Source organism: Paenibacillus sp. MMS18-CY102 (assembly GCF_009789195.1).
Lineage (GTDB): Bacteria > Bacillota > Bacilli > Paenibacillales > Paenibacillaceae > Paenibacillus_T.
Map to the genome: position 1 here is coordinate 1 of NZ_WSTC01000039.1, position 49,831 is coordinate 49,831.

The following is a 49,831-nucleotide window of genomic DNA, read 5'->3' on the forward strand; positions in this document are numbered from 1 at the left end:
GGTTCGCCGTTTTGCAACCCTTATTTCACAATTCTGGCCACCTGAGCTTGCTATGTCTTGGTGGCCGGTTTATTCAAGCATAGATTCTCACACTTGCCAGTTAATCTCGTGAACTGCATAAGTCCTGATGTATTCTTGCAACTGGTTTAATGTGACATTAAAACCTAAGTTATCCATTTTATCATCTCCCATTTCATGTTCCGTATTCCCTTATCAACTGATGTCTCGATATATCCAACGATCTGATTGAATGTAAATACATTTAGTTTTTCATCTAGCGCATCCTTATCGTACTCCATGTCTGCTAATGCATACGGAATAAATTGTGCAACATCTGCGGAACTAACCTCTTCTAAATCAAAAATGGCTGCCCGTCCACCTAACGATCTTTTCAGCTCATCCCTAATGCCATAGTATTCCAGCAGTTTTCCATTCAGCAATCGAAAATCGTTATGGTACAATCCCGCTACCTCTTTATCCACTTCCATTCTGTTTTTCAGCCAAGGCACATAAAAACCTTTTAACCATAAGTCATCCGCAATTAAATGTGTATAATACCCCAAAATATACAGGCTCTCCGCTTGTGAGTGATATTTATCCAGAAACCCTTTGTAGTCAATGCTTCGGGAATAGTCTTGTAATTCACCTTGAAAGAAATGGGATAAGTCTTTGGATGAAGCTGCATCAGGGGCAATGCCACCAAGCAAAAAAGCTGTTTTATCTTCAATCGACAGGCACTCAGCTATTTTATTAGCAATAAGTAAATGCATGATCCTAGAACCCATAATAATTCCTCACCTTCAAAGGTTTCCTATAACAAGCAAGTTTCAATATTAAATTAAACTGGCCATTTGCTTATCGAAACAACAAAAAAGACGCGCCCGTTGGTTGGCACGCCTTTCCCGTCTTATTGAGCTAATTTAGAACTTATCGTGGTCGCCGCCGCTACGCTTCATCAACAGCACGAGCAGCCCACCCAGAATGACAAAGCATGCCGTCAGCCCTTGCAGGCTGTTAAACGATGCGATCGCTCCCAGCGACAGCAAGGAGAAGAAGATAATCGCGCAGCTGCCAAGCACGAACACGGGAAGCAGCAGCCAGAAGAGGCGGAAGCCGAACAAGTAGAACTCAAGCAGCCCGAACGCGACAGCGAGCAGGAAGCCCGGCCACATCGTCCCCCATGCATCGAACAGCATTGCTACTTGGCAGGTCAGGCCGGATACGACCAGAATGCCGCCTGGAATGAGCATGCCTGCTGCCGCTCGCGAACGTTTGTACAAATAAGCTACGTGGAAAAAAACGCCAATCGGAAGCACGAACAGCATCGGCCAAAAGTAAGCGAAAATGTTGCCCGGTTCTGTATAGGAACGCCCATCCATTGACTGCGCCTGTATGAGCAGCCAGATCAACCCTGCTACAATGGCGATTACACCATAATTACGCCGCATAGTCATCGTTTTAACTCCTTTTTCATCTTATTGTTATTGTTCATCCGAAACTTGATGCAGCTAGCGTACCACCATGTTCAGCCTAAGTAAATGACTCCGGCGCAAAACCCGTCCCGAGTCGGAGGCCGCCTCAGCCTCACGGTCAACCGCAATCGAACTGTCGCCCGATGCGGGCGCGGCTACGCCGGATAGGGCAGGTTTCTATGCCCTATTCGCTCTCGCGGACGCTCCCGCGCCGAATAGGGCAGATTTCTGTACCCTATTCGCTCTCGCTGGCGCTTCAGCGCCGAATAGGGCAGATTTCTGTACCCTATTTGCTCCCGTGGGCGCTCCAGCGCCGAATAGGGCAGATTTCTGTACCCTATTCGCTCTCGCAGGCGCTCCAGCGCCGCAGTGCTCACCGCGTGCGCCAGCCCCAAACATAAAAGCGGTGCAGGAATAATCCCCTGCACCGCTCACAACTTCCTATTTAACCTTGCGCCGGATAAAATTTCACCAGCTCGCTCACGATCGCAGCCGTGTCGCCGTCCACGACGGTCTGGCGCTGCGGCTTATCGAACAAGTTCGAAATCTGAGCCGGGAACTCTTGCTTGATGCCCGTCAGCTGCACAGCCTCATCGAACTTCGCCGGATGCGCCGTCGCCAGCGATATCATGACGCTGCCGGATTGGCCGCGCTGCTCAGCTGCCTCTACGCCGCACGCGGAGTGCGGATCAAGCAGGTAGCCTGTCGCCGCTTCATAACGCTTGATCGTGTCGAGGCACGCCTCATTGTCTACACCATACGCGCCGAACTCGGCGCGAACCTTCTCCAGCACGTCCGCCGAGACAGATAAGCTGCCGGTCGCACGGAAACCGTTCATAAGCGACTCGATCGCTTCCGCGTCCTCGCCAAGCACATAATACAAGTAACGCTCGAAGTTGCTCGCGACTTGGATATCCATCGATGGGCTATACGTCATGCGGAAGTTATCCGGCTTGTACTCGCCCGTTTCAACGAAACGCTCGAGAATGTTGTTTGCGTTCGTCGCGATAACGAGGCGATCAACTGGCAAGCCCATGCGCTTCGCTAGATAGCCAGCGAAAATATCGCCGAAGTTGCCCGATGGCACGCTAAAGCTTACTTGCGATGCACCGCTAGCTTCTTGTACGCGGAAGTACGCGTAGAAGTAATACACGGTTTGTGCGATAATCCGAACGATGTTGATCGAGTTAATCGCGCACAGGTTGTGCTTCGCTTTAAAATCGAGATCAGCGAACAGATCCTTAATGATCCGTTGGCAATCGTCGAAGTTGCCGTGGACGGACAAGTTCAACACGTTTCTGTCCGCCACTGTCGTCATCTGCAGCTCCTGCACCTTGCTTACTTTGCCATGCGGATGGAGGATGCAGATGTTAATGCCTTCTTTGCCGCGTACGCCTTCAATAGAGGATGCGCCCGTATCGCCGGACGTTGCACCCAAAATATTGATCGGCAAATTCCGTTCGCGCGCCACGTACGTGTACAGCTGGCCCATGAATTGAAGCGCAATGTCCTTGAATGCAAAGGTCGGGCCGTGGAACAGCTCAAGCAGGTACAGCTCGTCCTTGAGCTTCGTTACCGGCGTTACCTCTGGGTGGCGGAACGTTGCGTAGCTGTCGTTCACCATGCGTTTCAAATCATCTGCCGGAATTTCATCATTCGTATAATAAGCGAGAATCGCGAGCGTGAGCTCTTGATAGGACAGCTTCGACCAAGCTTTCAGCGTCTCAGCCGATACAGCCGGAATTTGCTCGGGAACGAGCAGCCCTCCGTCATTCGCCAATCCCATTAGAAAAGCATCAATAAACCCGATTCCGCTAACCTTGCCCCTGGTGCTCTTGTACTGCATGCCTATTCCCTCCTACTATTGTCGGCCTATAAGCCGATTGAAGCGCCGCCTGCGCTACCGTATTAGCGTAATTATACGTGCCGCAGGCGCTTTTCTGCAAACAAAACCGCAAGAAAAGTTCCACCAATCGACATGCTAGCTACCGATAGCGGACCGTAAGCGTGAAGGCGCGGCCAGAGTAGGCGTACGAATAACCAGATACCACATTGCTTGCTTGTAGCGCTGCTTTCATATCTGCGATTTCATCGCCTTCATATGTCGCTTTGAATTTAATTTCCGTCTCGCGTGATGCAAGCGCTTTGCCGATATGCCCCTTCAGCTCCGCAGCGCTATGCACCGCCCAGCCATTGTACTCAAAATAATCATAAGCAGTCGCTGTCGCGGCCGGCCACTCCGACGCCGTCCACTTATGGTCCTTCGCCAGTGCTGCATCCGGCACATTAAAGTAGCTGTACACGAGGCGACCTTGCTTATCCGGCACAGGATCATCCCACGTTACGTCTAAATTGTAATATTCGCCATCGATTTTCACTTTATTCCAAGCGTGGCCCACACCGTTGGCAGTGCCCGTAACGATCTGCGAATCGATGCCTTCCAGCTCCAGCATAATATGCGCCGCATACGCATAGCCTTGGCAGACCGCCGTTCCCCGGAACAACGAACCGTAGGCGCTATAGGAATCTGTTGGGACCGTATCCTTCAAATAATTATCATAATCGTAAGCGGTATGCAGGACGAGATAATCATGAATCGCAAGCTCTTTCTCAAAATCCGTCATGCCCGGCTTAATGATCGCCGCATTGACGCGAACCGCTTCCTGATAAATTTGCTTCGCACGCGCATCGTTAAAGACGAGCGACTGGCCTTTGCGCCCAACCGAAGCCAACAGGTCAGATTCGCTGTTTATATAGATCGGCCCATAGCCTGAAGCAATGCGATAGGCGAGTGAAAATATTTGTTCACGGGAGGCATTCGCCTTCGGGCGGAACAACAAGCCCTCCTTCGCCTGCGAGCCTTGGAGCACATTGGCCGCCGCCAGCTTCCCGGACGCTTCCTTCGCCCACACAGCGATCGTGGCAGCATCAGCGAAGGATGGCGCCGCGCTTCCTTTCAGCTTATCAGCAAACCCTGCCTTGTTGATCGTATTGTATAGCATAACGGCCAGCTGTTCGCGCGTAACTGGCGAGTTCGGCGAGAATGTCCCTGCCCCCGTCCCTCCGACGAGTTCAAGCGCATACGCTTTGCGAACGTTAGCATCCTGGGTATCTGTAAAAGGATTCTCCGCCGGCGACGGCGCTTGCTTGCCAGTCAGCCGTTCATACAAACGGACGACGACCGCGCTCAGTTCAGCCCGCGTAATCGGCTTCTGGTAATCACTCATTAACTCGTAAGGGATGAGGCCGAATGCATTCGCTTGATCCACATCCGCTTTGGCCCATACGCTCGGCACGTTACGGCTTGCAGCCGATGCCGCTGCTGGTGATATGAGCAATGCATTAGCAAGCAGGAGACTCGCCGATGCTGCCATCAGCATCTGTTTGGTTGACCGTTTCTTGTGTGTAAGGTTCATCGTTGTTCTCCCCTCTTCCTACCGAAGTTGTTTCAAAACCATCATTCTTACCCCCTATATCGGCAGGAAGGGGCGGCCAGTTGACGGAATGGCGGATTTTTCCATACAAAAAAAAGACGGCGCTATTCGCGCCGCCCTCATCTTTGCCTAGTCCTCGAACTCTGCGTAACCTTTGTCCACCAGATAGTCCATCTCAGCATCGAGAATCGTCTCCAGCGTAAGCTCGTCCAGCTTCACGTCACGCTGTTTCAAAATATAATCGACCAGCTCATCGCTGTCGATATCAACTTCACCCCGCGCGTTCGGCTTTGCATTGTCGATAAACTTTTGCTCATATTGAAGCACGAGACGCACCGTATTAGCAGGTACCTTCGTCTGTGCAGCCAAATGCTCAATTAGCTCGTTCTCATCATATTCTAGCTCTTCGTTGCTCATTCTATTACCAACCCCTCTTGAATTAATATCGCCATTGTACCATTAAATCAACTGGATGAGCGAGAGCACAATGCCGACGATGAAGCCGCAGATAGCGCCATTGACACGAATCCATTGCAAATCTTGCCCCACTTTATCCTCCAGCATGCTGACTAACGCCGCATCGTCCATTTGTTCCAGATTGTCTTTCACAAGCTGGCCAATCCGATAATGGTTCGTCTCTACCAGGTGAATCGCGTACGCGAGCAGCTTGTCCTCCCAACGCGCGATCCGCTCTGGGTCCCGGTTCAAGCTACGGACGATGGACGCGTATAGCTTGAACAATGAAGGCGCGCCAGTCTGGCGCTGCTCTTCCAGCTTCTCGAGCGCGAGCGAACGCAGCTCTTCGAGCCGTGCCAGCATGAACAGCTCGCCCTTATCGCTTGCAATCGCATCCAGCACCCGCTGCTGCAGCTTTCCGATCCGCTCGTCATCCTCGGCAAGCTGCAGCAGCCTGACGCGAAGCTCGCGCATGATTGTATCGCGATAGGCGCTATCGCGGTCTTGCAGATTGCGAATGCCGGATACGAGCATGCCCTGCAGCATGCCGCCAATTTTCTCCTCGTCCATAAAACCAGCGAACGCCTGCACCGCAAAGCCCATCAAGCCGCCCATTTTCACCTCGGACAACTTATCGTTAGCCAGCTTGCCAAGCATCGCACGTGTCGTTGGCTGCTGCGACCATTGAAGCGCTTCGCCAAGCGCGTAATCGAGCACCTTCTCATCATAGCCCGCTTCCATCGTCTTGGTTAACAGATTATCCGCAAGCAGCTTAAAGTCCATTCGCTCAACCATCGCGCCAACGCCGGACTGGGCGATCGCAGCGGCACGCTCCAGCGGCAATTGCTGCACGATCGGAATCAGTTCCTCGATGGCGCCTACCCTTACCTTACGCAGGGCAACGAGCTTTGTCAGCATGCTGCCGCCTGCTTGAAGCAGCTTTAGCTTGCGGATGCGATTCTCAATGCTCGCCTTGTTGAGCAACTCATCCTCCAATGCCGAGATAAGCGCACGTACGATTTTGTCCCGATTGCGGAGCAGCAAGGATGTGTGGGGAATCGGTATGCCAAGCGGATGGCGGAACAGTGCTGTTACCGCGAACCAATCGGCAATGCCGCCAACGAGCCCTGCCTCGAAGCCGCTTTGCAGAATGAAGACCCATGTCGTGTCCTCTAGAAACAGCGTAATAATAAAGCCCAAAGCCATGATGGCAAGCGACATGACCGCTAAATAGCGAGAATTCATAAGGAGCCTCCTGATTGGAAAGAGTTACGTACAAATCATACCCTTGCCAGAACCCGCTGTAAACATGAATGCAAAACAAGAAAAGGCATTTTGGGACCATTTTCCCCAAAATGCCTTTCTCTCATGCACGAGCTCCTATGCTATAGGGCTGCATGCCGTGCTTCATTTTGTTTTGCCTGCCTTGCCCGCCGAACTGGCTTGTGCGACATCGAAGGAATGTTCGGCCGTTATTTTGTAATCATGCTTGCTAGTTTCTTGTCCGGTGAAAAATTCCGCTGTGCCAGTAACTTCATAGTGCCCGACAGGGAATCCATGCGCCGATAAGTCCTTGATAAACGCTATATAGTCCTTGTTATCCCGATCCGAGAAGCCGCCCCCACCCTTATACTGTTCCCGAAGCGGTGCGCCTTTCTTAAGCTTCGTCGTAATGGCGGGCTGGTTCATCATATAGCCGATGTTGTATCCGCGAGTGGTTTCTTTTAAGTAGAAGAAAAACGGCGAAGCCGCATGATGAATGTCTATTTCATCCTGATCGCCGACATATTCCAATTCCCCGTACAGCTTCACATCGCCCCCCGACGCTGGCTCCGCCGGTTCGATGATCAAGCGATAGATAAAATCATCCTGCTTCGTTTCTGCGATGTTGCCCGAGCCCGCCACCGCCGGTCCCGGTTGTTCCTTTTCCTTAACCTCTGGCTCCTGCTTTTGCCGCTCCCCAACCGTTCCGCATCCTGCGAGCGTGACACAAACCATCATAACGGATAGCAGCAGTATCACGAACTGCGAACCCCTCATTCGTTTCATTCATCCTCACCCCATAACCAATGACGAGACGTACGTCCAATAGGTTGCCTGCAACCATTTTAATATTAAAAATTTATACGGCTGGCGTTGCGAAACCCCAGTTCGCCAGAAATGAGCCCCGCGTATTTTTTCGTATAATAGCTGTATTTCTCAATATTCGCCTGCGTAAAACGGATCGTCGGGCCTGCGCAGTTCAGCGACCCGATGACCGTATTCTCATATGAGAAAATTGGTGCGGCTATCCCCGTCGTGCCCTCCGTCGCTTCGCCGGCAGTCATTGAGTAGCCCTGTTCGCGGATAAGCTCCAGGTCTTGTTCAATGCTCTCGCGCGTCATTGGCTGAAGGGATGGCACCTTGCTCCAATCGACGCCGCCAAGCAGCTGATCACGCGTTTTCTTAGGCAAATGCGCTAGAATGACGCGGTTGGATGCCCCAATATAAAGCGGCAGCCGAAGCCCGATCGGCTCCGATATTTTTAAGATACGCGGGGAATCGATGCTATCAATGTAGACACCCTCCGCATTCTCGCGTGTCGCGAGGTAAACCGTTTCGCTCGTCTTGTCCAGCAGCTCCTGCATGAACGGGCGGGCAACGGAACGGAGCATAAGGCTATCCCACATGAGGAAGCCGTATTTCATTATGGACAAGCCGAGCTTATATTTTTTTGTCTTTTTGTTTTGCGAGACAAAACCATGGCTAGATAAGGAGCCTAGAATCCGATGCACGCTCTGTACGGGCATTTCCAGCTCTCGGCTAATCTCTGTCACACTGAGCTCCTTCTCGCTCCCCTGTGGCACGAGCAGGTCAAGAATATGTATCGCTTTGGTAATTACGCCTGTCATGCTCCCACCATCCTTATCCTGCAAATTGGCATAACCGAATTGTTAGATACATTAGGGACACTAGTTCGTCATGTTATATTATCTAACATGTTTAGGCAAATAGAAAGAAATATCGCAAACCGGACAGGAACCTTTGGCAACGGTAAATATTCGTAATGGAGATGATCAGCGTTAGCCGTGGGCATACGGACGAGAGTGTCGGGGACACATGTAAGTACAGGCAGCAGCACATGAGTGGCGCATTAGGGCAAATGTGGTGGACGAGCGTTGCAGGAAGTCGGCGGTAGCTCAGAGCAAAAGCTTATGATAGGGCATAGAGCGGGGCAAACGAGGAAGCGGTAAGTAAACACACTTTAAACATGAACATTAGATATAACTGAACTTCTGGCTTTAAAAATTCTTCGACATTGCACGCTGGATACTGGTCAGCAGACTTTAGACATTGCACATTATCAATTAGCCACTACACATCGCCATCTAACCTAGGTTCTGGTCCTTGTACCCAAACTTGTCTGCTGCGCCATTGTATTTCATACAATGAAAGCTGGCCAAATGCACACTTAAGGCCACTGCCATTGCATTCCGTACAATGGCGACCGCCATCTCGTCGCAATTTCCTTCCACTCAGCGCGAAAGCACCACTGGTCATTGCACGATCTGCAATGGCACATGTGCTTTCAGTAATCAGGCCTCCTTCTCATTGCACAAACTGCAATGGGGCTAGCAACGAAGCTTGCGAAGCACGCAATGCCTGCAATGCTTGCAATGCCTGCAATGCTTGCAATGCTTGCAACAAAAAACCAGCCCGATCAACGAATTGACCGGGCTGGTTAGGCGGCATTACGCCGCTATTAGTATTACTTCGCTACTTCGATTTTATCGAAGTACTTCGCTTGCAGCGACTTAGCAGCTGCGTCGAGTGCCGCTTTAGGGTCTACGCCTTTTTTGGAGAATACTTGTTGGATAACGTTCGTCATCTCAGCATAGTACTCTTGCGTGTTGTATTGCGCTTCTGGTTGGCCATCGAGCAATGCATTCGACTCTGGAGCGTATTTGTATACGTTGTCGTATTTGTCGAAGATCGCTTGCGCTTTTTTGCCATACTCGGAATCCGCGCTGAAGTAGTTCATTTGTGGCGGGATGTAGTATTTGTTTTCAGCTTTGCGCGCTTGGATGTCCTTCTCAATCGACGTCAGCCAATCGTTGGAGAAGTAGTCGAACGTGATGTAACGGAATGCCATTTCTTGCTCTTCTTTCGTTGCGTTCGGGTTAACTACCAGGTAGTCGCCGCCAAGGACGCCATAGTGCTTGCCGCCTGCTTCCATAGCTGGCATTGGGAACGTCAGAACATCCTCAGATTTCATGCCGCCTTGGTTCATTGCTTGGTCAAGAGGGCCTTCTGCGCCAGCGATAACCATCGCCGTACGGCCTTGTGCGAATGCGCCTGTAGCATCGGTCCAGCCGAGTGCCCAGTCTTTAGGAATAGCGTTAGCTTCCCAACGCAGTTTGTCATACAATTGCAGCGCTTTAACGCCAGCATCCGAGTTGAATGCAGCTGTTACTTTGCCGCCTTCAGTGTTAATGATTTGGCCGCCTGCTTCGAACAGGAAGTTCGTCCAGTTCCAGCCCGCTTCGTTGCCTTTGCCCATTGGCGCAATGCCAGCGATGCCTTTAGCCGGATCTGCTACAGCTTTCGCTGTGTTCACCATGTCATCCCAAGTCCAGTCGTACGCTGGGATTGCTACGCCTTTATCATCAAGCATTTTTTTGTTTACGATGACGCTAGTCGAATAGCCTTTTTGAACGACGCCGTATACTTTGCCATCGACGTTAAATTGGCTTTGAAGCGTTGGGTTAATTTGGTCTTTGTATTCGTATTTGTTCCACAATTCCGTAATGTCAGCCGCCCAACCGCGCTGAATCAAGAACTTCGCTTCCGTTGCGAACGTATTGAAGAACGTAGGCGCTTCGTTCGACGCCATTTTGATGCCGATTTCGTTTACGTTATAATGCCAATCGCTTTTTTCTACCGTTACGTTCGGGTATTTCTCATTAAAACGGCGAATTTTGTCGTCCTCGAGCTTACGGTCTTCGACTTTATCCTTTGAAGGATAGTAGACGCTGATCGTAATCTTTTTGCTGAGAAGCTCATCCTCTGGCGATTGAGCCGTAGTGCCTTGCTCCGTCGTCGGCTTTGTTTCCGGATCTGTCTTTGTTTTGTCTCCGTCGCTGCTGCTGCCACATGCTGATAGCAATGCTCCAGTCAAAGTAAGGCAAGCAATGGTCGTTAGTAACTTCCGCATGTATACTCCCCTTTTCTAACATTCATATTTGCTTACAGGCTAATCATATCTCGCCTGAGTCTTTCGTACGATGTGTGTCCCTATTGCGATTGTGTGTAGTTTTACGCTTATCCTTTAACGCCACCCATGCTTAGCCCGCCCATAATGTAGCGTTGGAATGCCAGGAACACGGCGATCGGCGGCAACATAACCATGAACAGGATCGCGAAGCGAATGTTCACATCCAAGCGGGTCGCTTGAAGCACGTATTTGTAAATTGCCGTCGCAAGCGGATAGGTCTGGTCGCCATGCATAACCAAGGAAGGCCAGAACCAGTCATTCCATGCTGTTGAGAAGACGAAGATGCCAAGTGTTGAAATTATCGGAAGCGACAGCGGCACAGCGATTTGTGCAAAACAACGCAGTTCCGAAGCACCATCGATACGGGCCGCTTCGAACATTTCATGATGAAGCCCGTCAAAGAAGTTTTTCAACAGCAGCAGATTAAACGCGCTCGCGCCTGCTGGCAGCCAGAATGCCGCATAGGAATTAAGCAATCCGAGGTCTTTCAAATTCAGGAAGTTCGGAATTAGGTACGTAGTCGGCGGAATGAACAATGTAATCAGGAAGAACATCGCGATTGTGCGCGATTTCGGTACATTCAGCTTAGATAAGCTAAATGCCGCAAGGCCTAGCACTACGACCGTTACAACCATGTTGCCGACAAATATAATCATTGTGTTGCGCAGGAACAATGGCAGTTCTAGGTACTCCCAGCCTGTCTTGAAGTTTTCCCAATGCCAGCCGTCAGCTGGGAGGAACCTTGGCGGGAATGAATTGACCTCAACATTTGTCTTCAATGAATTAAAGAAGGATACAAGAATCGGATAGATCATGGCGCATGCCATAATGAAAATGACGAGCACCATCAGCCAATAGCCAATCCGAGTGCCTGGTTTCTTCAAGTCATAACTGGATAGGATGCCGCGTTCAGGCATTTTCATGATTAGTTCTCCCCCTTGCTTTGGAGACGGAATTGAATGATTGCTAGCACGCTCAGCACGAGGAACATGAGAACACCCATTGCGGAAGCAACGCCCATATCCAGCCTTGTTGTTGCGTATCGAACGACAAGCAGTGCGTAAGTCAACGTTGCGTTATTCGGTCCGCCGTCTAGCATAGCGTATTGCGCTTGGTAGCCTTGTGATGTGCCGATTACCTGCAACAGCAACATTAGGCCAATCAGGCCTTTAATAGAAGGAAGCGTAATATAACGAAGGCGGGCCCAAACGCCTGCACCGTCAATCTCAGCCGCCTCATACCAGTCGCGCGGAATGCTTATAACGGCCGCTAAGTACAGAAGCATTGCAGCACCGAATTGCTGCCATGTCTCCATGAAGACGAGCGAGACCATGGACCATTTTGGATCCGTCATGAACGCAATCCCTTCGCCGCCTGCCGTTGTCGTTATCGCCGCATTAATTGGGCCAACCGGATCATAGAACCAACGCCACAGCCCGTACAATACGACAACAGGTATGACGTTCGGCAGGTATGCGGCAACCCGCACAATCCCTTTGAACTTACGCAGTTCCGAAATCATCACAGCGAAAACGATTGGAACCCAGAAGCCAATGACCAACGCTAACCCCATGTAATAAAGCGTATTCTTGATCGATGTGACGACATCCGGATCATGAATAACCGTTTTGTAATTGTCCCAGCCTACGAACTCATCGCCTTTAACAAAGTCGACATGAAAGAAGCTGTAGTAGAAACCTTTGAAGATTGGCAGCCATAAAAACATCGTAAAAATAAGAAAGGCGGGCAGCAAGAACAGATATCCCCAACGGTTCTTCTTGAGGACCTGCACGATACCCGTCTTTCTTGTTCTAGTCGATTCTTGTTGTTGAATCGGCAGTGCCGTTTGGCTCATCGAGTACCCCTCATTCCATATGTGCATTAGTTACCCTTTTATTTTAGAAAAAGGAGCCCCTTGTGCACATGTGCGAATCTATTGGGATGATAGGCATTATTACTTCTTCAGCTCACTAGGGCTTACGCCATAGTATTTTTTGAATATCTTGCTAAAATGTTCCGGGGACTCATAGCCTACCCGCTCCGCTATTTCGTACCGGCGCATATCGGTTTCCAACAGCAATCGACGGCTTTCTTCCATCCGCAGCTTCATGACATACTCCCACAGGTTCATGCCAATGGTCTTCTTGAACAAATAGCTCAAGTAGTTCGGACTAACGTGGTTATGCTGGGCAACTTCATGGAGCGTAAGGCCCTTCTGCGCAAAATGCTCATCAATATATGCCTTCGAACGCTCGGCAATTCGGTTATGCTGGGCGCGGAGCTCATCCTCGGACGGCTCCTCCTTCGTGTAGAGGTCCTCGTGAAAATCGCCGTAATAGAACACATCATGGTCCGGATGGCGTTGGCTCCAACGCAAGGCTTGCACCGCTTGGCTGTTCAATAAGGGAAGCTGCTCCAACCCTTGAACAACCTGGCTGATGCCAACAATCGAAGCCAGCCCCAAGTAACGCCGAACGCTGCGATGCAAGCTGCGGCCGAACATATCGAGCCGGTTCAACTTGCTCTCCGATGCTGGGGCATTCTCATACGCTTCCTCGTCCCACTGCATAATAATGCTCAGCTCAGCATCACCGGAATAAAAAGCGATTGAGCCTTGGTCTGATTCCAATAGCTCTGCTGCGATATTAAGCGCACCATAACGAAGCAAACGGCTATCCCGTTCCGAAACCTCCCGGTCAGGCCCCTGCAGCTGCAGCCGAAGCTTAATGACTGCAAAATAAGGGCCGGCAAGCTGTACGCCAAGCTTATCCAGCTGCGCGGCCACCTCTTGGCTAGCGCCAGCCTGCTCCCCAATCAAGCGATTTAGCAGCTCCGTTCCATGGTCAGATGGCTCCGACATGCGAAACCGCTCATGCAGCGTTTCGATCCCATCTTCCTGCGTTTTCAGCCGCTTCTCCAGCTTCAGCAGCACATTGCGCACCGAATCAAGCAATTGCGCCCCATCCAGCGGCTTGATCAAATAATCTTTTGCCCCCAACCGCATCGCCAATTGTGCATATTGGAAGGTCTCATGCGCCGAAATGACGATCGTTTGAATCCACGGCCGGACTAGCTTCGCTTGATGCATCAGCTCAATCCCGCTCATAGCGCCCATCTGAATGTCCGTTATTAACAGGTCGATCTCTTCCATGCGTATATAATCCAGCGCCTCATAACCATTATGGGCGACGTAGAGCGCTTCAATCCCAATGCCCGAGGACGCGAGCAAACTGCTGAGCCCTTGGCCAATCAACGGCTCATCATCGACAATTAAAATACGATGCATAGCTGCACCCTCCTTTAGTTCCTTTCATCATTCTCTAGGTATTGCTCCGCTTCTCCTGGCGGAACCGTGACAGCTGGCAGCGCAAGCTGCGCAATCGTCCCCCCGCCTTCGCGAGGGCTGTATCTCAGCCCGTATTCAGGGCCAAAATGCAGCTGAATCCGCTGTTGAATATTGCGAATGCCATACCCTGACTGTTCACCGCTCGCTGTTGCGATAAGGGTACGTTCAATTGCTTCACAGTCGATTTCCTTGTAGCCGTTGTCTTCAACTCTTATCGTAATTTGCTCGGCCTCTACGTGAACCCGAATGCCAATCTCTCCGTCTTCGCCCATATGCTTGATGCCGTGTATAATGCTATTTTCAATTAGCGGCTGCAGGGTGATTTTGGGAATGAGATACACCAGCGCTTCCTCCGGCACTTCCCATACTACCGAGAACGAGAATGCATAACGATGCTGCTGCAGCTTAATATAAGCAGCTGCATGCTCCAGCTCTTCGCCAATCGTAATCAGCTCGCGGCCGCGGCTGAGGCTAATTCGCATGAGCTTGGACAAATCCTTAATCATCTCCGCTGATTCAGAGCGGCCTTCAATTGTGCTTTTCCAATAGATGCTCTCTAAAGTGTTGTAAAGCAAATGCGGATTAATTTGCTGGTACAGCATTTGCAACTGCGTTTCCTTCTGCTTGATTTCCATCTGGTACTTGTCATGGATAAGCATATTAAGCCGTCTAGCCATATCGTAGAGAGATGTCATAAGTATACCAACCTCATCCCGTCTGTCCTTTCCAGGCGTGCCTGGCACTAGTTTGCCCGGCTCGTACGTTCGGGAGAAGGACGCCATTTTTTGCAGCGGCTTCATCAAGGAACGCCAGAAATATGTCATCACGATACAACATAGCACTAAATAGGCAATGGACAAAACCGAAATAACGCGTTTAATTTCGGTCTGCTGCTGCATGAGCGACTTTGTCGGAATTTGATAGACGAGCTTCTGTCCGACTCCGTTATTCGTCGCTACGTAAATCACATCGCCAGCAATGACATGCGATACCTTGCCTGAACCATATTGTTTTGCCACATCTTCCGGCATTTCAAGCATCGTGCCCATTCGGCCCATATCACTCGATGCCAGAATGACGCCCGTGGCGTCTGTGAAGAAGAGGCTTCCGCCTTCCGGCAGGTCAACTGATTTCAATGAGGTGCCGATCTTTTCCTCCATATTTGTTGCAACAAGCACGCCGATTACGCCTGTTCCCGTGCTTGTATCCCGAACGGCACGGATGTATGCAAGCGTCCTCTTGCCTCCTGACGTTTCAACCATGCTTGGCATAACCTTCATATACCCATTGCCCTTGCGAGCAACAGCTTCGTCATACCAGACCGGCTTGTGCTCTTCGTCGAAAAAATATACCCCCGTCGATAACATCTGGCGCTTGGGTGCAAACGCATACACATTATTCGGGTCGTAGACGTAGAAAGCGTAAGCGATCGGGTCGGTTCCATCTGCCTCGGTCGAATAGTTCGACAACAGCTTATCGACCGCCGTAAACCTTCGAACCCGTTCAATCACTTCGCTTGATACGGCGTCTGCGTCCGTCCGAAGCTGCTGCGTGATCGGGTTTCCGATAATGGTGGATGTTATTTTGCTAACCGTATCCGTATCCCTGCTTATTAATAATAAATTCTGCTTGTTCAATTCTGCATAGGCGCTCGTGACATTCCTTTTCATGATATCTTCCGCCTTTGCACTGCCAAAAACCTGCAGCACAAGGATCGGAATGACCATAACGAGCAGCAAAAGCAAAAGCTGTCGGTTGACGCTCAAGCGCGTCAGCGGATTAAAGCCATATCTGCCCACTGTATTCTCTCCCTCCGCCGTTACTTGTACTATAACAAAATTCCTTTTCACCGGAATGCCTGTTGCTATGTAAATAAGGTGCATAATTACGCAAAACATAACTTTCCTTATGATTGTTTCGCTAATACAGCGTAAGCTCCTCTGTTACCGATTCAAGCCATGCATCTTCTTGAAGGCATCTGGGCTCATACCTGTCTGCCTACGGAATACGGCGCAAAAGTAACTCACATTATCGAACCCGACCATGCGGGCGATTTCGTACATTTTTTTGGCCGGCTCGTTAACCATCAGATGCTTCCCTCGATTAATGCGCTGCTGGTTCATGTAGACGGTCGGGCGGACATGCAGTACTTGCTGGAATAGGCGGCATACGTATTGCGGTGAAACATTGGCAACTCCAGCTAGTTCGTTCAATGCCAACGGGCGATGCAAATGCGCTTCAATATGCTGCAAAATCGGCTTCAGGCGCTCCCGCTCCTGCGCCTGGCTAGCCGGGGCGAGCAACACTTGCTTCAGGTCCAGCAGCAGCGCGAACAGCAGCTTCGCACGTTCGTTGCTTGCCTCCAGCACATCGTCCATTCCCAGCGTAATCATTTGCTCGAGCGGCGGAAGCAAGCTGCCTTCCCGCATACGGACAGGACCTGATTCGACAACGCCTGCATACTGCAGCATCTGCCCCGATTCCCGCCCGTTGAAGGAAACCCAAGCGACTTCCCACGGTTCGGTAAGCGGCACATAAGCATGTTCGATGCGCGGGTATAGGAAGAAAGCTTCGCCTGGCCCTACGATATGGCGCTCACCTGCAATCGTTAGCTCACCTTTGCCTTGGAGCACTTGATGCAGCTGATAGTCGGGAAAGCCATCAGGCCGGACCATCTCGCCTTGATGCTCCCAATAGCCGACTGTCGTGACGTACACGGGCAGCCGCCTCGCGTCGTCCTCCGGACAGAAAATGCAACAGCTGTCCATCCCTAAACCTCGTTTCATATTGTTATATAAATGCGTAATATTGTTTTATTTTATTAGTATACTTTCAATTCTATAATATGAATATAGCGATAACGACCGAGCTCAAGGAGATGTTAAGGTGCGTAACAAATGGATGTATCAGCCGCCTGCCAACGGGTATCCAGAATGGAACAATAACCCGGAAATTTTCCAATTAAACCGAATGGATGCGCATGCCTCTCTCATGCCATTCCCAACGATACAAGATGCACTGTGCGGCGAGCATGCCGCTTCGCCTTACTACTATTCCCTTAACGGCATCTGGAAGTTCGCATTTGCCGAAACGCCTGAGGAGCGGATTAGAAGCTTTTACGAAACGAGCTTTGACAGCAGCGGCTGGGCGGATATGCCCGTCCCTTCCCACTGGCAATTCCAAGGCTACGATTATCCGCATTATACGAATGTCCGTTACCCGTGGGCGGAGTCCGAGCCGGAGCTGCAGCCGCCCTTCGCCCCGACCCGCTACAACCCTGTCGGCTCTTACATACGTACGTTTCATGTGCCGGAAGCTTGGAATGGCCAGCCCGTATACATCAGCTTTCAGGGCGTTGAGTCGGCATTCTATGTATGGCTTAATGGCGAGCTGGTTGGCTATAGCGAGGATACGTTTACGCCTGCGGAATTCGACCTGACGCCGTATTTGGTTGCGGGCGATAACAAACTTGCCGTTGAAGTTTATCGCTGGTGCGATGCAAGCTGGCTTGAAGACCAAGACTTTTGGCGGCTTAGTGGCATTTTCCGCGATGTTTACTTGTACACGACACCGAAGCTTCATATCGCTGACTTTTTCGTTCGCACTGCGCTGGACGAAGCTTATCGCGATGCCGAGCTGCAGCTAGATGTGAAAGTAAGAAACTACTTTCACGATGCTGGGGCGGCGTGCCGCATCGAGGCCCAACTGTATGACGGGCAAGAGCAGCCATTATGGAGCAAGCCGCTTGATGCGGCAGTTTCGTTTGCGCCTCAGCAAGACATGTCCAAGCTTGAGCTATCCGCTCTTATCGCGAGCCCGCTCCTCTGGAGCGCCGAATCGCCGAATCTGTATACGCTCGTCCTCTCGCTTGTGGATGCATCAGGCGTGCTGCTGGAGGCAGCCAGTTGCCGCGTAGGCTTCCGCCGCTTCGAGCTGAAGGACGGATTGATGCAAATCAACGGCAAGCGTATCGTCTTCAAAGGCGTCAACCGCCATGAATTTAGCTGTGAGACCGGGCGTGCGCTGAGCAAGGAAGACATGGTTCGCGACATCGTGCTTATGAAAAGCCATAACATTAATGCAGTGCGGACATCCCACTATCCGAATCAATCCAAGTGGTACGAGCTATGCGACGAATTTGGCCTGTATGTGATCGATGAGACGAATTTAGAGACGCACGGTTCTTGGTCGTATGGGCAAAAGGAACTGGCAGCCCGAACGGTGCCAGCCAGCCATCCCGAATGGCGGGAAAACGTGCTGGACCGCTGCAACTCCATGTTCCAGCGCGACAAGAACCATCCGTCTATCGTCATTTGGTCGCTGGGCAACGAATCGTTCGGCGGCGATAACTTCATCGCGATGCATGATTACTTGAAAGCATGCGATCCTACGAGGCTCGTGCACTACGAGGGCGTATTCCACTATCGGCCTTCTGAGGCAGCTTCCGATATCGAATCCACGATGTATATCAAACCGCATGAGGTTGAAGCCTATGCGCTGAACCAACCGGCGAAGCCTTACATTCTGTGCGAATATGCGCATGCGATGGGCAATTCCTGCGGCGGGCTGCACAAGTACACCGAGCTGTTCGACAAATATGATGTGCTGCAAGGCGGCTTTATTTGGGATTGGGCCGACCAAGCGATTCGGACGGCAACAGCGGACGGGGTTGCGTATCTCGCCTACGGCGGCGACTTTGGCGAATCCCCGCATGACGGCAATTTCAGCGGCAATGGGTTGCTGTTCGCTGACCGAACAGCTACGCCTAAACTGCATGAAGTAAAAAAATGCTACCAAAACATCGCGATAGAAGCCGTCAATCTATGCGATAACAAAATTAGCCTTCGCAATAAGCTTCTGTTTACGGATCTGGGCATCTATGACCTGCACTGGGAAGTGATGCAGGACGGCGAACTGGCCGAGCATGGCGTTATGCAGCTGCCCCTCGCTCCAGGCGAGTACGCGATTGTTACGCTCCCATATCAAATGGATTACGCTCCTGCACATGAATATGTGCTGAACGTATCGTTCAAGCTTCGCTCGTGTACAGCGTGGGCAGAAGCTGGACATGAAATCGCTTGGGAACAGTTCATGCTGTCTCCCCGATTCCTACAAACGTCGGCTGCAGCCGGAGCGGCAACCAAACCGCCGCTGCGCGTATCCGAGCAAGGCGGCCTATTCACGGTTGCCGGCAATAAGCTGACCGTAACGTTCAGCCGCGCTTCGGGCGATCTCGTATCCTACAAGGATGGCGGGCTGGAGCGCCTGCTTGAACCCGTTCGGCCGAACTTCTGGCGTGCCGTTACCGATAATGATCTGGGCAATAAGCTGCAAGAGCGCTGCGGCGTATGGAAGGATGCAGGCGCTAATCGCAAGCTTGCCAGCTTCAGTTGGCGAATGGAGAACGAGCGCTGTATCATCCACGCCGCTTATATGTTGCCAACCGCCCCTGTCTCCTCTACGGTAACGGTGCGTTATGAAATAACAGCCGATGGCAGCATCGCCATCGAGCAGGAGCTCATTCCTGGCAGCGATAAGCTGCCGGAAATTCCTGAGATCGGCATGCTGTTCGTGCTTGCCGGGCAGCTCGATACGATTGCTTGGTATGGGCGCGGGCCACATGAGAGTTATTGGGACCGCAAGTCCGGCGCTCGCCTTGGGCTATACGCCGGCAAAGTGCGGGAGCAGTTCGTCCCTTATTTGCGCCCGCAGGAATGCGGCAACAAGACGGATGTCCGATTCGCTAGCTTGACGGAAGGCGCCAATGGCGCAGGCTTGCGCTTCGAGAGCACAACAGCGATGGAAGTGAACGCACTGCCTTGGACACCGAGCGAGCTGGAGGCTAGCGACCATACATACAAGCTGCCAACTTCAAACCGTACGGTTGTGCGCATTAACGACAAGCAAATGGGCGTCGGCGGCGACGACAGCTGGGGCGCACGGACACATTCTGAATATGTGCTGCCGGCCAATCGGCCTTACAGCTTCCGCTTTACAGTCAAGCTTGTTTAAGCAAGAAACGCCTATTCCCTCCCGTTATCATGGGCAGGAATAGGCGTTTTTCGTTTAGGCCGGTTTAATCGCGTTCAAACGGCATGCTCTCATGTTGCCCCGGGCGGAAAATGCGCCCCTCTTGCGGCGCATTTTCCTTGGCGGTCATCGTATCGACCGACAGCTTGAACACGATTGTGCGGCTGCCTAGCGAGGAGCGATATTTGTCCACATGCTGCGCAGCAAGCGGATGCCGATAGAAGCCCGGAACGTATTTATCCAGCATCTTCTGCATAGCTGCGGCCGCTTCGTCCAGCGACTCGATAATCGAGAGGCTGCCGAACAGCATCACGCTCATATAGGCCGTGTCCGTGTGCGCAGGCACAGGGGCGGTCATCGTGCCGTAAGATTCGCTAACTGTGAAGCAGCCTTTCGCGTTTTGCTTCATATATTCGTTCTTTCGTCCCTCCTCCGCCCCATGGAAGTAGATCGCGCCATTCATCCACACATAATTGAGCGGCACCGCATACGGTTGGTCCCCATTCGACAATCCGAGAATTCCCGTCTCGGCGTGCTCTAGAAAGGCATGAATCTTCGTCTCGTCCGTGCAGGCGCGCAGTTGCAGGCGAACTTTGTCAGCAAAAGCATACATCGTTGATCAACCCTCTCTCCAATTCTCTGTTTGTTTGCTATCATGCGTTCATCATATTCGATATTTGACCTTATACAAATAGACAGATACACTCAAATTAATAGGGTCAGAATTGTGAGATGGCAATGAACAGAACGGAGTGGAAAGCATCAGATGGAGATCACGCCAATATTGGATCGGGACAGCGGACAGCCATTATACTTGCAACTGTATCGCCATATTCGAACGCTTATGGAAGATGGCCGAATTGGCGCTGGCGCTCGCCTCCCGTCGATACGACAGCTGAGTGCACATCTACAGGTGAGCAAGGTAACGGTCGAGACCGCCTATCAGCAGCTCATCGCCGAAGGGTATGCCCAAAGCAGGGAGCGAAGCGGCCTGCGGGCTCTCCCGATAGAGAAAGCGCCTGAAGCAGTAAGCAGGAACAGCGCCAGCAACAAAAGCATCTATCGCGGGAATGGCTCATTTGCTAGCAGCAGTGCCCGGGAAATGCCGCCTCGCACGGATAGCAACGAAACAGAGCGCCGCGAGAATCGCGGCGCCCTGCCTATGATTGACTTTCAATATGGCGACATCGATGTGGAACGGTTCCCGCTGAAAGCTTGGCGAGCTTGCCTTCATCATGCGCTCGATTATGATCTGCGCGAAGTACTGGGTTATGGGCATCCGCAAGGCGATGCAGAGCTGCGCGCAGAGCTTGCCCGTTACTTGGGCGAGTCGCGGGGCGTCCATTGCACAGCGGACCAGATCGTCTTAACAGCAGGAACACAGCAGTCAATCGCTCTGCTGTGCAGAATACTCCAGCTCGCAGGACGAGCCGTAGCGATGGAAGATCCGGGGTATAGCCGCGTACGAAGCGTGTTTGCCGATCATAAATGTGCGATGTTCCCGATTCCGATTGAGCATGATGGCCTGTCCATTGCAGCGCTTAAGGCAAGCAAGACGGCAGCCGCCTACGTCACGCCATCGCATCAATTCCCGATTGGCAGCGTGCTGTCTGCACAGAAGCGCCATCAGCTCATCCAATGGGCAAACGAAATTGGCGCGTTCATCCTTGAGGACGATTACGATAGCGAATTCCGTTATCAAGGACAGCCCATTCACGCCTTGCAAGCGCTCGATCAAGACGGGCGCGTCATCTATCTTGGCACGATATCCAAGTCATTCCTGCCCTCAGTCCGCATGAGCTATCTGGTCCTGCCACTGCCTGTTGCTGAAGCATCGCTTGCACGCCTCGCCTCGTATAACACAGCTGTTTCACCGCTCTTGCAGCGCGCTGTCATGCTGTTCATGCGCGAAGGCCATATGGAGCGGCATGTCCGACGTATGCGTAGGCTATACCAAGCGAAGCACCGCCGCCTCATCCATTCTTTGCAGGTGCATATGCAAGACCGAGTCTCCATCATCGGGCAAAAAGCGGGCCTGCATCTGCTGCTCGACATCCATGGCAAACAGCGCGATGAACTTATCGCACTTGCCGAGGCTGCTGGCGTACGCGTCTATTCGCCAGCGCCGCAATGGAGCAATCCTGCGCAATGCCCGCCATCGCTTATCATGCTCGGCTTCGGCGGCGTACCTGAGCAAGCGATCGAAGAAGGCATTCGCCGGCTTGCTGCCGTTTGGTTTAACTGAACAATTAGGGAGCTGCGCCATTAACCCGAGTAATGGCGCGGCTCCCTAATTCATTTCGGGATATCGTTCAGGAAGCTTTTCGAAACAATGCCATTGCTTTGAATCTTGGCTTTCACGGCCACCGTCACTTTCGCTTTAACAAACTCCTGGTCCCAATCGCTCTTAACTTTATTGAAACTACGATAATGCTGCCTCATCATCTGCTCGCCAAATCCAAATATATCGCTTCCGTACTCCTTCTGTACTTTCTCGATCGTTCCCTCCACGCCCTTCTTAATCATCTGTTCTGTGATCGATTCGGTTTTACTGTATCCATTAATCTTATCCAACCTAATCGTCCGGCATTGATTTTCGCTAATATCCCCTTTCACGTTAATCTGGATGCGAACGTTTGGGCGATGATTCGCATAATCCACTTTCACATGGCTGTCCGAATGAAGAATTTGAACCTGTACATATTTATCCGATTCACATGGAACTGTCAGCGATGTTTGCTTTATCTTATTTTGTGCCCACAATACATCGCGTGTTTCCTCCACTGTCAAGAAGCCGAGCAACTTTGCCCGTTTCATGACCGCCGTGCCATCCGCTATAATTTGCGTCGATTGTACCGTATCTTTAAGCACTTCGGTATTGAACGCTTTCGACGAGGGATGCTCAATCGTCACCGAAGAAATCACTGGCTGTTTACCGTCACTCGTAATATCCCGAATGAAATCTTTCAAATGAACGTTAGGCGTGCCTCCCCAATTTTTTGCAACGGAATCCAACTCATATCTAATTTTGCCAACAGACACCGTAACCATCGGAATAAGAATCTTATTGGGTTCAGATGCTGGAATGCGATGGGCAACAACCATTTGAATATCATTGCGGACATCTGCCATGCTTTCAAGAAAATCAAAGAAGGGCAGCCCTTTTTCATCCGTTAGCAGCTTCTCGTCCAGCATGAGCAGCATCATATGGCTTAATTCCAGCTTGCGGCCCGCTTTCTCCTCAATTTTAAAAAAAGCCTCATTCATCGTGTTCCCTTCACCATCTAATACGTATGTCGTCGCGTTTCCCCTTCTCTTGCCAGAAGCAAACTCCATTGTGTTGATGATCTGCAAGTAGACATGATAATTGAATTTCTCGCCATTCATTACGGCTACACTGCTCACGATCACATACTGGTTTGCCGTTCGTATATCCCAGCAACCGGTTAAAGCGACACTAATAAGGGAGCCCAATAGGATAATCATGATTGTTCTGCGTATCATGAAGCATCCTCGTTCTTCAGCGGTGCACGAAACACCATATCCCTATGTGCCTTAGGCCGCATTGGCGCAACGGGGGTAAGGTAGGGCACGCCAAATGATTGTAAACTGACCAGATGTACAGTTAGCAGGGCAATTCCAATAAAAATGCCGTAAACCCCTAACACAGCACCGAGCAAAAGCAAGCCAAAACGGATTAAGCGAACGGTACTGCTAAAATCATAATGGGGAACGAGCAGCCCGCAAAGCTCGGTAGCTGCAACTACAATCAATAAAATGCTCGACACAATGCCGGCTTCCACAGCTGCCTGCCCAAGGACGATTGCGCCTGCGATCGGAACGGCTTGCCCAAGGACGCTGGGCACACGTGTGCCCGCTTCGCGCAGCAATTCGAATAAGAGCGTCATTGCCACAAGCGCAACTCCAGTCGTAAACGGAGACCCTTGCTCCTGTCCGCTAATGGAGTAAAGAAGCAGCGTTGGCACCATTTCTGAATGGTAATAGATCACAGAGATATAGAGCGCTGGCAAAAATAATGACAAAATAAGGCTCACATGCCTCATTAACCGCATAAACATGGCGAGGACTGGCATCACGTAATAATCGCCTGCCGATTGAAAGAAATTGCCGTACACTGCTGGACCAATAAGCACGAACGGGCTTCCATCAACAATGACCACGCATTTCCCTTCAACGAGCGCGGAGGCTGCCGTATCCGGCCTTTCTAAACTTAGCAAGGTGGGGAAGAACCATGATCGGTTTTGGCTGATGATTTCTTCCACATTAGACGAATCATAGATCGCCTTCACACGCATATTCGTTAATCGCAAACGAAATTCGCTGACTAGAGACTCCTCTGCTGCGTTAGCCAAATAAGCCAGGGAGATGCATGTCTTCGTCTCTTCCCCTGCCATAAATGATTCAAACCGAAGCAACGGATTCCGTAGCCGCCGCCGGATTAATGAAATATTGGTTTCCAATGACTCTGTGAACGATTCCTGCATGCCGCGAATGACTTTTTGGTTTTTAGGCGCTTCTATCGCTCTGGTTGGCATGCCCCCGACAGTGATGCACAGGACTTGCTCCACGCCATCCACAATTAGAAGGGCATCCCCGCTGAGGAGCTGGCCAGCCGCTTCCTGGACAGTAGCCGCATAAGCAAAGGCTAAAACGCCCAGCTTTTCTTGGCGAAACTGTTCGAGTTGCTGCAAGGAATCCACGGACAGCTGGGAAGCAGCGCTTCCCTTAAGCGGCTCATGCAATTTCTCCATCAACGATTGGGCGTCAGCCATCGACGTTAATGTGCATAAGAACCCATGCGAAGTGCCGATTTGAATCGCCGAAGATTGAAAATCAGAACTATTTCCCAAAAGCTCGCGCAGTTGCAACAGCGTATCGTTCGCATCCTTGTTCAACGGCATGGCCATGCTGCCCTCTTGTTTTGTTAATGCCCGACTCACACTCATTTCTCTTCTCCTTCCTTGCCCTCCCTAGCTGCTTTAACCATCACTGCAAGCAGCATAAAGAATGGAATCACAAATTGCATAGGGACATGGATATATAGCGGCACAACCTTCAATCCTTCTTCCGCATGTTCGGCGAATGAATCCGCGGCGTAGATCGAAAGCAACGCAATAATGCAAGAAATCGGAAACGCTGCAATGCGGTACGGAATCCGAAATAAATGCTCAATCCCTTTTAGCGCGCCAAACAAGAACGCAGACACTTTAATGAGGATCGTCACAAACATCATGAAAATGACAAGCATCTCTAGCCGTTCAAACAGATAAGCAAAAGAAATGTCCCGAACGGTAACCAGTAAAGGAAATAGCGATCTAATTTTGGGCTTCACATCAAGCGTAATCGTTTCTAGAATCGTCGCGCATGTGAGAATCAAACCTGCTGTGCCGATCGCCCAGCTTGATACAGCCCCGGCTTTATCCCCTGCTGATGTAAATTTCAGGAACATGACCAACACGATCAATTCCCCAAAAGGAAACGTAATAAGCGCAGGGAACACAGCAGCGAGGACAGGCTTCACGCCATCGCCTAGCACAGGCTGTAAGTATGTGAAGTGATATTCATGATCCCATATCGTGAGCACAACTAATAAAAAGAAAATGATGAGAATGAACAAAAAAAACAACTCAGCCGTTTTAATAAATGCGCCAGCCCCGTGCCAGAGCATATAGGCAATAACCGAAGTGAACGTAAACACAATGACCTCAATTGGCGTTGTAGCAAGCACGGCCGTCGAGATGATTTCAATAAAGTCCCGAAGCACTCGTGCGCCGAGGTACAGAAAATAAAGAATATATAAGAAGATGACAACACTGCCTGCGATATGGCCGAATGCATAACGAGCAATCTCATATAGGTCAAAGCTAGGCTGCCTCGACTGCAGAAACCGATAAAACATAAAGATGCCGATGCCAATCGCCGTGGCCGCCAGAATCGCAATCCATGAGTCACGCTTTGCCTCTTGCCCAATGTTCATGACAATCGCGCTTCCCAATTCGAATAAGACGATCAGGGAGAATAACTGCCAGCGCGAAATGGCAAGCTTATTATCGTTCATCTTCTCCTCCGCTTGTCGATTGTTTTTGTTTCTTTCTCATTTGCCTATCGGCAATCAAGCAATAGAAGAATCCACATGAAGCGATTCCCAATTGAAAAGTGAATCCTGATTCTTCTATTCCGCCCATCCCTTTTATGCCAAAACTCAGAACGTCGATCAAGTAAATACAAGCAAAAGCAGCGCAGCCTACGCCTAGAAAAACAGCCGTTAACATCACAATCGCCCAACCTTTTCCCTATTCATTTATCTCTTATGGTTTACTGTTCCATAAATAATCCAAATTTATGTATTGAGCGTACTGCTTCTGGCGATTAGAATAGATCGATAACGAAACGTAACGATAGGAGGCAGTAAACCTCGTGCACAATATACTAGTCGTCGAAGACGACGACAAAATCGCAGATATGCTAAGCGCTGCGATCGCCAAATATGATTTTGCAGTGAAGGTTGTGGAGGATTTTAAGCTCGTTCTGGATTGTTTTCTAGCGGTTAAGCCCGATCTGGTGCTGCTGGATGTCAACCTGCCCAAATTCGACGGCTTCTACTGGTGCCGGCAAATTCGTGCCCAATCCACTTGCCCGATCATCTTTATCTCGGCGCGGGACAGCCAGATGGACCAGGTTATGGCGCTTGAGAACGGCGCGGATGATTACATAACAAAGCCCTTCGATATCGAGATCGTTGTTGCCAAAATCCGCAGCCAGCTTCGTCGGGCATACGGCGCTTATGCGACCGGCCAAGAGCAAGAGCGGACGGTAACAAGCGCAGGCTTGCTCTTTTATCCAGAACGGTATGTCGTCTCCTATCAGGGGAATTCGATCGAGCTTACACAGAAAGAAGCGGCGCTGCTAGAGGTGCTCATGCTCAAAGAAGGGCGCGTCGTCAGCCGCGAACGGCTGCTGGACCTTATGTGGGAGGACCAGCATTTTATCGATGATAATACGCTCAACGTATACATCACCCGCGTTCGCAAGAAACTAAAGGAAATCGGTGCGGGCGAACGAATTGAAACCGTCAGGGGCGCGGGCTATCGCATGATCCCTGAGCTGGAGGAGCTGCCATGAAGCTGTTCTGGCGCACACAGCTGCCGCTGATTCTGATTTTCAGCATCCAGCTTGTTCTTGTCCCTCTGCTCTACGCCCTTACCGGTGAAGGCCGCGCTGTCTCCGTTATGCTCTATGGGATGCTGATTAGCGCTTCTGTGCTGCTCGTTTACCTCGCCTATCATTATGTAATGAATCGGGAGATGTACAAGGAGCTATCGAAGCCGGCGGATTGGGCAGGCAGCTCAGCTGACGCCATTACAGTTCCGCCGCTTGGCTCCTCTCCGTTGCCTGAGGCGATTCACGAGCGCATGTTGCACTATGAATTTCAGTACACCGAACAATTGCAGCGGCAGCAAAATGCTATGGAGCAGCATATCACCTTCATCAATCGCTGGGTTCACCAAATGAAAACCCCGCTGTCCGTCATTCAGCTTACGCTGCCTGAATTAGAAGATGCGCCTGCCGGCCATATTCGGGATGAGCTGGACCGGCTCCGCAAAGGGCTCGAGATGGTACTGTACACGGCACGGCTGGAACGGTTCGAGCAGGATTTTGCCGTGGAAGCGCTCGGTCTCCGTGAAGAAGTGAACAAGGTAATCGTTGAACGGCGCAAGCTCTTCATCCGCAAAGGCATTACCCCGGAATTCCAGATCGACAGCTCGCTAAGCATCTACTCGGATAGCAAATGGTTTCGGTTCATGCTCGACCAGATCGTAACAAACGCCGTCAACTATTCCGGCGGCGGCTCCGGCAAACGCGTGTATCTCATCGCCGAGGATGCAGGAGCGAACATCCTGCTCCACATTCGTGATGAAGGCATCGGGATTGAGCCGGAAGATATTGGCCGGGTTTTCAACCCTTACTTTACGGGGGAACGGGGCCGGCAATATGCTGAATCGACTGGCATGGGGCTGTATCTCGTCCGCGAAATCGCCCATAAGCTCGGGCATTCCGTACAGTTGGAATCTACGCCAGGGCAAGGGACGACTGTGTCGTTGGCACTTCGCAAAGCTGAACCTACAGGCACACCTTCCTAAGAGGTGTGTCTTTTGGCTATCGCTGGCATACAGCCCTACAGATGGCCCGCGCGAACAGCATACGAACATAACCTTTCATCGTTGTAAGCAAAGCTTCATCTAAATCGATAGCACGAAGCCGCTCATGCTTGGTAAAGTGAGAACATCAAACGAACACGCAGGAGCGAAAGGGGAACGAACCAAGCATGAACATTTTAGAAGTAAAGGGCATGAATAAAGTTTATACAGGCAGAGTCGCGACACACGCTTTAACCGATATCCATCTCACCATCTCAAAGGGCGAATTCGTCGGCATTATGGGCCCATCCGGCAGCGGCAAAACGACATTATTGAATATGGTATCTACCATCGACCGCCCGAGCACAGGCGAAGTGCTAATCGGCGGCTCCAACCCCCATCGGATGAAAAAAAGCGAGCTGGCGCTGTTCCGGCGCAGGCAGCTCGGCTTCGTATTCCAAGATTTCAACCTGCTCGATACGCTTACTGTGGCAGAGAACATCGTGCTTCCGCTTACGCTCGACCGTCGCCCGATTAAGGAAATGGACGCTTTGCTGTTCCAAACCGCCGAGCGGCTAGGCATTACGGAAATATTGAATAAGCGCACGTATGAAATATCCGGCGGGCAGCGCCAGCGGACAGCTATTGCCAGAGCTACCATTACATCGCCTGTCCTGCTGCTGGCGGATGAGCCAACAGGTGCGCTTGACTCCCACTCTTCACGGGTCGTGATGGAATCGTTGTCCCAAATTAACGAGAAGGACGGCACGACGATCCTGCTCGTCACCCACGATCCACTAGCGGCAAGCTACTGCAATCGCATCGTGTTCATTAAGGATGGCAAGCTTGCAGCCGAAATTCATCGCGGGGAGAGCAGGCAGTCTTTCTTCCAGAAAATTATCGATACGTTATCCTTCTGGGGAGGTAATGCAAGTGAACTTTCCTCAATTCGCGTTTAATAACGTACGCCGTAACGCGCGGGCATACAGCTCGTTCATGCTGAGCAGCGCATTTATGGTTATGATCTTTTTCACCTACTCAGTCTTCATGTACCATCCTGGCATCGACCGCACGGCCATGGGCCAAACAACACAAATGGGCATGACCGTCGCCACGTGTATCGTCTATGTATTTGCGTTCTTTTTCGTGCTGTACTCCATCAGCGTATTTCTCAAATCGCGTAATCGCGAATTCGGCATTCTGATGATACTCGGCGCACAGTCTAGACAGATCAACCTGCTCATTTTATTGGAAAATATGTTGATCGGCCTCATTTCGATCGTATGCGGCATTGCAAGCGGCCTGTTGCTCTCGAAACTGTTCCTAATCGCCAGTACACGAATGATGGAGATGGAGGAGCTTCCGTTCTATTGGCCGATGAAGGCGATGGCCGTGACCGCTTCCGCTTTCATCCTTTTGTTTCTTGTCATCTCTGTGTTTACGCTGTTCTTCATCAGAGGCAGCCAAGCACTAGAGCTATTAACCGGGGGCAGCAGGCCGAAGAAGGCACCGCGCGTTAACCTCTTCTTCGCTCTGCTTGGCACAGCATTGCTAGCTACTGGCTATGCAGCGCTGCATCTGAAATTCGTAGGCTCCCTCTTCATTCCAATCGCAGCTGTAACAGGCATCGCTGGCACGTACTTTTTCTATTCCCAGCTTACCGTGTGGATCGTCCGGTTCGTGCAAAAGCGCCGCAGGTTTACGTGGAAAGGCACGAATCTGCTCTGGATTTCAGAAATGAGCTACAAGCTGAAGGATAATGCGCGAATTCTGTTCCTCGTGACCGTCGTAACGTCGATTGCGTCCATGTGTGTCGGCTTCGTGCTCGCAACCCAGCAGACCGTCCGCACGACATTCGAGAACAATCCTTTCGCGATCTCGTATACCCCATATGAGAAATCGGATGATAAGGCGATTCAAGCAACATTCGGCAAAATCGATCAAGAGCTGCGTGCAGCCAATCTGCCGTATCGCAAGCTTACAGTCGAAACGCTTAGCCTAGCGGTCCCGAACGGTCCGTTATGGGGCATGCGCATGATGTCCGAGAAGCAATACAACAAGTTTGCAACTGACATGCAGGCGGAGCCCGCTCCTTCCTTAAAAGATAAAGCCGCGTTGCTCGTAGTCGGTCCGGACTTTGCACGGGGAAGCGCGAATTGGAACACGATTGATATTTATGCGGACCGAAATAAGGATGCCAAACTTTCCTTTGATTATGAGATCCGAACGGAGCCGCTCGCTGCCGTGAATGGAGGCAACAAACTGCTCATCGTCAATGACAGCACCTACTCCCAGTTACAAAAGTCGTACGCCAGCCAGAAAATAAATGTGGATCACACGGTCTTGTATCAATTAACCAATTCCGTTGGACTGCCTGACCGCTATGATCCCGAAACGGTTGCTGGCATGAAGATCATAGAATGGAACGACAAACTTCAGAAGCAGGGGGATAGCAGCGGATTTATTCAAGCGCGCGCAGACTTATATTTCAGCCAAAAGCAAATGTTCATGCTGCTGGACTTTATCGGCCTGTTCCTCGCGCTTATCTTCTCCCTCTCATCGGCAAGCTTCCTGTACTTCAAGCTGTATAGCGAGCTAGCAGCCGACGGCATCACCTATCGCGCTTTATCGAAGATTGGCCTTAGCAACCGTGAGATGAACCGATCCGCTACGCTTCAGATTGCGATTATCTTCTTCATCCCGATTGTTGTGTCGACCATTCAGACATTCGTCGTGTTGAAGCCGGTTTTATCAATGGTTCAAATTGCACATGTGACCGGGCCTGTGCTTATCGCTTCAGCTGCATTCCTCGTCATGCAGATTATATATTTTATCATTGCTAGATCAAGATATATCCGTTCCGTTAACCGCATGATGGTATAACGTCCGATGTGGGCTGCCCCTCTTCACAAGTAGGTGGCAGTCTCTTTCTTTATAGTTCTAGGCTCATTACCCTACGCTCGCCTCTCCCCACTTGCTCTTCCATTGAACCGCCAAGCACCACTGCCATTGCAATTCAACAAAAAACCAGCTAATGTTTGTCAAGCTTTGGCGTCTTGTGTTAGGGAAAAATCTTGTTATAATTCTGTACATGCCAAATAACCTCCGTTGGCCATGTCAGCTCCTCCTGATGTGAATCTAGCCGGCAATCCCACGATGGTTCCAAACCCATAGCTTCGCTTGTGATACGAGGTCAATTGCCCCAACCAGCTCAAACATGGTCATTGGAGGTAGTAGGAGAACAGTTTTTTGTACGGGATCGATGTCCCTAAAAGCCCTGCGTCCTCCCGGCTACCGCCATCATAGTACGGCCACAAAAATAGGCCAACTAGAAATCTCTGGCTGACCTAATAATACGAAAAAGCCCTCTATGCAGGCAGCAATTGCCTTGCCTGCATAGAGGGCAGAATCCGTTAATCCATCGTCAAGCTATACATCCGCATCGCTTGCCAATGCCTTACTTCGTGTAGTTTAGCAATCGATTCAGCACAACCGCTGCTTCTGCACGCGTCGTGTAGCTGCTTGGCTGCAGCTTGGAAGCTGCGTCGCCGCGCAAAATTTGGGCTTGCAGGCTGTACAGCATACCTTCCTTCGCCCAAGCGCTGACGCTTGCGCCATCGCCATATTGCGATAGCAGCGCCGCATCCGCTGGAGCAGCTGGCAATTTGCCCAGCTTATCCAGTGCACGAGCGATCATGACCGCCATCTCTTCGCGCGTCACCTGCGCATTCGGACGGAAATGAGCAGCATCTGCTCCACTTACAACTCCTGCTTCATAAGCCGCTGTAACCTCTGGTGCATACCATGCGCCAGCAGCCACATCACTGAATGGCGTTTTCGCTTCAGCCGATGCCTCAAGGCCGAGCGCACGAACCAGCAGCGCTGCGAATTCCGCACGTGTTACTTGCCCATTCGGGTTAAAGGTCGTTGCTGTATTGCCGTTTACGATATGTTTGGCAGCCATTGTTTTAATGTCCTGCGCTGCCCAGAAACTTGGGCTAATATCCGTGAACGTTTTGTCAAACGTCAGTACAGCATACTTGCTGAAGTGATACACTTTCGCTGACATTGAATCGCTAAGGAACGTAATTTCCCCGTTGTCCGCGATGTAGTAAATGCCTTGCAGCCCGTTGCTCGACTTCGCATCGGCTGCGAATGTCAACGTGACAGGCTCTTTGAATTCGGTCAGTACCTTTGCTTTTCCATCTGCGCCAACATAGGAAACCGTAAGCTCATACATCGAACCGGACAAGCTGACTTTCGCCGCGCTCGATTTCGATGCTTGTTTCAGAAGCTCATCAGCCTGCGCCGAAGGAACAACTTTGATTGCCATGACGATTTGACCGTTCGCTGCCGCACTGCCTGCCGGAGCCAAAGCTTGAAGTTCAGCCAGAACCGACGAAGGCAGCGTTACTTTCAGAGGCCCTGATGTGAACTCAACTGCGGAGCTGCCCACCAGTATTGCGGCATTTGACGGAAGAACGACATTAAGATTCGTTCCGTTTGCCGTGCTGCCTTGATCGCCGGAGACGCTCGGAACCGTAATGGAAACCTTGCCATCTTTCGGTTCTTCCTTCAAATCCTTCTCATCTACCGTTACCGTTGTAGCTGTATCGGATCCCGTTTCTGGTTTCGTAACTGGCGGTGTGCCGCCACCGCCTACAACCGGAGGCACATCTGTCGAAACGCTGCCGCCACTGCTGCTGATCGCTGTCAGAACGAACGTGCCGCCTTGATCGCGTCCAGGCAGAGCTAACGTAACTTGTTTGTTGCTAGAAACCGTATACTCCACGCCGCTGTAACGATCCACAACTTTTTGGCCCGCTGCGAACGGCACATCGAGCGTAAGGTTCTTAGCATTTTTCGTTGTGTTCAAGCCTACGAGAAGATGTTCACCTTGGTACGCTCTGTCGAATACGAGATAACCATCACTGTCTCCGCCGGCAACTTTCGTGCGTGTGCCTTTGGCGAACACTTTGGAATACGATGCCCGAACTTGCAGCAGCTTCTGATAATGCGCATGCAGTGCTTGCTCTTCAACAGCTGCAGGGTCCGTTAATTTGTCCCATGCCATGTCATAGCGATTCTCATTGTAAATGCCATTATCGAAATCGCCTTTTCTTCCCGACTGGCCTAATTCTTCCCCGTAGTAGATAACTGGTTGGCCTTTAGACGTAATTTGCAGCGCTGCCGCTACTTTGAGCATGCCTTTGTCACCGCCGACATGATCGCTAAGGAAGCCTTCCTCGTCATGGCTGCCCAGGAATTGTCCCATCGTCGCCGTGTTATCCATCAACGCGTTACGATGCTCCATGTAGCTCTCTACATCGTCAATGCCGCCCTTAACGAATTGTTCTGCACGGTTGTTGAAATCGAAGTCCAGCAGGGAATCCATCGAACCGGAACGAAGTGCTCCGCCTTGATTATCGATGCTCGCTCCGTAGTTCTCAGCAATCATCTTGAATTTCGGATTGATTTGCGTGAGCGCGTTTTTGAACGCTTTCCACGTCGTATCTTCAACATGCTTATACGTGTCGATACGGAAGAAGTCGATTGTATCGCCGCGATCGGTTTTCGCACGCTCCAGCCAAGATGTTTGCCATTCGATAATTTTGGCGCGTACAGCTGGGTCCTCAGTCTTAAAGTCAGGAAGCCCCGCGAGCTCTCCTGTCACCTCGTCCATGCTGTTGTCTGTGCGAAGCATACCATCGAACCGCGCTTTGTCTTCTGCGGATACGTTCGGATTCGTATCGCCTGGTTTTAAGCCATAGCCTGTATGGTTTAGTACAACGTCGACCATGATTTTGATGCCTTTGTCATGTGCAGTATCGATCAATTGTTTAAACGTATTCAAGTCGCCAAGGTGCTCATCGAGCGCCTCAAAGTTTTTAGCCCAGTAGCCATGGTACCCATACTGCTTAATCGTAGTGCTTTGGTTGAAGTCATTATTGTCTACAATTGGCGAAATCCATACCGTATTAATGCCCAAATCCTTCAAGTAATCAAGCTTCTCGATCAGACCTTTGAAATCGCCTCCGTGATAAGCCTCTAGTGCCGTCTTATCAACGTTGAAGTTATTCGTTTCATCCCCATCTTTAAACCGGTCTGTCAGTAAGAAGTAGATTCGAGCCTCATCCCAATCAAAGTCAAGCGAACCGACGGATTGCCTAGTTTTCACCGTCACCCTGATCATATTCGCATGCTTGTTGCCGTACTGGTCGATCGCCACGACTGGAATAATCTTGTCGCCAGCTGGAACGTTGTCTGCTACCGCAATCGTTCCTTGCATCAGTTTTTGGTCAATCTGGAACTTCGCCGGTCCGCCCAGCGACGTCAGATCCAGATAAACTTCACGATACGTAACTGTCGCTTTGGATGCCAGATTTACGGTCACTACAGCATTCTCATTAGATGCGATTGCTTGCGGCAATACAGTTCCGCTAACCACAACTGCTGGATTATAGTAATCGAATGCTGATACGCCGTTCACCGTATTTTTCGGATCATTTACTTCAGTTGTTGCGCCGTTACGCGTAACTAGGAAGGAATACGTATAAGAACCATCTTGCAGGCCGGACAAGGTATAATCAAAATATTGTTTGTCCGCGCGATACGTCATATCGTACGTTTGCGTTTGGTTGCCTTGCGTTACCTTTACTTGTACGCCCGTAATCGTATCCATCTGATTATTGTTATACAACTGCTCATCACGATAGAAGAACGTCACTTTCCCATCATTGAACACTGGTCCCGTTACGTTAGGCACAACTTTGACTTCCAATTGGCCACTCGTAACCGTTGCTTTCGTAATAACCTGATCCAATGGCGCTTCGACATAACGGTCAGTGTTCATATCCGTCTCTACCCAGTCGCCTTTCCTTACCTTAAAGCCCATACGGGAAGTCGTATCGCTAATTTCGATACGAGCGACCGCGACGCCATTCTCGAATTTAGAGAAATCAATGCGGTCATTCTTCGCGCCTGTTCCCCACACCCACAGGTTCCAGTCCGTATAATCCTGGTCTGCCCGTACGTAGGTCAGTTCAATATAACGTTTCACAGGAGGATGCGCCTTAGCATCCAATGCAGAAGCACGGTCGTAATAAACATCCGGCTTCTTCTCAAGCATCCAAGCATCAACAGATGTCTCGCCAGCAGGAACTGTAATGACATGAGTCAAGTCCTGCGAAGTCCATGCGCCCGGGCGTTGGATGGCAGAGATCGAATCGAACGGCAGCTTGACCTGCACCGTCACGAATCCATCTGCATCAGTTCCCGTAAAGTCGTATTCGGTACCGCCCATATAGCTGTTGAAGATCCAGTTATCCCAATTTGCCATGTTGCCATCATATCGATAGTAGTGAAGATTGAACGTATACATCTTCCCTTGAATCGAAATTTTCTTCTTTGCTTGTTTGCCGCCGAAATCCGCTACCACCGTTACGGAATCATTCACTTGAACGACATACGAAGGATCGACCGTTAATGCCGAACCGGTAATCGAGACGCCCGGCTTGTTTTGCTCAAGCGACCATGCTGGTGTGATATCGCTTACATTGCCGGAAGGATCAACGAGCTGCGCACTCAGTGCAACCGATCCGCCCTTCCCGATGTCGTTAGCCGAGTTAATCCGTATACCCGGTACATGAACGACTGAATTGCCATTGCTGCTGAGAATATTCAGAGGGTCCGTGAATGCATTGTCCCACTTACCCGAAACAGGCACGAATTTGTATTCATAAGTACCTGGCGTAAGGTTTTGCGTAACGCTGAATACGCCGTTTGCATCCTTCACCATCGGTATGCCATGGTTGTCCCATCCGTTCATGCCGCCAACAAGATTCAGCGTAGCGCCTTGTTCCGTCTTGTTGTTGAAGGTAACGCTTCCATCTGTATTGATAACAGGGCTTTGCAGCGCTTGCCCAACGATATTTACCGTCTTTGTTGCCGTAAAGCCATTATAGGTTGCTGTAATGTCCACAGGTCCTGTAGTAGCATTGCCAGCAACGGCCAGCTTGCCGTTAGCGATGCTTAAGCCTGGTGCAGTTACCGACAAAACCGGAGCGAACTGCTCGTCGGCATTGCCCGTAAAATACGTAGCCGACACAACGGTTTCCGTACCAAGCGCAAACTCGTCTGCCGTGTTGAATCTTACGCCCGGAACCGACAATCCCGGATTTGAATTTTTCCTAACCGAATTGAGCGGGTCGCCCTGCCATGCGCTGCCGTTTGTCATTAAACCATACTCATACCATCCGGCTGGCACTTCCCGGGTTACTGACCATACGTTGCCCGCACCAAGTGCAAGCTCAATGTTTTCTCCCCAGTTTTTATAAAATTCCCCTTTAACCTGAGCGCTTGTTTCACTGCCGCTGCCTTGATAGTTAAACGTGACATCTGCGCCTGTGCCCGTAGCATTAGGAAGGCCAATGACTGGGCTCTGAAGGCCAACAGCCGCTTGAACGGCAAAACCGCCCCCTATTAACTGCCCGACCGTCATAACGAGTACGACGAGTGCTGCGATGAATGCTCTACTCTTTCTTCTCAAGCGTATCCCTCTCTCCAACATATAATGGTTCTTGCAAACGTTTGCATTTCTGCAAAACAAAAACCCACAACGAAGCAACCAACCGACAACCACCAATGGGCTGAACGCAAAACAACCCCGTTTCTCCTCTAAAGGAAAAACGGGGTTGTTTTTAAAACACGATGTGTTCTAAAAATCATAGCCCTCATATTGTCATAAACAATCGTTAGGTAGTTGTTACTAGTATCATACCATTAATATGAATAAAGTCTAGTACTGACGTAGCGGTTTTAACCAAATTATTGCCGCAATTCCAACTAGCAATAAACATAGCCCTTGCGCACCTAGCACAACATGGGCACCGAGTACATCTGCAAGGGAAGAGGAGATGAGAAGGCCTATCGACGGCGCAACTCCAGTAATAGAGCCAAGCGTGCCATACACTCTGCCTTGCATCTCATTAGGCACTTGCGAGCGCAGAATGATCTGTATCATCATCGAGCAGAATGCGAACAGCATGCCTCCTAGCAAAATAAGCGGAAGCGCTGCCGTAGCACGGGGCAGCATCGCTATTATGGCGAACACGGGCCCTAGTGTAACGACGCCGGTAAATACCCACCAGCCTTTGCGGCCGATTTTGGAACCGAGCGCCATAATGATTCCCGCTCCGATCAGATAACCTAACGGCACGCACATCTCGATTAGCCCAAATGCTATCGGTCCCGCCTTCCATTCCTTGATCGCTACGACTTGGATAAGCATAAGCGATGACATGAATAACAATATAATAATCGGATTCAAAATGACAATGGAGCGAGCCAGCGCATCCTTGCGAATATAAGCAAAACCAAGCGCGAGCTCCGCCCATAATGACTTCTTCCCTTCACCGTTTGAAACGTCCTCAGCGGATTGAAACGGTCCAGTTGCGGGAACCGGATCATCTGCCGCCGATTGAAATGGACCTGCTGCTTGAACCGGTTCATCAGTTGCTGAATCAAATGGCCCTGCCATAATAACGCACAACGCGGAGAAGAAAAATGTGGCTGCATTAAAGACCATCGCCCAAACGCCGCCGAATGCCGCAACAGCTACACCAGCTAACGCAAGCCCCGAAATGCGGGCAATATTGTCGGTTAAGTAAACGGCACTTGTCGCTTGCTCGATTCTCCCCTTGCCCGCCAGCTTCGTAATCGAGGCATGGAAGGAAGGCCCTTGGAACAGGCCGGCGAATGCCGACAAGCAGATTAAAACCAGTATCGCTGCGAATGGCAAATGGAAAGCAAACATAAATAAAGCCAATATGCAGGCCAGAATGCCACGCGATAGATCCGAAATCAGCATCAGCTTGCGCCGGCTCATTCGGTCTGCAACCGTCCCCGCGATCGAGCCAAACAAAACGCTAATCAGCGTATAGGAAACTAAAATGAACGCCATCTGTTTCGCGCTTCCAGTTGTCTGGAGCACCCAAAGGCTTAGCGCGATGCCGCTAAAGCAGTCCCCGAATACGGCAACCAAATTGCCTGCCAAAATTGAAACGAATGGCCGATTGCGCCAAAGCGGCCGATCGCCTCCTGCTAGGATAGCCTCTCCCCTCTTCAGCGCCTGCATCGTTTCCATGCCTCTCACCTCATCTGTGAAGTCAATTCCAACCGTAACTTAACCGGTTAAGTTACGTTCAGTATAGGTGATCAACTTTCGGTTGTCAATCATTCCTGCGCCCAAAATTGACACTTTTACCCGCCCCTTATATGATGGAAATACTTATGTCACGGAATCGGAGGACGCCGTTCATGCCCAAAAAACCGACGCTTCGAGATGTCGCCAAGGAAGCTGGCGTTTCCGTTGCTACCGCAAGCTATGTACTCAACAAAGTAACGAATCAAACGATCCCAGAGGAAACGAGAAAGCGCGTTTACGCTGCAGTAGAAAAGCTAAGTTACATTCAAAACCTGACCGCTCGAGCGCTCTCCGTCGGGAAAACGAATTTGCTCGGCATTCTGCTCATTGGCACAGATTCCGATCTTATTACGAAGCATATTAGCTACGCCAAATTTATCGATCAACTGGAGCGCCTCAGCTTGGAGCGCCAATATCGGCTCTTGGTCGCCCGAATCGATCCTGGGCAGCCAAACTTCGACCTCGTGCTCGAACGCAAGCTTGACGGGGTGTTCGTCATCGACGCCAGTGCGAACTCCTTCCATGAGGTTGCAAGCAAGTTCACCTTCGGCACGCCGATTGTGCTCGTGGACGGGTTGATCGATGATCCTTTATTCCGCCACGTCGTACACGATTACAAGCAACTATTCGAAATTGTAAATGGCATTTGCAAGGGACAGCCCTACTCCATCGTGCACGAGCATTACCATAACCAAGCGCTCAGCGATTGGCTGCAGCAAGAAAGCGGGTTGCCTTCTAGCCGCATATGGCCTGCTGTCCGGGATATGCAGTCGCTGCGTGCTTTCGCTGCCGCCCATACAAGCCGCCCGCTGCTCGTATTAAACGAATTTTTAGCCTTGCAGTTAGCTGCGTTTGTAAACCCTGCGGATATGATCGTCGTATGTACTTCGGATTGCCCTGAATATGTCCCTCACGGCGCCCGTGCCATTCGGATGCAACAAAACAAAGCAGAGCAAGCCTATGAAATGATGAAAGCAATATTGAATGATCCGTTTGCAACTGAGCACAGTGTGCTAATTCCATTCGAGCAATCGTAATGAATCGCCAATTTGAAGGCACTGCTACCAATCAGGTACAACCTCGACGCCAATTCGGCAGAGGTTGTACCTTTTTTTGTTCCCATTCGCAGATTCCAACAATGCCATAAAGGAGGGTCCCATGAAAGTTGAAACCGTCGGCGCCATTTATCACCCCGGATATCGCCATGCACTTGGATATAATCCGGAAGAAACATTCGGATGGGATGCATCCCACCGCTCCCGATACAAGCTCGTGCTTGTGCTCGAGGGGACCGGGCTAATTGCCTACGGCTCCCACACTTATCCGCTCATTTCGCCAGCTATCTATTGCTTTAACGAGCTAGAGACCGTTCATTTATCCGCCATTGGGCATTTAGCAGCTTACTCACTCTATTTTCACCCTGGCATTCTGAATGCCAAATTCGAATTGAATGGCGATCGGCTATTTTCAGCCGAACAGCCCTTTCCTTCCGATTGGTCTTTATCTGACCAACAGGACCAATGGTGCCTTGAGCCTTTCACTAATCGTCACGGCGCTTATTTGGGCTGCATTCCAGTCGACCCGGCAACCGCACGCCACTGCCTATCCATCATGGAAGCAATTAACGTGCAGTTGGCCACCCAACCTGATTATCACTGGCCTTGCCGAAGCCGTACTTATCTGCTGGAGCTGTTGTATCTGGCCAGCCGAATGTATCGACAGGTGGACTCCTTTCCCAAGCCGGTAAACGCCGTGGATGCCCAGATTGCCGAATCAGCGGAAGTGACGGACCGAGTCGATGCCATCATTCGCTTTCTGCATACCCGCTACACCGAGAAGATTCGGATCGACGATTTGGCACGCAATTTTCATACGAACAAAACGACGCTTAACCAACAATTCAAACGCCGCACAGGATCAACTGTCATCGCGTATCTGAATCAAGTTCGCATGCAGATGGCAGGCTCAATGCTGCGCAATACGCTGCTTCCCAAGGACGAGATTATGCAACGCATCGGCATTCGCGATCCTGCGCATTTTTTGCGCAATTTTCGCAAATTTGCTGGCTACACGCCAACGGAATACCGTAACCAATTTTGCTGGATGCTCAAAAACTAGCGAAGGCGGCCAACGCTTTCGATTTGCATCGTTTCCTTTCCGATTTGCAATATTCGCACCCTCGTTTCTTTTCTATGATGAATAGTAGCCTTACCTACACTCATGAATAGAAAAGGGGTTTCCAATGAAACGCAAACAGCTAACTTTCGTTTCCGCGGCTTTGCTTGCCTCGGCGCTCCTCCTTCAAGCATGCGGCGCTTCAACAACTGGGGGGAAAACGAATGACGCCACGCCGCCGCAAACAACTGCAACGCCTGCCTCCTCCACAGCCGATTCCGCTGGCACGGAGATCGCTGGTTTGCCGGAAAGCGCCAAACTGATCTCGAAGGCGGCAAGCGTGTACCGCATCCTGTTTGATAGCCCTGCACTCGGCAAGGAGGTTCGATTCAATGTATATTTGCCGCCGGGTTATGATGCAACGAAGCACTATCCAACGCTCTACATGCTGCATCCGCTTAATGGCTCGGAGAACTCCGTCCTATCGTCAGTGGGCCTGTCGGCTGCAGCTGACAAGCTAATCGGCGAGGGTAAAATTCAACCGCTCCTCATCGTTGCGCCGTTATTAGAAAGCAGCTATGGCCTCAATCTGACCGAGGAGGATGCAAAAACCTGCTCTTCGTGCACGATTGGCAATTACGAGGATTATTTGATAAAAGACTTAATCCCTTACGTTGACAGCCATTTCGGCACCATCGCAGACAAGAGCGGCCGTTATATCGGCGGTTTCTCTGGCGGAGGCCTCGCAGCGCTGCACGCTGCCTTCACGCACTCGGACCTGTTCAGTAAAGCCGGAGGCCATAGCGCTTCGCTCTATCTCGATGCTTGGCCGGACCTCTATTCCACGCCTGAGCTTCGGAACCAAAGAGACCCGCTCGTCTTAGCCGAGAACGCCGATCTGGCCGGCTTATCCATCTACTTGGATTGTGGCGATCAAGACCCTTACCGGTTTTATGAGGGAGCGGAGAAGCTGAATCAGTTGCTGCTCAAGAAACAGGCCAAATCCGAGTATCACCATTCGCCAGGCGCCCACGATGAGGCCTATTGGGATCCAAATTCGGAAAACTACTTGCTGTTCTATGCTGGACTAGCCTCTTAAACGAAATCAAGGGATGTCCCCAAAGCCTCGACGGCTGGGGACATCCCTGTTTTGTACTGCAAATTAAAGCGGCTTTGGAGCGTGCAACAGCTTGCTCATTTATCAATAGCTTCCGTAAACCCATCCGTATTTCCTTCCACGCTCTCCCCTGTGCCCTCGCCTTCCTTCGTCCCGAATTGCGCCAGCACCTCGAGCAACTGGCTAGACAATGAGTCCAGCTCATCGGACAACGTGACGAGCTTCACACTAACATCCATCTGGCTGGTGGTGAGCGTAGCAACCTCTTCTGAGGACGCTGCTGACTGCTGCGACACTGCACTGACATTCTCAATGGATGCGATAAGCGTGTTTTGCGATTCGTCTAGTTCCACAATCGATGAAGTCGATTGCGCAAGCTCATGCACGAACAGCCCCATTTGGTTTTTCACTTCCCCGAACAGAACGGCCGCTTCCTTCACTGCTGTATTTTGCTCTTTCAACAGCGGTGAAATCGTCCCTAGCTCGCCGACCGTACTGTCGATGCCATGCTGAATTTCCTCCGTCATCTGCTGTACCACGCCGATCGAATCTTTGGATTGTTCCGCGAGTTTACGAATTTCCTCTGCGACCACCGCGAAGCTTTTGCCGAATGCTCCAGCGCGCGCTGCTTCAATTGATGCGTTCAAGGAAAGAATATTCGTTCGTTTCGAAATATCGTGCATCAAAGCCATAATCGTTCGAATCGAACCTGCACTCTCTTTCAGGTTGCCGATCCGCTCTACCAACGATCGCGATAGCCGTTCCGTCTCATCCGTCATATCAATCAACTCAACCATGTACGTGGAGCCCTGCTCACTATATGTGCGGACACCTTCAGCCGTCGACTCAAGGCGTGTATTCGTTGCGGTTACAGCGTTCATTTTGCCGCCGATCGCTTGCGTCAACAGAATGCCGCGCTCCGCTTCCTCTGCGAGGTTCATCGCGCCTTCCGCAATCATGCCCGTCACTTGTGCGATTTCGCCAGCCGAAGCCGCCGTTTCTGTCGATACCCGCTTCAATTCCTTCGCAGATAGGACGAGCTGCTGCGCTGACTCATTCGAGCGCGCGACAAGCAGGCCGATTTGCTCCATCATCCGGTTAAAGTGCCTCGCAAGCCGCGCAATTTCGCTCGGTCCCCTCAGGTCCATCCGTACAGACAAATCCCCATTCTCGCCCTTCTCCATAAGCCCGCATAGCTTCGCGAGCGGGCGGCCGACTTTACGGGCGATCAAATAACCCATCACAAGCGCGGAGACAGCTGCCGCTACAACCATCCACATCGTCAGCTCCAAGATGCGCCCGGAATCCCGAACGAGGTCATTGACAGGCAGCGTTCCAACCATATGCCATGGCGTTGCCTTTGACGGCTGCTCCAAAGAAAGCGTTTCTGCTTCATCTATAGCTGGAACCGCTTTTCCAATAAGTTCGGATGCGGCTGCATAAACGATCTTATTGTCTCCGTCTACAACCATCAGCTGGCCGTTATCGCCAATTTTTGAGGTTGCAAATACATCGGTTAACAATTGGCTTTTCAGCTCAATGACTAGCAAAAACTCTGCTTCCGGGTTTTTCAAGTTTTTAAGCAATCGCCCGATGGTAATCGTAGGCTCCGGCGCATAGCCGAACAACCCCTTTTCCAACGTTGGCACGAAAATAGGCTCTCCTTTTGCATCAACCATTTGTTGGAGCCACGGCTTATTAGCCTCCGTAATCTCAAGCGCGTTAGCGCCGCTTGATGCTAATGCTTTCGAATTATCAAAACTGCGTGGCACAAGCCGAAGCGCCACTAGATTCGGTTCAGATGAAACAACGCCGTCTAAGCGGTTGCGAATGGCATCCTGCACCGTTTGTTTTTTGCCCACATCAGCGTTAGCGTCCATATGTATAACAAGCTGTTCACGGAGCAAGGTATCCACGAGAAACTGCCGGGATAACCCTGCATAGGTGGACATCAGAAAATCCAGTTTGTCCGTTGCCTGCGTCAACGTTTCCTGCGATGCCTGTGATACTTTATCCTTCAAAATTGATTTGGACATCGCATAAGAGGCGTAACCAAGAATAGAGACAAGAGCAACAATTCCTGCGAATGTGATGCCGAATAATTGCAGGCCTAACGATTTGCGCGAGCGGACTACGGATTGGCTTAACCGACTAATCATATTGATATCCCCCTTCGTAAGTCATTCCCAAGATGAGAAGAAAAAGGCCGGAACCCAAAGCTAGGAATCCGGCCTTCTCCTTATTGCAAAATAACAGTGCTGTATGGCGGCAGCTCCAGCTGTCCTTCTTGCAGGGCAATGCCATCGGCAACACTTTGGAAACGTACCTTCGTAAATGGCACCTTCCCATTAGCGTTCAAATCAATGGCCTGCTTGCTTCCCGTCAAATTATGGACAACCAGCAATGTCGTATTGCCGCTAATCCGCGCATATGCGAGCACACCGGCTTTCTCTATCTCGAATGATGCGATTCCTCCATCACCTAGCGCAGGCTCTTCATAACGCCACGAGATTAATTTCTTATAGAAATTAAACATAGAATCGGGGTCCTTCAGTTGCTCCGCAACGGACACCGTCTTCTCATTGCTCGATGCTGCTTCCCATGTAGCTTGCCCATCGGATTTATGGTCTGCTGCCCAAATCATCGGCTCACGAAGCCGTTCATCCGGCTTCGCGCCCTCCATGCCGATCTCCTCCCCATAATAGAGGAATGGGTTGCCCGGCATCGTCAGCAATAGGGCTGCAGCCATACGGGCATGATTCGGATCGCCGCCCATCTCGCTCATCACGCGGTTTCCATCGTGATTCGATAGGAATGGCGCATCGACGAATGCCCCTCCCGATTGCTTGCTGAAGTAGCTATACATCCGATTGAGCGTTGATCCAACGGCATTTGCCTGTTCATTTTTCGCAGAATCGAGCATGAGTTTGCTCAGATCGAAGTCGAAGCCCGAGTTAAGTGCATGATCAAGGAACGGCCCAACTACGGACATCGCATCCCAAACTTCGCCAATCAGATAAGCATCCTTATTTACGCTGTCCATGCCTTGGCGGAATTCCTGCCACCATGCTTTGTTCTTCATCGGTGTCTGGGGATCGTCCACGGAAGACTGGAAATCTTCATAAATATGCTTAGCTGCATCCAAGCGCAAGCCGTCCATGCCGAGCTTGAGCCAGAACTGCCCGACTTTCACTAGCTCTTGCCGCACTTCTGGATTATCGAAGTTCAGGTCAGGCATGCTCTCCGAGAATACGCCCAAGTAGTGGGAATTGCCCGCAGGGTGAAACGAAGTCGGCCCCAAAGCGCCTACGGTATTCGTGCTAATCCCTTTATCTTCGGCCCATGTGTACCAGTCCCGATATTTGCTATCCTTGCCCTTCGCAGAATCAAGGAACCAAGGATGCTTGCTGCTCGTATGGTTCACGACCAAATCCATAATGACTTTAATGCCCCGTTTATGCGCCTCATCCAGCAATCGCTTAACATCGTCCAGCGTGCCATAATCCGGATTTACCGCGTAATGGTCAGTGACATCGTAGCCATGGTAGGACGGGGACGGGTTGATTGGCATGAGCCAAATCCCCTTGATCCCCAGTTGCTGCAAATAGTCGAGCTTATTCGTAACGCCTGCTAAGTCGCCGATGCCGTCTCCATTCGAATCATTAAACGACCGAACGAAAAGTTCATACCAGACACCGCTGCTTTTGCCCATCGGAGCAATTGGATCGGTGAATGTGTAGCCATCCGTTTCCTTAGCCGCAACTGCATTGCCAGCTTCCGTCTTAGGTGCCGCCGCCTGCTCCTGCTGGCCCTGCGCCCCGTTGCCTGAACATCCAGATAACATGAGCGCAGATGCCGACAGCAATGCGAGCGATAGGCCAGCAAGACGCCCTGCCCGTTTCGAGGAACGGTTCCTCATCCTTTTTCCGCCCCTGCCGTAAGCCCTTCTACTAACATGCGTTGGAAAATGATGAAAATAAGAACGACTGGAATGGAAACGAGTACCGAACCTGCCGCGAACACAGTAAATTGCGTTGATGTTTGCGTATTAACTAAGTTAAACAACCCGACTGCAAGCGTCTGCTTGTCTTCCGTACGAAGAATCGTTTGGGCGAAAATGAATTCGCTGAACGTACCAGCAAATGACGTAACCGCCATATACACGATCAGCGGACGGGACAATGGCAGCAAGATACGGAAGAAGACGCCCCAGTTGCTTGCACCATCGATAATCGCTGCTTCTTCAAGGCTTTTTGGAATCGTATCAAAGTATCCCTTAACCAACAGGTAACCTACTGCTGCACCAGCCGAAGACACCATGATGAGTGCCGTATGCGTATTAAGCAGCTTCATGTTGTTCAAGAGTACAAACACTGCCATCAAGCTTAAGAAGGAAGGGAACAGCCCGATAACGAACAAGCCGCTCATAATCGTCTTGCGTGTTTTGAACCGGAAACGTGAAAACGCATATCCTGTGAGCAACTGGAAGATAACGCTGAGCACCATCGTAATGATGGAAATTTTCAGTGAGTTAATATACCAAGTGCCGAACGATAACGTCGTGAATAGCTCTCGGTAATGCTCCAATGTCCATTTTTGCGGGAGCAGCGTTTCACTAAATAGCGAGGTCCCCTCCCGGAACGAGGAGAAGACGATCCACAAAGCCGGATAAATCGTAACGACTGCAATTAGAATCAGCAGTACATAGCTGATCGCCAGCCACATTTTTTGGCGAAGTCGGTAAATATTCATCGCAGGTTATCCTCCTCTCTGAACGATCGAGTGCGCCGGAAACTAAAGTTAGCGAACACCGCGATAATAATAAACAGGAAGATACTGACGACTGCCGCAAAATTGTATCTGCCATTCGTTATAGAAAGGCTATACAGCCACGTAATCAAAATATCGGTATGTCCCGCAAACTGGTATTCACTATTAGTCGGTCCACCACTGGACAGCAAGTAAATAACGTTGAAGTTATTAATGTTTCCTACGAATTGGCCGATAAAGATTGGCGCAAGGGAGAACATAACGCTCGGGAACGTAATCTTTCTAAACTTATAATAAGCCGAAGCTCCATCAACTTCCGCCGCTTCATACAAATCGCGTGGAATCGTCGTCAAAATGCCAATGATAAGCAACATCGAAGCTGGGTAGCCCAACCAGACGTTAACCATTATAATCGTTGCTTTTGCCCAAGTCGGATCAGACAGCCATTCCGGACCTACAATGCCTAACTTTAACAACATTGTATTGATTGGCCCAAATTGTGCGTTGAACAGGTTTCTCATGATCAAAAGCGACAAGAATGCAGGAATCGCGTATGGAATCATATAAATAGCACGGAAAACCGATTTGAAACGAATGCCTTTCTGTTGAACAAGCAATGCAACGGCAAACCCGCCGAAGAAGGTCGTGAAGGTTGCGAGTACTGCCCAAACCATCGTCCAAGTGAATACGCCTATAAAGGTATGCGCCCATTGGCTTAATCCTAGCAAATCCTTAAATGCGCGGAGCCCTTGCCAGTCAACGAGATTCCCTGGCGGTTCATGCGTGTTGTTGTAGTTCGTAAAAGCAATCAGAATTGAGAAAATAATTGGCAATATCGTAAAGAAGAAAACGAAAACGAGTGGAATCGTAATAACTAACTGTGGAAACTTCTTGTCCAAAATAAACAGGAATGTTTCACGGATTGTATTGAGCTTCTTTCCTTCTTCGCGCAGCTTCCCTCCGGAATATGCATCACGTATGTTGTTAATGAAGAGGTAAATGACCAGCAGCACGACGAAGATCGTAATCAACCCTTCGATCATTAAAAAGATGGAATGGTCTCCCGGTACCCTTTGTGTGAGTCTCCCAACTTTTTCCATGTGTTGCTTCGTTTCGCCGAGCGTTGCAATGCCCCATAGCGCATGGCCAAGATTGTTAATCGCGTAATAAATTGCCGCAGCGTAGACAACGATGAAAGATATGCCTTTCGCATATTGGCGGTTATAAAGTTGGCCAAGGCCCATAAATACAGCAGAAAGCACTGCTGCCGTCGTCCGATGCTGACGCAAATTCAGACTCTCCTCTCATTAGAGAATCACCCGTAACCTCGATTACGGGTGATTGCCTATTAAACATTATCAGGAAAAGTTCCCTCTTATTTTGCTTGCGTAATGAGCGTTTTCATGTCAGTTACAGCTTTATCCAGTGTTGCTTTTACATCAGCATTTTTGTCCCAGATTGCAGGGTATACAGGACCCATTGCCGTCCAGAAGGAACCGGATTCTGCGATCGAAGGCATTGGCTCAACGTTTTTGAATTGCTCCATGAACGCTTTAACTAAGTCGTTTTGGAATGCTGGGTCTGTATCCAGGCCTTTACGAGCGGATACTGTACCCGTCATTTGGTACATCTTAACTGCTGCTTCTTGGCTCGATACGAAGTGAGCGAACAAACGAGCAGCGTTCGGGTATTGCGAGAACGCGCTTACGAAGTACGATTGTACGCCAGCGAATGGCTTAGGCGATTTGCCGTTAGGCATTGGAGGCAGCGGAACCGCACCTACATCAAAGCCAAGCTTTTCTTTCGTGAACGTTCCGAGCTGCCAGATGCCGTCCATGTCGATTGCCAGTTTGCCTTTTTGGAACAGGTCCGTTTTTACGTCGCTCGTTGCGTCAGCAACTTTGAACGGCATAACTTCTTTCATGCTTTGCATGAATTTGATGCCTTCAACTGAACCTTCGTTGTTCAAACCGATATCAGTAGGGTCCGTATTGTTTTTGCCGAATACATAACCGCCGCTGCCGCCGATGAACCCATAGTTGAAGTACGTATCATCCAGCTTCCACATGATGCCGAATTTTTTCTCAGCTGGATTGTTATAGGCTTTGGAGAACGCCTTGATCGAGTCCCACGTTGCAAGGTCTTCTGGCTTCACCAAGTTTTTGTTATAGAAGAGGAGGTAAGTTTCAATGTTACGCGGGTAGCCGTAAAGAACACCGTCTGTGCCCGTAACTGCGTTAACAGCCGTTTCTACGAAGTTCGCTTTCGTATCTTCTTCGTAGTAGTCATTCGGGAGAACAACGCCTGCTTGAACTGCGCGGTTAACTTGGTCATGTGCCAACATGAATATGTCTGCGCCTACGCCTGCAGGGCCGTCTTTTTGAACTTTGTTCAGTGCATCAGAGGAGCCCACTTTTTGGTACTCAACTTTAATGCCATATTTCGCTTCGAACTCTTTGCCCATCTCTATGAGGTAATCCTTTTGCTCTTGCGCAGCCCATACAACCAGCTTCGCGCCTTCTTCAGGCTTAACGTCTTCTGTTGCTGCCGCTGCTGGGTCTTCAGCTGGCTTTTCCGCGTCATCAGTCTTTGGAGTTTCTGTGCCAGCTGTTGTTTGTTTAGGCTCATCCTTTTTGCTATCACTGCCGCATGCTGCCAGTGGTACTGTGAGCATTGCCATTGCAACCAACGTCATCAAAAGCTTCTTTTTCATTTGAAAAGTCCCCTCTCTTTTTAAACCATTTAGTGCACTTACGCAAACGTTTGTACAACAGGTTGGACTTTTCGCGTGAAAGCAAGTACAACCGCTCTTTTCACCGTTTGGAAGCGCTTAATGACTGCTTCTTTACTATACACTTTTTCTAGGCGTTGTAAATACGTTTGCACAGTCCAAATTTCTAAACAATTAACAGAAATACTCTCATTTTCGTCATTTTTCTCACAATACCTCACTATTTCAAGATACATTGAAAAAATGCCATTTTTATCAATTTGGCAATATGGAATATAGGATTGCACAAAATCTGTGAAAACTTGCACAGTTCTTCACGAACTTTGCATAAAAAACCACTTGAAATAATTGGATTAACCAATGACTACAATGGTTTTTCGGTCATAATTTTGTTCAAACGTTTGCACAAAATTAATAAATGAAAGCCCAGAAGTTTCCTCCTGTACTGCCCTCAGGTTTCGCTTGAGCCTATTGGCGCTCCGGCGCGCTAGCTTGCCGTTTAGGGCAGGTTTTCCTGCCCTATTGGCGCTCAAGCGCACTAGCTGGCCGTTTAGGGCAGGTTTTCCTGCCCTATTGGCGCTCCGGCGCGCTAGCTGGCCGTTTAGGGCAGGTTTTTCGAGGTCACTGAAAAAGTCCAACTCTTAGAAAAGGTACAGCCCTTCAAAAAAGTTGAAGAGGCTATGCCTTTTTTGCCGTATAATTGAGTCATTACAAAAAAGTAGGTGAGCGGATGATCCGGCAAC

General features: G+C 50.4%; 35 protein-coding genes. 9 read left to right on the top strand and 26 right to left on the bottom strand.

What is annotated here, in order from left to right; all coding sequences use genetic code 11:
• Nucleotides 1-164: 164 nt before the first annotated feature.
• The 14 genes from GON22_RS22085 to GON22_RS22150 all read right to left on the bottom strand — a co-directional run bounded on the left by GON22_RS22085 (nt 165) and on the right by GON22_RS22150 (nt 16,730).
• Nucleotides 165-785, bottom strand: a complete 621-nt coding sequence (locus GON22_RS22085; protein WP_160398286.1) for a zinc dependent phospholipase C family protein — start codon at nt 783-785, stop codon at nt 165-167.
• Between the two features lie 135 nt (nt 786-920).
• Nucleotides 921-1,454, bottom strand: coding sequence for a hypothetical protein (locus GON22_RS22090; RefSeq protein ID WP_160398287.1), 534 nt, complete (start codon nt 1,452-1,454; stop codon nt 921-923).
• 463 nt (nt 1,455-1,917) lie between these two features.
• Complete coding sequence (gene thrC / locus GON22_RS22095) at nt 1,918-3,318, bottom strand: threonine synthase (RefSeq protein WP_160398288.1); 1,401 nt, start codon at nt 3,316-3,318, stop codon at nt 1,918-1,920.
• A gap of 139 nt (nt 3,319-3,457) precedes the next feature.
• A complete protein-coding gene (locus GON22_RS22100) occupies nt 3,458-4,888 on the bottom strand; it encodes an S-layer homology domain-containing protein (protein ID WP_160398289.1) in 1,431 nt (476 codons plus the stop codon).
• A gap of 147 nt (nt 4,889-5,035) precedes the next feature.
• Complete coding sequence (locus tag GON22_RS22105) at nt 5,036-5,323, bottom strand: hypothetical protein (RefSeq protein ID WP_160398290.1); 288 nt, start codon at nt 5,321-5,323, stop codon at nt 5,036-5,038.
• 42 nt (nt 5,324-5,365) lie between these two features.
• A complete protein-coding gene (locus GON22_RS22110; protein ID WP_160398291.1) occupies nt 5,366-6,607 on the bottom strand; it encodes a DUF445 domain-containing protein in 1,242 nt (413 codons plus the stop codon).
• A 162-nt stretch (nt 6,608-6,769) separates the two neighbouring features.
• Nucleotides 6,770-7,411 (bottom strand): hypothetical protein, encoded by a 642-nt coding sequence (locus GON22_RS22115; protein ID WP_160398292.1) that lies wholly within the window; start codon nt 7,409-7,411, stop codon nt 6,770-6,772.
• 65 nt (nt 7,412-7,476) lie between these two features.
• On the bottom strand, nt 7,477-8,253 hold the full coding sequence (locus tag GON22_RS22120; RefSeq protein ID WP_160398293.1) for an IclR family transcriptional regulator: 777 nt from the start codon (nt 8,251-8,253) through the stop codon (nt 7,477-7,479).
• Nucleotides 8,254-9,110: 857 nt separating this feature from the next.
• Nucleotides 9,111-10,556: an ABC transporter substrate-binding protein gene (locus tag GON22_RS22125; protein ID WP_160398294.1), complete on the bottom strand. Its 1,446-nt coding sequence runs from the start codon at nt 10,554-10,556 to the stop codon at nt 9,111-9,113.
• Nucleotides 10,557-10,663: 107 nt separating this feature from the next.
• Nucleotides 10,664-11,533 carry a carbohydrate ABC transporter permease gene (locus GON22_RS22130; protein WP_160398318.1) on the bottom strand — a complete coding sequence of 290 codons (870 nt, stop codon included), beginning with the start codon at nt 11,531-11,533 and terminating at the stop codon, nt 10,664-10,666.
• An 8-nt stretch (nt 11,534-11,541) separates the two neighbouring features.
• Complete coding sequence (locus GON22_RS22135) at nt 11,542-12,471, bottom strand: carbohydrate ABC transporter permease (RefSeq protein ID WP_160398295.1); 930 nt, start codon at nt 12,469-12,471, stop codon at nt 11,542-11,544.
• Nucleotides 12,472-12,570: 99 nt separating this feature from the next.
• Nucleotides 12,571-13,902 (bottom strand): response regulator transcription factor, encoded by a 1,332-nt coding sequence (locus GON22_RS22140; RefSeq protein ID WP_160398296.1) that lies wholly within the window; start codon nt 13,900-13,902, stop codon nt 12,571-12,573.
• Between the two features lie 14 nt (nt 13,903-13,916).
• Nucleotides 13,917-15,761, bottom strand: a complete 1,845-nt coding sequence (locus GON22_RS22145; RefSeq protein WP_160398297.1) for a histidine kinase — start codon at nt 15,759-15,761, stop codon at nt 13,917-13,919.
• Between the two features lie 144 nt (nt 15,762-15,905).
• Nucleotides 15,906-16,730, bottom strand: a complete 825-nt coding sequence (locus GON22_RS22150) for a helix-turn-helix transcriptional regulator (protein WP_160398298.1) — start codon at nt 16,728-16,730, stop codon at nt 15,906-15,908.
• 118 nt (nt 16,731-16,848) lie between these two features.
• Here GON22_RS22150 and GON22_RS22155 point away from each other — a divergent pair, with 118 nt between their 5' ends.
• Nucleotides 16,849-19,974, top strand: a complete 3,126-nt coding sequence (locus tag GON22_RS22155; protein ID WP_336604356.1) for a glycoside hydrolase family 2 TIM barrel-domain containing protein — start codon at nt 16,849-16,851, stop codon at nt 19,972-19,974.
• A gap of 64 nt (nt 19,975-20,038) precedes the next feature.
• Here the strand turns inward: GON22_RS22155 and GON22_RS22160 are convergent, their stop codons facing one another.
• The gene (locus GON22_RS22160) at nt 20,039-20,605 is read right to left on the bottom strand and encodes a pyridoxamine 5'-phosphate oxidase family protein (protein WP_160398299.1); all 567 of its coding nucleotides are present in this window, start codon (nt 20,603-20,605) and stop codon (nt 20,039-20,041) included.
• Nucleotides 20,606-20,758: 153 nt separating this feature from the next.
• Here GON22_RS22160 and pdxR point away from each other — a divergent pair, with 153 nt between their 5' ends.
• Nucleotides 20,759-22,237 (top strand): MocR-like pyridoxine biosynthesis transcription factor PdxR, encoded by a 1,479-nt coding sequence (gene pdxR / locus GON22_RS22165; RefSeq protein ID WP_160398300.1) that lies wholly within the window; start codon nt 20,759-20,761, stop codon nt 22,235-22,237.
• A 50-nt stretch (nt 22,238-22,287) separates the two neighbouring features.
• On the opposite strand, the gene GON22_RS22170 is transcribed toward pdxR, so the two are convergent.
• The 4 genes from GON22_RS22170 to GON22_RS22185 are packed head-to-tail and all read right to left on the bottom strand — an operon-like array spanning nt 22,288 to nt 26,288.
• Entirely contained in the window at nt 22,288-23,496 is a 1,209-nt protein-coding gene (locus GON22_RS22170) for a Ger(x)C family spore germination protein (protein WP_160398301.1), read from the bottom strand.
• Complete coding sequence (locus tag GON22_RS22175) at nt 23,493-24,959, bottom strand: spore germination protein (protein ID WP_160398302.1); 1,467 nt, start codon at nt 24,957-24,959, stop codon at nt 23,493-23,495. Before GON22_RS22175 ends, GON22_RS22170 begins: the two co-directional genes overlap by 4 nt.
• Entirely contained in the window at nt 24,956-26,071 is a 1,116-nt protein-coding gene (locus GON22_RS22180; RefSeq protein ID WP_160398303.1) for a GerAB/ArcD/ProY family transporter, read from the bottom strand. Before GON22_RS22180 ends, GON22_RS22175 begins: the two co-directional genes overlap by 4 nt.
• On the bottom strand, nt 26,061-26,288 hold the full coding sequence (locus tag GON22_RS22185; protein ID WP_160398304.1) for a hypothetical protein: 228 nt from the start codon (nt 26,286-26,288) through the stop codon (nt 26,061-26,063). Before GON22_RS22185 ends, GON22_RS22180 begins: the two co-directional genes overlap by 11 nt.
• A gap of 142 nt (nt 26,289-26,430) precedes the next feature.
• Between GON22_RS22185 and GON22_RS22190 the strand changes: the two genes are divergently transcribed.
• From GON22_RS22190 to GON22_RS22205, 4 genes are all read left to right on the top strand, one after another.
• Nucleotides 26,431-27,135 carry a winged helix-turn-helix domain-containing protein gene (locus GON22_RS22190; protein WP_160398305.1) on the top strand — a complete coding sequence of 235 codons (705 nt, stop codon included), beginning with the start codon at nt 26,431-26,433 and terminating at the stop codon, nt 27,133-27,135.
• On the top strand, nt 27,132-28,154 hold the full coding sequence (locus tag GON22_RS22195) for a sensor histidine kinase (protein WP_160398306.1): 1,023 nt from the start codon (nt 27,132-27,134) through the stop codon (nt 28,152-28,154). The genes GON22_RS22190 and GON22_RS22195 overlap by 4 nt, the downstream gene beginning before the upstream one ends.
• A 185-nt stretch (nt 28,155-28,339) precedes the next feature.
• The gene (locus tag GON22_RS22200; RefSeq protein WP_160398307.1) at nt 28,340-29,110 is read left to right on the top strand and encodes an ABC transporter ATP-binding protein; all 771 of its coding nucleotides are present in this window, start codon (nt 28,340-28,342) and stop codon (nt 29,108-29,110) included.
• On the top strand, nt 29,079-31,034 hold the full coding sequence (locus GON22_RS22205; RefSeq protein ID WP_202113447.1) for an FtsX-like permease family protein: 1,956 nt from the start codon (nt 29,079-29,081) through the stop codon (nt 31,032-31,034). Before GON22_RS22200 ends, GON22_RS22205 begins: the two co-directional genes overlap by 32 nt.
• Nucleotides 31,035-31,608: 574 nt before the next feature.
• Here GON22_RS22205 and GON22_RS22210 read toward each other — a convergent pair.
• Both GON22_RS22210 and GON22_RS22215 read right to left on the bottom strand, forming a co-directional pair.
• Nucleotides 31,609-36,699 carry an alpha-amylase family glycosyl hydrolase gene (locus GON22_RS22210; protein ID WP_160398309.1) on the bottom strand — a complete coding sequence of 1,697 codons (5,091 nt, stop codon included), beginning with the start codon at nt 36,697-36,699 and terminating at the stop codon, nt 31,609-31,611.
• Between the two features lie 249 nt (nt 36,700-36,948).
• Nucleotides 36,949-38,295: an MFS transporter gene (locus GON22_RS22215; protein ID WP_160398310.1), complete on the bottom strand. Its 1,347-nt coding sequence runs from the start codon at nt 38,293-38,295 to the stop codon at nt 36,949-36,951.
• A 173-nt stretch (nt 38,296-38,468) separates the two neighbouring features.
• Here GON22_RS22215 and GON22_RS22220 point away from each other — a divergent pair, with 173 nt between their 5' ends.
• The 3 genes from GON22_RS22220 to GON22_RS22230 all read left to right on the top strand — a co-directional run bounded on the left by GON22_RS22220 (nt 38,469) and on the right by GON22_RS22230 (nt 41,569).
• Nucleotides 38,469-39,392, top strand: a complete 924-nt coding sequence (locus GON22_RS22220; protein WP_160398311.1) for a LacI family DNA-binding transcriptional regulator — start codon at nt 38,469-38,471, stop codon at nt 39,390-39,392.
• Between the two features lie 121 nt (nt 39,393-39,513).
• Nucleotides 39,514-40,473: an AraC family transcriptional regulator gene (locus GON22_RS22225; RefSeq protein ID WP_160398312.1), complete on the top strand. Its 960-nt coding sequence runs from the start codon at nt 39,514-39,516 to the stop codon at nt 40,471-40,473.
• Nucleotides 40,474-40,597: 124 nt separating this feature from the next.
• On the top strand, nt 40,598-41,569 hold the full coding sequence (locus GON22_RS22230; RefSeq protein ID WP_202113448.1) for an alpha/beta hydrolase: 972 nt from the start codon (nt 40,598-40,600) through the stop codon (nt 41,567-41,569).
• A gap of 95 nt (nt 41,570-41,664) precedes the next feature.
• On the opposite strand, the gene GON22_RS22235 is transcribed toward GON22_RS22230, so the two are convergent.
• The 5 genes from GON22_RS22235 to GON22_RS22255 form a co-directional block, all read right to left on the bottom strand.
• Nucleotides 41,665-43,746, bottom strand: a complete 2,082-nt coding sequence (locus GON22_RS22235) for a methyl-accepting chemotaxis protein (RefSeq protein WP_160398313.1) — start codon at nt 43,744-43,746, stop codon at nt 41,665-41,667.
• 80 nt (nt 43,747-43,826) lie between these two features.
• Nucleotides 43,827-45,506 (bottom strand): alpha-amylase family glycosyl hydrolase, encoded by a 1,680-nt coding sequence (locus GON22_RS22240; protein WP_160398314.1) that lies wholly within the window; start codon nt 45,504-45,506, stop codon nt 43,827-43,829.
• A complete protein-coding gene (locus GON22_RS22245) occupies nt 45,503-46,339 on the bottom strand; it encodes a sugar ABC transporter permease (protein WP_160398315.1) in 837 nt (278 codons plus the stop codon). The genes GON22_RS22240 and GON22_RS22245 overlap by 4 nt, the downstream gene beginning before the upstream one ends.
• On the bottom strand, nt 46,336-47,646 hold the full coding sequence (locus GON22_RS22250) for a sugar ABC transporter permease (RefSeq protein ID WP_160398316.1): 1,311 nt from the start codon (nt 47,644-47,646) through the stop codon (nt 46,336-46,338). Before GON22_RS22250 ends, GON22_RS22245 begins: the two co-directional genes overlap by 4 nt.
• Nucleotides 47,647-47,732: 86 nt before the next feature.
• Entirely contained in the window at nt 47,733-49,070 is a 1,338-nt protein-coding gene (locus GON22_RS22255; protein ID WP_160398317.1) for a sugar ABC transporter substrate-binding protein, read from the bottom strand.
• Between the last annotated feature and the right edge of the window lie 761 nt (nt 49,071-49,831).

Bases quoted from the DNA above. Each gene is read 5' to 3' on its own strand.
- GON22_RS22085 (WP_160398286.1), bottom strand. From the start codon at position 785: ATGGGTTCTAGGATCATGCATTTACTTATTGCTAATAAAATAGCTGAG.
- GON22_RS22090 (WP_160398287.1), bottom strand. From the start codon at position 1,454: ATGACTATGCGGCGTAATTATGGTGTAATCGCCATTGTAGCAGGGTTG.
- thrC (WP_160398288.1), bottom strand. From the start codon at position 3,318: ATGCAGTACAAGAGCACCAGGGGCAAGGTTAGCGGAATCGGGTTTATT.
- GON22_RS22100 (WP_160398289.1), bottom strand. From the start codon at position 4,888: ATGAACCTTACACACAAGAAACGGTCAACCAAACAGATGCTGATGGCA.
- GON22_RS22105 (WP_160398290.1), bottom strand. From the start codon at position 5,323: ATGAGCAACGAAGAGCTAGAATATGATGAGAACGAGCTAATTGAGCAT.
- GON22_RS22110 (WP_160398291.1), bottom strand. From the start codon at position 6,607: ATGAATTCTCGCTATTTAGCGGTCATGTCGCTTGCCATCATGGCTTTG.
- GON22_RS22115 (WP_160398292.1), bottom strand. From the start codon at position 7,411: ATGAAACGAATGAGGGGTTCGCAGTTCGTGATACTGCTGCTATCCGTT.
- GON22_RS22120 (WP_160398293.1), bottom strand. From the start codon at position 8,253: ATGACAGGCGTAATTACCAAAGCGATACATATTCTTGACCTGCTCGTG.
- GON22_RS22125 (WP_160398294.1), bottom strand. From the start codon at position 10,556: ATGCGGAAGTTACTAACGACCATTGCTTGCCTTACTTTGACTGGAGCA.
- GON22_RS22130 (WP_160398318.1), bottom strand. From the start codon at position 11,533: ATGCCTGAACGCGGCATCCTATCCAGTTATGACTTGAAGAAACCAGGC.
- GON22_RS22135 (WP_160398295.1), bottom strand. From the start codon at position 12,471: ATGAGCCAAACGGCACTGCCGATTCAACAACAAGAATCGACTAGAACA.
- GON22_RS22140 (WP_160398296.1), bottom strand. From the start codon at position 13,902: ATGCATCGTATTTTAATTGTCGATGATGAGCCGTTGATTGGCCAAGGG.
- GON22_RS22150 (WP_160398298.1), bottom strand. From the start codon at position 16,730: ATGGACAGCTGTTGCATTTTCTGTCCGGAGGACGACGCGAGGCGGCTG.
- GON22_RS22160 (WP_160398299.1), bottom strand. From the start codon at position 20,605: ATGTATGCTTTTGCTGACAAAGTTCGCCTGCAACTGCGCGCCTGCACG.
- pdxR (WP_160398300.1), top strand. From the start codon at position 20,759: ATGGAGATCACGCCAATATTGGATCGGGACAGCGGACAGCCATTATAC.
- GON22_RS22170 (WP_160398301.1), bottom strand. From the start codon at position 23,496: ATGATACGCAGAACAATCATGATTATCCTATTGGGCTCCCTTATTAGT.
- GON22_RS22175 (WP_160398302.1), bottom strand. From the start codon at position 24,959: ATGAGTGTGAGTCGGGCATTAACAAAACAAGAGGGCAGCATGGCCATG.
- GON22_RS22180 (WP_160398303.1), bottom strand. From the start codon at position 26,071: ATGAACGATAATAAGCTTGCCATTTCGCGCTGGCAGTTATTCTCCCTG.
- GON22_RS22195 (WP_160398306.1), top strand. From the start codon at position 27,132: ATGAAGCTGTTCTGGCGCACACAGCTGCCGCTGATTCTGATTTTCAGC.
- GON22_RS22200 (WP_160398307.1), top strand. From the start codon at position 28,340: ATGAACATTTTAGAAGTAAAGGGCATGAATAAAGTTTATACAGGCAGA.
- GON22_RS22205 (WP_202113447.1), top strand. From the start codon at position 29,079: ATGCAAGTGAACTTTCCTCAATTCGCGTTTAATAACGTACGCCGTAAC.
- GON22_RS22215 (WP_160398310.1), bottom strand. From the start codon at position 38,295: ATGGAAACGATGCAGGCGCTGAAGAGGGGAGAGGCTATCCTAGCAGGA.
- GON22_RS22220 (WP_160398311.1), top strand. From the start codon at position 38,469: ATGCCCAAAAAACCGACGCTTCGAGATGTCGCCAAGGAAGCTGGCGTT.
- GON22_RS22225 (WP_160398312.1), top strand. From the start codon at position 39,514: ATGAAAGTTGAAACCGTCGGCGCCATTTATCACCCCGGATATCGCCAT.
- GON22_RS22230 (WP_202113448.1), top strand. From the start codon at position 40,598: ATGAAACGCAAACAGCTAACTTTCGTTTCCGCGGCTTTGCTTGCCTCG.
- GON22_RS22235 (WP_160398313.1), bottom strand. From the start codon at position 43,746: ATGATTAGTCGGTTAAGCCAATCCGTAGTCCGCTCGCGCAAATCGTTA.
- GON22_RS22240 (WP_160398314.1), bottom strand. From the start codon at position 45,506: ATGAGGAACCGTTCCTCGAAACGGGCAGGGCGTCTTGCTGGCCTATCG.
- GON22_RS22245 (WP_160398315.1), bottom strand. From the start codon at position 46,339: ATGAATATTTACCGACTTCGCCAAAAAATGTGGCTGGCGATCAGCTAT.
- GON22_RS22255 (WP_160398317.1), bottom strand. From the start codon at position 49,070: ATGAAAAAGAAGCTTTTGATGACGTTGGTTGCAATGGCAATGCTCACA.